Below are 55,878 nucleotides of genomic sequence, written 5' to 3'. Positions count from 1 at the left end.
CTGGTGGCGTCCGCTTCGCGGCGAAATTGCCGCCGCCCGGGTCGGAGGCGTGCGGTGACCATCAGCCAGGATCAGGCGCTGAGCCGGATCAATGTCATGAAACCGTGGCTTGGAATCGAAGAGGCTGAGGCGGTCGCCGAGGTGATTGCGTCCGGCTGGGTGGCCCAGGGTCCCCGTGTTGCCCGGTTCGAGGAAGCCTTCGCCGCCGCCCAACAGGCGATGTTCGCCGTGGCCGTTTCCAACTGCACCACCGCCCTGCACCTGGCGCTCAAAGTGGCCGGCATCGGGCCGGGCGACGACGTGGTGGTGCCGTCCTTCTCCTTCATTGCCACCGCGAACGCCGCCGGCTACGTGGGAGCGAGGACCGTGTTTTGCGACGTTGAAGAAGAGACCGGCAACGTTTCGGCGCGAACCATTGCCGCCGCCCTGACCCCGGCCACGAAAGCCGTGATCGTGGTCGACCAGGGCGGAATGCCGGTGGACCTGGATCCGATCCGGGCGCTGTGCGACCCCCTGGGCATCACGGTGGTTGAGGATTCGGCGTGCGGGGCGGGCTCCACCTACCAAGGCCGGCCCGTGGGGGCCGGCGCGGAGCTGGCCGCGTGGTCTTTCCACCCGCGCAAGATTCTGACCACCGGGGAGGGCGGCATGCTGACTACCCGCAATCCCGAGTGGGCGGGCCGGGCGCGACGGCTGCGTGAACACGCCATGAGCGTTTCGGCCAATGACCGCCATGCCGCACTCCTGGCGCCGGCGGAGGAGTACCTGGAAGCCGGTTTCAACTTCCGGATGACGGACATGCAGGCCGCCGTGGGGCTGGTCCAGCTGGGGCGGCTGGCGGAGGCCGTGGCCCGCCGCCGCGAAATCGTGGCCGGCTACCAGTCTGGGCTGGACCGCGTGGGAGGTCTGCGGCTGGTCCGCGATCCGGCCTACGGCACCAGCAATTTCCAGTCCTTCTGGGTGGAGGTCCTGCCGTCATTCCCCCTCGGCCGGGAGGAACTCCTGGAACGCCTGGCACGTGACGGCATCTCGGCCCGCCGCGGGATCATGGCCGCGCACCGGCAGCCGGCCTACGCCGGACGGGATACCGGCGGTGCCGACCTCTCCGTCACCGAACGGCTGACGGACAACACCCTGATCCTGCCGGTTTACCACCAGCTGACGCCGGGCGAGCAAGCCCGGGTACTTCGGTCCATCCGGCTGGCGGGCGGTGAGGGAACCCGTGGCTGACCTTATTCTCATCGCTGCCAGCGGGCTCGCCCGCGAAGTGCTCGCCACAGTGCGCGACAGCGGCCAGTTCGACGTCGTGGGAATCCTCGACGACGACGCCGGCAGGGCGTGCACCACGATGGACGGATCGCACATCCTGGGACCGATCAGCCACGCGCTCAACTACCCGGACGCGAAGGTGGTGGTCTGTGTGGGCGCAGGCAACGCGCGTGCCGGGATAGTGGCGAGGCTTGCCGGCCTCGGGTTCCCGGAGCGGCGCTACGCCACCGTGGTTGACGCCTCGGTGCGGCTCCCGGAAGGGTGCCGGATCGGCCACGGCAACATCCTGCTGGGCCATGTCACCCTGACAGCCGACGTCACCATCGGCAACCACGTGGTGGTGATGCCGGGGGTGACCCTCACCCACGACGACACAGTGGAGGATTTCGCCACGTTCGCGGCCGGAGTTTCGCTGGGCGGCGGTGTCCGGGTGGGGCGGGCCGCCTACCTGGGCATGAACTCCTGCGTCCGGGAACGGACGGCCATCGGCGCCGGCGCCACCGTGGGGATGGGGGCCGTAGTCCTGGCCGACGTTCCGGCCGGAGAAACCTGGGCCGGCGTTCCGGCGCGGGCCATCAAACGCGTCATGCACACAGCTGCTGTTTCAGGAGGCGAACGATGACTCTTTCACCAACTTTCCCCTTGTCCGTACCGCTCGTTGACCTCGGCGCGCAACAGCAGGAAATCGCCGAGGAAGTCGAGAGCGGCATCAGGTCGGTCTTCGCGCGGACCTCTTTCATCGGCGGTCCGGAGGTTGCAGAGTTCGAGCAGGCCTACGCCGGTTTCCTCGGGGCCCGGCATTGCGTCGGCGTCGCCAACGGCACCGATGCGTTGGAACTGGGCCTACGTGCCGCCGGGGTCGGGCCCGGCGGCGAGGTCATCCTGCCGGCCAACACCTTCATTGCCACAGCCGAGGCCGTAAGCCGGATCGGGGCCGTCCCGGTGCCTGTGGACGTGGACCCCGATTATCTGCTCATCGATCCAGCCCGGGTCAGCGAGGCAGTGACCGCGGCGACCCAGGCGATCGTGGCCGTACACCTGTTCGGGCAGACAGCCTTCGTTGAAAAGCTAAAGGCTGCCGCTTTCGGCTGCGGCGCCGTTATTGTCGAAGACGCGGCCCAGGCCCAGGGCGCATCCCGGCACGGACGGTTCGCCGGCACCTTGGGAACTGTCGCTGGCACGAGTTTCTATCCGGGCAAGAACCTCGGGGCGGCCGGGGATGCCGGGGCGGTCCTGACTAATGATGACGCGATAGCTGCCCGGGTCCGCCTCCTGGGCGCCCATGGCAGCTCCGTCAAGTACGAACACGACGCGATCGGCATGAACTCCCGCCTGGACACGATCCAGGCAGTGGTGCTGAACTCCAAGCTGCGGCGCCTTGCGGCCTGGAACGAACGACGGCGGGAGGCCGCCGCCCGCTATTCGGAGATGCTCAGGGACGTACCCGGCATTGTGCTGCCCCGCACGGCCGATGGCAACGTCGACGTCTGGCACCTCTACGTCATCCGGATCCTGGACCGGGACCGCGTGCTCGCCGCGCTGAACGGGGCAGGAATCGGCGCCGGCATCCACTACCCGGTTCCGATGCACCTGAGCCGCGCCTACCGGCATCTGGGGTTGTGCCGGGGGTCATTTCCCGTCGCCGAAGAAGCCGCGGCGACGATGCTCTCCCTGCCGATCTACCCGCATATCACCGAACGGCAGCAGGAGTATGTCATAGGCCAGTTGCTCGCGGCCATGGACCGGTCATGACCCAGGGAAGCAGCGGACGCGGGGCCTCGAACGCCTTCGCGTGGAGCCTGCTGAACACCTTGGTCTCCAGGGTGGGCACGCTCGGGATTGGAATAGTCCTGGCGAGGGTGCTGGGCCCGGATTCCTTCGGCACCTTTGCCGTGGCCCTGGTGGCCCTGATGGCAGTGCTCAGCTTCAATGAACTTGGCGTTTCGCTGGCGATCGTCCGCTGGCCGGGCGACCCCGCAAAGATAGTGCCCACCGTCAACACCATTTCCGTGGCGGGCAGCGCCGTTTTCTGCGCCGGTGCCGTCCTTGCGGCGCCCGCATTTACGGCCGCCATGGGGGACCCGGATGCCACTGATGTGGTCCGGGTCCTCATCTTCAGCGTTTTCATCAACGGTGTGGTGGCGTCCCCGGCGGCCCTTCTCCAGCGTGACTTCAAGGAGAAGACCCGGCTGGGGATCGACCAGGTCAACGTCTGGACGGGGGCTGTCCTGTCGGTCGTCCTGGCGCTCGCGGGAATGGGCGCCATGGCGCTGGCGGTGGGCAGGGTGGCCGGGAGCCTCGTCTCCGGTGCAATGTTCCTCGCGGCCTCGCCCGTGCCCTATCGTTTCGGGCTGGACCGCAGCCAGCTGGGCCCCCTGCTCCGGTTCGGTCTGCCGCTGGCCGGCACCAGCATTATCTTTTTCGCGGTCGGCTACACCGACCAGCTGACGGCCGGAAGCATGCTGGGCACCGCGGCACTCGCTTTCTATGTCCTCGCGTTCAACCTTTCCAACTGGCCTGTCAGTATCCTGGCCCAGCCGCTTCGCAGGGTGGCGCCGGCCGCCTTTTCCACGCTCCAGCAGGACAAGCCGGCCTTGAACGCGGCGCTTGTCTCCGTGGTGGCGGTCCTTGCCGCGGCGACTCTGCCGCCGGTGATGTTCCTGGCCGGAAGCGCGGGGCCGCTGGTGGATCTTGTGTATGGCAGGGAATGGCTGCCGGCCGCCGCCGCGCTCTCCTGGCTGGTGGTTGCCGCTGTCAGCCGAATTTTTTCGGACCTTGCCTATGACTTCATGGTGGTGCAGGGCCGGTCCGGCACAGTCTTCGTCGTCCAGGCGGGCAGCCTGGTGGTGCTGGTGCCTGCGCTGGCAGCCGGTGCGGCACTGAACGGGCTGCCCGGCCTGGCATGTGCGCAGGCCCTGGTCTCCGGCTGCGTCCTGCTGCCCCTGTGCCTGTGGCAGCTCTCGCGGACGGGTGTCTCCGTGCGGGATGTCACCGCGGTGGTGTGGGTACCCGGCGTGGTTTCCCTCGCCGTCGGTGCGTTGTCGCTGGGACTGCCCGGCTGGCTGCCGGCACCCTGGTTGGAACTGCCTGTGGGCGCAGCCCTGGCTGCTTCCGCAGCCGCGGCGCTGCTGTACTGGCGCAGGGATGACGTCAGGCTGCTGAGGAAAGTTGGCCGTGAGGCGCGGCCGGACGTTGGCGAGCTGGTCCGATGAGAGTCCTTGTCTACCCACACGACCTCGGCATCGGGGGAAGCCAGATCAACGCTATCGAGCTGGCCGGTGCCGTTCACCGGCTGGGCCACGAAACCATCGTGTTCGGGCGGCCCGGTCCGCTCGTTGAAAAAGTCCGCGGGCTGGGGCTGGAATTCGTAGCAGCACCGGAGATGGGCAGGCGGCCTTCCGTGGCCGTGGCCCGGGCGCTGGCGCGGCTTGTTGAGCGCCGGCGCATCGACATCCTGCACGGCTACGAGTGGCCGCCTTCGTTGGAATGCTATCTGGCGGCGCGGAGACTGACAGGGGTGGCGGCGGTTTCCACGGTGATGTCCATGGCCGTCGCGCCGTTCATCCCCAAGCATGTTCCGCTGACGGTCGGAACCCATCAAATCGCGGAAGCCGAGGCCGGCATTGGCCGCTCGGCCGTTACCGTGCTGGAGCCCCCCGTTGACGTGGATGCCAACCGTCCCGGCCTTGACCTTTCGCAGGGAGAGCTCCGGAGGAGGTGGGGTATAACGGACGGCGGGTATGTGGTGGCGGTCGTGTCCCGCCTCGCCCGGGAGCTCAAGCTGGAGGGCATCCTCAGCGCCATGGAGGCGGTGGCATCCCTCCCGGCCGGGCTGCGGGTTTGCCTGCTCGTCGCCGGTGACGGCCCGGCACGTGCGGAAGTTACCAAGCGGGCGGCACAGGTCAATTTCCGCACCGGCCGGCAGACGGTTGTCCTGGCCGGTGAACTTGCGGACCCCCGGGCGGCCTACGATGTGGCCGACGTGTGCCTTGGCATGGGCGGATCGGCGCTGCGCGCGCTGGCCTTCGGCAAACCGCTGGTGGTCCAGGGCGAAGAAGGGTACTGGGAGCTCCTGACGCCTGACTCACTCGGGACCTTCCTGTGGCAGGGATGGTACGGCGTGGGCGGCGGGCGGGCCGGCGGCGCGTCCACCCTCCGCGACATACTGTCCGGGATCCTGCCGGCCGAAGGGCTCCGCGCTGAGCTAGGCGACTTCGGCAGGCGCGTTGTGGTGCACCGCTATTCGTTGAAACATGCTGCAGAGGCCCAACTGGATGTCTACGCGGCCGCCCTCGATGCGGCCCCATCCAACCGACGGGCGACCTTCCGCGAACTCGAGGCTGCCAGCCACTTCCTTCGCTACAAAAGCCGTCGCTTGCAGTCTCGCCTGACCGGCCGGGGCTCTGCTGATGATTTCAACGCCCGTCCGGTCGCAGCCGCCCCGCCGGTGCAGGCATTCTCAGCAGGAGGTACCGGCCAGGTTGCCGGGATGGCCGGCACCAGCCCTTGGCGGAGCCTGCCATGACCGCCCGGCGCAGAACCGTTCTCCTGCTGCTGCTCTATCTGGCTGCCCTGGCGTGCATCGGCTTTTGGCCCACACCTGTGGAACGCCCCCTCTCCGGCCTCCTCCGCAGCTTCCTGCGGTTCCTGCAGGACCAGCCCCTGACAGCGGGAATCAGGGCCGGGCATGTGGAGGTGGCCGCCAATGTCCTGCTCTTCGTGCCGTTGGGACTGCTGATAGCCGGTCTGCTGCCGGCCCGTCGCTGGTGGCTTGCTGCTGCGGCGGGACTGCTGGGTTCCGTGGCTATTGAGGCAGTCCAGTTCCTCGCCCTCGACCAGCGGCAGGCAAGCCTGCGCGACGTCGCCGGCAACACGCTGGGTGCCCTGCTCGGCGCGCTCGCGGCCGTGTGGGCGCGACGCCGGCACAGGCCACCACTAACAACGCCGGTCTCCGGCACCACAATCCCCGGGAGGAACACATGATCACGATCGCCGCCACAGCTGACGTGGAAGAGTCCGCCAGCATTGGAGACGGCTCCCGGATCTGGCATTTGGCACAGATCAGGGAGGACGCCGTCCTGGGCAGCAATTGCAACATCGGCAGGGGAGCCTATGTGGGGCCGGCCGTCCAGCTGGGCAACAACTGCAAAATCCAGAACTACGCGCTGGTCTACGAACCGGCGCGCCTGTCCGACGGTGTCTTCATCGGCCCCGCGGCCGTGCTTACCAACGACCTGCACCCGCGGGCCATCACACCAGAAGGAAACCTCAAGGGGTCGGAGGACTGGGTCGCCGTGGGGGTGACTGTCGGCAAGGGTGCCTCCGTCGGTGCACGGGCCGTCTGCATCGCCCCCCTGACCATCGGCGAGTGGGCCACCGTGGCGGCCGGCGCGGTGGTGACCCGGGATGTCCCGGCCTATGCGGTGGTGGCCGGCGTGCCGGCCCGGCAAATGGGCTGGGTGGGTGAGGCGGGCCACCCGCTCAAGCAGGACGACGGCGGCAGCTGGCTCTGTCCCGTTACCGGACGCCGCTACTTCGAAACCAAAGGGCAGCTTGTGCCCGCTGACAAGTATTAAGGAGGCGACATGGAAAACCTGGACACCGACAAAGTCATCCTGGGTGGCACTCCGGTCGATCTGATGGATCCCGAGCCGGCCTTGGAACTCATTCTGGCCCGCGCCGGACAGCGTGGCTTGCCGCCCCTCGGCGTTGCCTCCGTCAACCTGGACCATCTGCACCATTTCGGTGCCGGCGGACGCTGGGAAGGCACGCTGCACGCCGATCCGTCCAGCACTGTCGACTGGCTCTATCTCCTCGACGGTGCACCGCTGGTGTCACAATCCCAACGGCTGACGGGGCATCGCTGGCCGCGGCTGGCAGGCAGCGACCTCGCCTCGCCGCTGCTGGACCGGGCCGAGCAATTGGGACTCAGGGTGGGTTTTCTTGGCGGTTCCAGCGAGAACCAGCAGCTTCTGGCCCAAAAGATCGCCGAGGAGCATCCAGGCCTCCAGGTCGCGGGAATGTGGTCCCCGGACCGGGAAGAACTGGCCTCCGCCTGCGACTCGGAACGGATCGCGGCGGCCATTGCAGCCGCGGGCACCCAGATCCTCTACGTGGGCCTGGGCAAGCCACGGCAGGAACTCTGGATCGACCACTATGCCGCCCTTACCGGCGCCGCTGTACTGCTCGCCTTCGGCGCAGCCGTGGACTTCCTGGCCGGCAGGGTGCACCGCGCCCCCCAATGGGCCAGCGACCACGGACTGGAGTGGGGCTATCGGCTGGCCCTGGAACCCAAACGGCTCGCCAGCCGGTACCTGATCGACGGTCCGCCGGCCTACATCAAGCTGCGCACCGCATCGTGCACAGTACCCCATGCCCGGCCGGAGTCGGTGCCGTCGGCAGCTCCCGCTCCGCGGACTCCCGGCCGCTTCACCGGACCCGACGGTGCAGCGGATGCCGCCGTCGTCGTCGTGACCTTCAACAGCGCCAAAGGCGTTGGCCCCCTGCTGGCGAGCCTTCGGGAGGAGACGGCGGACCTCACGCTGCGCGTGCTGGTGGCGGACAACTCGTCCAGCGACGGCACCCTGGCACTGGTGCGCGGCGCCCACCCTGACGTGATCGCGTTCGCCACCGGAGGCAACCTCGGATACTCCGGCGGGATCAATGCCGCCATGCGGCGGGCCGGGGACAGCGCCACCGTGGTTGTTCTCAACCCCGACGTCACCGTGGAACGCGGAAGCCTGAAAACCATGATGCACCGGTTGCGTTCCTCCCGGGCCGGGGCGGTCGTTCCGCGTCTCCTGGACGACAACGGCGCAACGAGCCCGTCCCTCTACCGCGAACCGAGCCTGGCCAACGCGACGGGAGACGCATTGTTCGGACGGCGGTTCCCGGACCGGCCGGGCTGGCTTGCCGGCACCGACTACAACCCGGAGAGCTACGCCCACCCGCACACCGTGCACTGGGCCACCGGGGCTGCGCTGATGGTCCGCCGCAGCCTGGCCGATTCATTGGCCTGGGACGAGTCCTACTTCCTTTATTCGGAGGAAGTCGATTTCTTCCGCGGGCTGCGGACGATGGGCGAAACCATCTGGTACGAACCGGCGGCCGCCATGACCCATGCGGGTGCCGGATCGGGCACGTCACCGAGGCTCAACGCGCTGCTGGCAGTCAACCGTGTGCGGTACATCCGCAAGTACCATTCCTCGGCCTACGCCAAGGTCTTCCACGGTGCTGTGGTCCTGTCCGAGCTGCTCAGGTGCTGGAAGCCGGACCGCCGGGGAGTGCTGCGGAGTGTTCTGGACGAGGGCAGCTGGACCGACCTGCCGGGCGCCACGAGGGAGCCCGACCCGGCGCAGTTTCCGGGCGGTTCGGTGATTATTCCGGCGCACAATGAGGCCAGCGTGATCGCCCGGACGCTCGCCCCGCTTGCCCCGCTGGCGGCGGCCGGCAAGATCGAAGTGGTGGTGGTGTGCAACGGCTGCTCGGACAACACCGCCGCGATCGCCCGCGGCTTCGAGGGCGTGACAGTGCTTGAGATCGGACGGCCCTCCAAATCCGCTGCCCTCAACGCCGGCGATGCAGCCGCCACGAAGTGGCCCAGGCTCTATCTGGATGCTGATGTGCAAATCAGCCAGCACGCTGTGCGCGACGTGTTGACGGCGCTGGAGGCCGGCGGACCCTTGGCGGCGCGCCCGGCCGTGCACTTCGACCTCCAGGACGCCCATCCGCTGATCCACTCCTATTACCGCACGCGGCTGCGCCTTCCCTCCACGCGGAACCGGCTGTGGGCCGGAGGCGTCTATGGCTTGTCGGAGCAGGGGCGCAAGCGCTTCCAGGAATTCCCGGACCTGACAGCGGACGATCTCTTCGTCGACCGGCTTTTCGAGCCGTCGGAGAAGGCTGTGCTCGACGTTGACCCCGTTGTAATCCGTCCGCCAAGGACACCCAGGGACCAGGTGGCAGTCCTGCACCGCGTCTACCGGGGCAACGCAGAACAGAACGGCGACGCCGGCCAACACAGCACTGCCCGGCAGACCCTCGCGGAGGTGCTGCGCTCTGTTCGGGGCCCGCTCTCCGCAGCCCATGCCGCGGTCTATTTGGGATTCGCTGTCGCAGGCCGGCAGGGTGCATCCGGCCCGGGTTCCGGCACCTGGGAACGCGACGACAGCAGCCGTGGACCCGCAGGGGTGCACCCAGGGACCCCCGGCAGGTAACACGGGGGTGTCCGGCGCCAAGCGAACCAAGTACTGCCCTGCTCCACGGGCAGTACCGCGGTTCCCAAGCGGGTATTCCGCGCAGCAAAGGCGGTGTTCCGCGGAAAAATGCGCGTACGCCACTCTCGTGACCGCACCGCCGGGCGGCGCGTTGAATGGAAGGGCATACCTATTTCTTTTTGACGAGCGGGAGGCCCCGGTGACCATCAGCGAAGACCGTGCGGTTAGCCACATCGGCGTGATGAGGCCATGGCTCGGGCAGGAGGAAGCGGACGCCGTCGTGCAAGTGCTTTCGTCGGGCCGCATGGTTCAGGGGCCTCGCGTGGGGCAGTTCGAAGAGGCGTTCGGCTCTGCCCAGCAGGCGCCGCACGCCGTCGCCGTGTCCAGCGGCACCGCCGCGCTCCACTTGGCGCTCAGCGTGGCCGGGGTCGAACCGCAGGACGACGTCGTGTTGCCCTCGTTCTGCTCAGCAGCGAACGCAGATGCCGTCAGTCGCCTGGGCGCCCGGACGGTCTTTGCCGATGTCGAGGCGGGAACCGGCAATGTGTCCCGGGGGACCATCGAGGAGGCAATCACGCCGGCCACCCGGGCGGTGATCGTGGCGGACCAGGGAGGGATGCCAGTTGACCTGAAACCCATCCGCGAGCTGTGTGACCCGCTCGGCGTCACGGTCATCGAGGACGCCTCCTGCGGTGTGGGTTCCACGTACCAGGGACAGCCGGTGGGAGCGGGCGCCGAACTGACCGTGTGGTCCTTTGATTCGTTTGAGGTCCTGACCACCGGCGAGGGCGGAATGCTGACCACGCGGAATGAGGGGTGGGCAAGCGCAGCCAGGCATCTTCGTGATAACGCCGGGAGCGGCGCGGGACCCGATCACCGCATGACTGACCTGCAGGCTGCCATCGGCCTGGTCCAGCTCGGGCGGCTGCAGGAAGCCGTGGCACATCGCCGGGAAATCGTGGCCAGCTACCAGTTGGCGCTCGCGCGGATCGGCGGGCTGCGGTTCATCAAGGATCCCGACTACGGCACCAGCAATTTCCAATCCTTCTGGCTTGAGGTGCTGCCGTCGTTCGCCGTTGCCCGCAACGAGCTTCTGGAGCGCTTGTCGCGCGACGGCATTACAGCCGGCACCGGGATCGCGGCGGTCCACCGGGAGCCGGCCTACAGGAACCGGGACACCGGCGACGCAGACCTCTCAGTCACGGAACGGCTGGCGGACAGGCTGGTGGTCCTGCCGGTCTACCACGAGCTGACTCCCGGCGAGCAGTCGCGTGTGCTCCGTTCCGTCCGGCTCGCCGCGGCCGGAATTCCCACCACCGTGCGGCGGGGCAAATGGAACGGCGGGTTCCGGCGGGCGGACGCCGCCAGCGCCTGACTGCCCCGGCGTCAGCGTGAACCTTCGGGTTCTTTCGACGACGTTCCGGCGCTGGTGAGCTCCCGGTCGTTGCCCGCGAGCTGGGTCAGCAGGTCCCGGATCTCGGCCAGGAGCGCTGTGTCTGCCGGGATGGGCTCCTCCTCGGGCTCCGCCGTGGCCAGCCGGCTCTTCACCAGCGAGTTGATCTTGTTCATGGGCGCCACGAAGATGAAATAGACCACGGCCGCGGTGATGAGGAAGGTCACGAAAGCGGTGATGGCACCGCCGATGTTGACGAACGTCTTGTCATTGCCGGGCCAGATGGGGAAGCCCAGGCCCTCGGTGTTGACCCCGCCAGCCGCGGCGATGATCGGGTTCACGATGTTGGTGGTGAAAGCTGTGACCAGTGCCGTGAAGGCCGTGCCGACGACGACGGCGATGGACAGTTCGATCACGTTGCCACGAAGGATGAAATCCTTGAATCCTTTGAGCATGGGTCCTCCGGTATTCGGTTCAGTCGGTGATTTAACCGAATGACAATACCAGTCCGCGCGTTCGCGCCCGCCGTCGTCACCTATGCCCCGGGCGTAGGATTTGGGGTGGACGCCAACGCTGCCGCCATCAGACTGGCACCGTATGGAAAGGCGTGACCCCCGTGAAGCTGTTTGCCGAGATGTTCACCATTGCTCCCGGCAATAAAGACCATCAGGTCGCGATCCGCTGCGCAGTGGGTGTCTTTGTTCCGCTGATCATCCTGGTCCTGGTAGGCCGTAGCGACCTGGCAATCTTCGCTTCCTTTGGCGCCTTCACCGGAATCTACGGCCGCGGGGAGATGCACCGGAAGCGGCTCTTCATCCAGATGCGCGCCGGTTCGCTCATGCTGCTCGTCATACTGCTGGCAACGCTGTCCGCCCGCGCCGGCCAGGCCCTGGGGCTTTCGGACGCCGCGAGCACCTGGACCCAGGTGGCTGCCACCACGGTGGTAGCCGGGGCGTGTTCGCTGGTGATTGCCTTGTGGCGGCATCGGCCGGCAGGCTCGTTGTTCCATATTTTTGCCTTCGCGGCCATCGCGTCGATTCCCAACCAGCCGCCGCTCTGGCAATGCATGTTTGTCGCCATCCTCACCACCGTGTTCTGCCTGTTAATCGGCATCTCCTCCCGCCTCGTGCGGAGCCGTCGGACGCCGTGGTCCATGCCCGAACCCGCCCGGCTGACGCCCGATGAAAAGCGCGCCGCCTGGCTCGAAGCCGTGGGCTACATCGTGGCTGCGGGTCTGGCCGGCACACTGGCCACCATTGTGGGCCAGCGGCTGGGCTTCGGCCACAACTACTGGGCCATGGTGGCTGCCGTTGTTCCGCTGGTGGGCCGGACCACCCGCCACCGGGTGGCGAGGGGCATCCAGAGAATCATTGGCACCGTGCTGGGCCTGGTGGTGCTGGCCGGTGTGCTGCTGCTGAATCCTGCGCCCTGGCAGATGGTGCTGGTGATCGCCGCGTGCCAGTTCGGCGCCGAGATGTTCATTGCACGCCAGTACGTCCTGGCGCAGATCTTCGTGACACCGCTGGCCCTCAGCGCCACGTTGCTGGCTGCGCCCACTGCCCCGCAGGTGCTGCTGCGGGACAGGATCGTGGAGACGGTCATCGGCGCCGCCGTCGGCATTGCCGTGGTGGTTGCCCCCGCCGTGTGGCGGCGGATGCGGGCACGGAGCGGCGCGCAGCGCCTGGCAGCGTAGCGGCTTATTCGGCGACCAGCAGGGCCTGCGGTGCGGCCTGTTTCATGCGCGTCCTGAGCCAGCGGAGCTGGAGTCCGGTGTCCCCTTCGCACCGCGATACGACGTCCAGGAGCTGTTTGTCGCGGTCGCCCTTCGCCGCCTGCCCCACCATCATCCAGGTGGCATCGATGTGGTTGACCAGCACGTACAGGTCCTGCAGGTCCAGGAGCAGGGCCAGGGGCCCGGAGCGGACTTCCCGGATTCCGTTGGCCGTCAGCCGGTGTTCCTCCTCGCCTTCGGTTTCCTCGCCGTAGCGTTCAATCACGGGCCTCAGCGCCTCGCGGTGGGCGTCGCACTGCTTGGCGAGTGTTTCGAGCAGGAAGTGCACGTCGGGCTCCTCGCCGTGACCGTGCGCCACTAGGCGAAAGGAGTTTGCCAGGGTGGCTTCATGGCTTCAGCTTCCCGCCGCGGTGCCGGGTGCTAGGAAGGCCCGACGGCGGTCCGCTTACCCGCCGCTGCGGTGACCGTCTGCGGGACCAGGACGAGGGCTGCAACGGCGAGAACGGCCGCGCCGGCAAAGACGTAGAAGCCCCAGGGGTAAGCGATTCCGGCCGCAACGAGGGTGCCGGTCACGGCCGGACCGAGGATGGCCCCCAGGCGTCCGACGCCGGCGGCGAAGCCCAGCGCGGTGCCGCGCAGCCGCGGCGGGAACAGCTGGCTCACCCAGGCGTACACCAGCACCTGTGAGCTGAAGACGAAGACCCCGGTGACGAAGACGGCCGCGTTCAGGAGCAGCTCGTTCTGGATTTTCACGCTGAGTACTGCCAGGAACACGGCGGAGAGTCCGAACCAGAGAAGCACGATCTTCTTGGTTCCGTGCTTGTCCGCCAGGATACCGGCCACGACCAGGCCGGCCACGGCGCCCACGTTCAGGACCAGCAGGAGGGAGAGCCCGGCGCTGAGCGTGTAGCCGGCGGACGACATGAGCTGCGGCAGCCAGGTATTCAGTCCGTACACCAGCAGCAGGCCCATGAACGAGGCCACGGCAACACCGGCGGCCACCAGCGGGTACGGTTTCCGCCCGAGGTCCTTGAAGCTGGCGCGGTCTTCCACGGCAGGAGCGGGTTCTTTTGCGGCAGCCTTGCCGGGTGCCGGAAGGGAGATGACGGCGGGCAGCGTTTCCGGCAGCTTAAACCACAGGAACGGGACCAGCACGAAGCCCGCAAGGCCGCCGACCACGAACATGATGCGCCAGTCCGGGATGACCATGAGCGCCAGGAAGGCGGTGGCCACTGCGCCTGCGTGGTAGCCGGTCATGGTCCGGGTGGTGGACTTGCCGGCGGATCCTGCGGGGGCGTAATCGTTCATGTAGGCCAAAGCGGCGGGAAGGCAGGCGCCCAGCCCCAGGCCGGCCAGCAGCCTGAAGGCGCTGAAGACTGCCACGTTGGGGGCAAAGACCACGGCAATGGTGAAGATGGAGAACCACGTAACGCAGGCAACCAGCAGGTTCCGCCGGCCGAACCGGTCGGAAAGCGGCGCAATGAACAGTGCTCCGAGGCCCACGCCCACTAGGGAGATGGTCGCAGCAAAGGTGGCGCCCACGGCGTCGAAGCCAAGGTCGTGGGTCTTGATGAGCGTGGGGATGACGGTGCCAAGCACCACCAGGTCAAAGCCGTCCAGGACCATGGCCAGCCAGCAGAGCCAGACGGGCCAGCGTGATTTGTTTTCCAACGACGTCGTTGACATTGCTACCTCAAAAGTTGATTAGTGCGCTCTGTTTCCGTGTGAAACAAGCCGGGACCAAGGTTCCCCGCCCTGAGATTTGTACCACTGGGCAGTGTTATGTGGGACACTTCGAACCATTCAATGGAAGGGGAAGTGTGGCCAACTCGGTTTCCGGGGACTCTGTGGTGGACCGCGTGGTCCGCGTCATTGCCGCTTTTCCGGAGGGTGTGAACGTGCTTCCGCTTTCGGAACTCGCCGCGCGGGCGGGGCTTCCGCTCACTACGGCCCACCGGCTGGTGCGCCAGCTGGCCGGACACGGGCTGCTCGACGTCGGCGCCGGCGGTTCGGTGCAACTGGGGCTGCGGCTCTGGGAGCTCGTTAACCGCAATTCGCCCACACTGGAACTGCGCCAGGCCGCCATGCCGTTCATGGAGGACATACAGCAGGTGCTCAATCAGAACGTGAACCTTGCGGTGCTGGACGGCTGGGAGGCACTTTTCGTCGAGCGGCTTTCCCGGCGCGGCTCGGTGGCGAACCGGGCGCAGGTCGCCGGCCGCATGCCCGTGCACGTGTCCTCGGCCGGGCTGGTCCTGATGGCCAACCAGCCGCACGCGGTCCAGGCGGACTACCTTGCGGGTTTCTCGGATCCTGCCGGCAGGTTGACGGTGGAAGAACTGCGCATCCAGCTAGGCGAAGCTGCACACCAGGGGTACGCCCAGCTGGCCGGCGTGGTGGACCCGGACACCTGGGGCATTGCCGTTCCGGTGATGGACCGGAGAAAGCGGACGGTGGCTGCGATCGGCGTCGTGGTTCCCTTGCGCGAGGTGCGCCTGCAGGCGCTGGTCCCGGCCCTGCAGACAGCCGCCCGCGGCATCGGCCGCCGTCTCGCTGAATCGGAGGGCCCTGCAGAGCTGCGGGACTAGACCCGGATTCCATTCAACGGAATCACCGTAACGCGGATCACGCATCGGGGCGCACACTGTTTCCAGACGATCCAACAGGCCCCGGGCACTCCCGCCGGGCCCCGCAACGAAGCGAGGAAACACCATGGCAGCCCGCAAAGTCATCACCACCCAGGTAGCCATCCTGGGCGCAGGCCCGGCAGGCCTGATGCTCTCGCATCTGCTCGCTAAGTCCGGCATAGAATCCACCGTCATCGAAATCCGGAGCCGCCAGGAAATCCAGGAGACAGTCCGCGCCGGCATCCTGGAGCACGGCACCGTGAAGATGCTGGTGGACAGCGGCGTCTCGGACCGCGTGCTGCGTGACGGCGACCGGCACGACGGCATTGAGCTGCGCTTCAACGGCGAGAGCCACCGGATCGACTTCCAGGACCTGGTGGGGGAGTCGGTGTGGCTCTACCCGCAGACTGACGTGTTCATGGACCTTGCCGCTCGCCGCGAGGCCGACGGCGGAGACGTCCGCTACAGCGTTTCAGACACCACCATCCACGACATCGAAGGATCCCCAAAGGTCTGGTTCACGGACGCCGACGGTGTGGAGTATGAGCTGCGGGCCGATTTCATCACCGGCGCGGACGGTTCCCGCAGCCACTGCCGCTTCCAGATCCCGGAGGCCGACCGCAAGTGGTACTTCCACGAGTACCCCTTCGCCTGGTTCGGGATCCTGGCCGAGGCACCCCGCAGCTCCGATGAGCTGATCTACGCCAACTCGGACAACGGCTTCGCCCTGATCAGCCAGCGGACCGAAACCGTTCAGCGCATGTATTTCCAGTGCGATCCCAACGAGGATGTGAACAACTGGAGTGAGGACCGCATCTGGGACGCCTTCCGCAGCCGGGTCAACGGCAACGGCTTCGAGCTCAAGGAAGGGCCGGTCATCGACAAGATGGTGCTGAAGTTCCGCAGCTTCGTCCACGCCCCCATGCGCCACGGCAAGCTCTTCCTGGCCGGCGACGCCGCCCACACCGTCCCGCCCACCGGCGCCAAGGGCCTGAACCTGGCCATCCACGACGTCAAGGTCCTCTTCGAAGGGCTGGAAAGCTACTACAAGGACGGTTCCACGGTGTTGTTGGACGCTTACAGCGACCGCGCCCTGGAACGGGTCTGGAAGGCACAGCAGTTCTCCTACTGGATGACCTCGATGCTGCACACGCCGGCGGATGCGGACGATTTCTCCCGGGCCCGGCAGCTGGGTGAGCTCAACTCAGTGGTCTCCTCCCGCCACGGCAGGGCCTATCTGGCGGAGGCCTACACCGGCTGGCCCGGGGCCCGCTAAGCGGGCCCGGGACGCAGCCCCGGTCGTAGACTCGGGGAATGCACGGCATAACAATCGTGGGCGGGGGCATCGCCGGCCTGGCCCTCGCCGCGACGCTCGACCCGGGTCGCTTCCACGTCACGGTTCACGAGCAGCGGAACACGCTGCCGACAGTGGAAACGTCCCTGGCCATGTGGCCGGAGGCCCGGCAGGCGCTCGAAACCGTGGGGATCCTGCCGGAGATTCGGGCGGCAGGCTCCCCCTTTGACGCCATGGCATTGCGGGACGTGTCCGGGAAGGTGTGGTTCCGGGCCGAGGTTTCAGGCGTGATCGGTGTTTCACGTGCTGACCTGCTTCGGCTCCTGGACTCTGCTGTGCCGGACTCCGTCAACCGGGTGTTTACGGCTGTGACCTCGCTCCCCGACTCCGGGCTCCTGGTGGGCGCCGACGGCGTCCATAGTGAGGTCCGCCGGCAACGGTGGGGTTCGCGGTCCCGGGAGCGGCTCAGTCCCTACCTCGCCTTGCGCGGGATCATCGATGAACCCGTTGCGGGGGATGCGGGCGGCGAGTACTGGGGCCGTGGCGAATTGTTCGGGATCGCTCCGGCCTCCCGGCAACGGACCTACTGGTATGCCTCCTACCGCTCGGACCTGGGGCCCGGCGGCATCGATATTGCCGCGGCACTGGATCTCACCCGCCGGCGCTTTACGGGAAAGGCTCCGGGAATCGTCCGCGTTCTCGCCGCGGCCACCCCCGAACGGACGCTCGCCCAGCGGATCTGGACCGTGCCCGCCCTGCGCAGGTACGCGCGCGGGGGCTCCGCGCTGGTGGGAGACGCGGCGCACGGCATGACACCCAACCTTGGGCGCGGGGCCTGCGAGGCCCTGGTTGATTCGGTTACCCTCGCCGGGCTGCTCAACTCGCGGCCGCTTCCGGAGGCGCTCGCGGCGTACAACAAACGGCGCGTGCTGCGCAGCCAGGCCTTACGGGTGGCGTCCTCCGCCATGACCCGGCTGGTGCTGGCCGAATCGGCCCAGCCGTTCCGGGACAGGATCCTTAGTGTGGCCGGGCGGCTGAACCGCTCCACGTAGCGGGCGCCGGCCGCCTGGTTGCGCACCGCCGTCGGGCGCGGTCTTTTGGGTTGGGCTTAAGGCACCGGACTCGGCGCGGACGCCTTGGCGTCCGCCATCTGCACAACGGGCGATGCCGCTGGAGTAGCAGTTCCGGCAGTAGCGCCGGGTCCGCCGCGTTTACCGCCCTTCGAGCCTCGGCGCTTGCCGGACCGACCGCCCGACCTTCCATAGACGAGGTACATCGTCAGGCCGGTGATGACCATCAGCAGCACCGTGTACACAAAGGTGTTGGAAACACCGTCCACGCCTTCTGCGCCGTCCGTGTTGGCCTTGATGACAAGGCCCAGCGGCTGGACCAGCGGATGGGCCAGGAAGATGGCGGTGTCGTAGTCGTCCAGCATGCTGTTGAAGTTGAGGGCGGCGATGGCGGCCGCGGCGGGAAGGACCAGCGGCAGCAGGATGCGCCGGAAAACGTAAAGAGTTCTTGCCCCCATGATGGTTGCCGCCTCCTCCAGCGACGAATTCACCGACGCAAACGACGCCTTGAGCATCCTCAGCGTGAAGGGGATCTTCACCGTGACAAACGCGATCAGGAGGATGACGGTGGTCCCGGTAAGGACGGCGCCGCCCACCAGCGGACTCGGGTGGTCGTAGCTGATGATCAACCCCAGGGCCAGCAAGGCCGACGGCAGGATCCACGGGATGTGCAACAGGTACTCGAACATGGCCGTTACCCAGTTCTTGTGTTTCTGCAGGATCCGCGCCACGAAGAGCAGGCCGCCCACGGCGATGACCGCAGCAAGCGCGCTGTAAACAACGCTGATGACAAATGGCCTCAGGCCGGAGGGCTGGGTCAGCACGCGCACATAATTGTCGAAAGTGAGGCTGCCCGGTGAGAGCTGTCCGGTCTGGATGGCGGCACCGTCTGCGAAGGAGAACAGCACAATCAGGACCACGGGCAGGGTGTATACCGCAAACAGCAGGTACGCGGCCGCGTGGACGGCAATGTTGGCTGCCGGGTTGGAGATTTTTTGCTTCTGGAGCGCCGAGGAAACCTTGGATACGGAAAAGTAGGTGCCGCCCTTTTCCAAGCGCGACATGACCGCGAGCATCAGGATGGTGGCCGCGCCGAGGATGACGGCGAGCAGTGCCGCGAGGTCACGGGACGTGGGGCTGTTCATGAACGTGAGGATCATCGGGGTGATGGTCTGGAAGTCGCGTCCGCCCAGGACCTGGGGCGCGCTGAGTGCTCCCAGGCCGGTCAGGAAGGACAGGATGGTGACGGCGAAGAGCGTGGGCTTCAGCATCGGCAGCACGATGCGGCGAAGGATGGTCCACGTTGAGGCGCCAAGGTTTCTGGCCGCTTCGATGGTCTGGTAGTCAACGCCTTTGAGGGCGTTCGCGACGAACAGCATGTGGTTGGTGGTGGTGGCGAAGGTCATCACCGCCAACACGGCGAAGAATCCCGAAAACCAGCCCGGATCCATCCCGGGAAAGATGTTCAGCAGGAATGCCGTGACGATTCCCTTGTCGCCGTAAATGAATTTGTAGCCCGCCGCCAGTACGATGCCGCCGTAGATGAACGTGGTGGCGTAGCCCAGGAAGAGGATCCTGGCACCGCGGATCCTGAAGTAATGGGTGACCAGGACGATGAAGATGCCCACAACGTTCACCGTGATGGAGAGTGCCACTGCCAGCAGGAAGCTGTTGCCCAGGGATTTCATGGCGCGCTGCGAGGAAAAAAGCTTCTCGGCCGCCCGGCCTGAAAAGTTTCCTTCGGGGAAGAAGGTTTCGATCAGGACGTTCGCGTTGGGCCAGACGAGGAACGCCGCGATGAACCATGTCAGCACCGTTCCCACGATGATGATGAACGGGGAGCGGAGCATGCTTCCGGCCGAGGTGGCGCTGCTCATCGGAGGGACGCTGCCTGATCCTGCGCTGCCTGGTCCTGCGCTGCCTGATCGTGACCGGCCAGCGCGGCGCCGGTATCGGGGTGGTACTGCAGCACGTGGCCCGGTTGAACATACACAGTGGTTTGCGCCCCCGTCTCGGGATGCACCCCGCCGTCCTCCTTGACCAGCAGCCGGATGTCGGCGCCGTGGCTCCGCACCACGTAGCGGCTGTGGAGCCCGTGATACGTACGGGACACCACCTTTCCGGAAAGCCCGACGGCGGTGCTGCCGGCTGCTGAACCTCCGGCTCCGGGCGGCGTCAACGACGCTTTTTCCACCCGCAGGTAGGAATTCGCTGCCGTGCCGAGCCCGGCGCCCGAGAGCCGGTTCAGTTCAGCGATGAACTCCGCCGTCAGGGCGGAGCTGTCGCCGATAAAATTGCACACGAATTCGGTGGCCGACCGGTCGTAGATGTCCTGCGGGGTGCCCACCTGCTCCACCACCCCCTTGTTGAAGACGGCCACGCGGTCGCTCATGGCCAGGGCCTCGTCCTGGTCATGCGTCACATACACAGTGGTGATGCCGAACTCGCTCTGCAGGTCCTTAAGCTGTTGCCGCAGCTGGTGGCGCAGTTTGGCGTCGAGATTGGACAGCGGTTCGTCGAGGAGCAGGATCTTGGGGCGAAGCACCAGGGCGCGGGCAACGGCCACCCGCTGCTGCTGGCCCCCCGAAAGCTCCGCCACGTTCTTGTCCAGCTGTTCATCGCTGAGCTCCACCCGGCGCGCGATGTCGCGCACCAGGCGGTCGCTCTCGGCGGACTTTTCCTTCCGCACACGCAGGCCGAACGCGATGTTTTCCCACACGCTCATGCTCGGGAACAGGGCGTAATTCTGGAAGACCATCCCCACCTGGCGCTTGTCGCTCGCCAGGCGCGTGACGTTCTTGCCGTCCACATGGACCGTCCCCGCGGACGGCTCAATGAAGCCTGCCAACGTCCGAAGTGCCGTCGTTTTGCCGCACCCCGACGGGCCCAGCAGCGTGAAGAATTCACCGGGCCGGACGTGGAGGTCCAGGTGCGGGATGGCAATGAAGTCGCCGAAGGCAACTTCGATGTTGTCCAAGCGGATCATGGGAAACCTGTCTTGTGGGACTGCAGAAAGTGGGTAGGGCAGGGTTACGTCATGTACTCGAGCTCGATCTTTTCCACCCACGAGCCCATGTTTTCCTGGACGAAGTTCCAGTCAATGTCCTGCTGCTTGAGTCCGTTGAAGAACTCCACCACCTCCGGCTTGGCCTTGGCGGCGGCGCTCTTGTTCACCGGCATGGAGTTGAACTGCTGTGCGAACTCACCCTGGACGTCGGCACTGCCGAACCAGTCGATGAACTTTTGGGCCTGCTCTTTCTTGTCGGTGCCCTTCACCAGGGCGACCTGCTCCACCGCGAGGGGGATGCCTACGGACGGCACCACCGTTTCGACGTTCACCTTGAAGGACTTCTCGCGTTCCGCCACGATGGACGACGGCATCTGCCCCATGTCCACGTCGCCTGATGCGATACGGGCGAAGAGATCGGTTTTCGCTACGGCGGGGCTGCCGTTCTTGAAGTATTGCTCCACCTGCTTCCAGCCTTCATCGGAGATGCCCAGGTCGCCGGAATCGTCCTTGTAGCGGGAGAGAATACCGGCGAATACCAGCTGTGCCGTGGCGGTTCCCAGTCCGGTGACCCGCTCGTAGCGTGTTTTGAACTCGTCTTTGGACCATAGGTCCGTCCAATCCTTGGGTGCCTGCTCCGGGGTGAACTTGTCCGAGTTGTAGCCGAGCAGGATGGCCTGCTTGACCAGCGGCCAGTAGGCCTTGTCGTCGTCGCTGTCTGCGAGCGAGGAATCCACTTCGCCCGCCCACGCAGGCTCATAGGCCTCGATCGCACCGGCTGCTTTGACCTGGGCGAAGTACATGTTGTTGAGGCCGAAGGCAACGTCCGCAATGGGGTTGTTCTTCTCGGCGATCAGTTTGTTGGTCGCGTCTGCGCCGCCGGCGCCCACAATCTCAATCTTGAAGCCGGCGTCCGCTGCCTTTTTGGTCAGCCACTCCCCGCGGCCCTCTCCGTTGGAGTTGGTGTACACCACCAGGGTGTCGCCCGAGGCCCCGGCGGCGGAGGAATTTCCGGAGGTTTCGGGGGCTGCGGTGCCGGCACCGCAGCCGGCTAGAAGGGTGACGGCGACAGCGGCGGCAACCATTGTTTTGAGTTTGTGCACGATTGGGACCCATTTCTGAACTGGAACCGGAGCATTGTCCGGCAAGCCTATAGCGGCTAACGCCGATTCGGGCCGTTTATAGCTATCGATTCGATAAACTACCCGGCCCCGGCGTTCGAGTCTTGTCCAGGCACCTCAACAGCGTTCGCCCGTGGCTTTAACGCATCGTGAACTTCCGGGGTACCCCGGAATGGTCAGTCCTGTTCGAGGGTCTCGGTCAGGTGGTGGGTGGGAATGCGGTCGCGGTCGTAGGTGATCTCGGTATAGCCGTGGGGTTCGGGCTTGCCGAGCGGGCTGAGGTTCACGAACACGATTTCCTCGATGGTGAGGATGCTCTGCCGTGTGATCATGTTCCGCACTTCGGCGCGCATGGTCAGCGATGTCCGGCCGAAGCGCGTGGCGGTCAGCCCCATCTCGATGAGGTCTCCCTGTACCGCGGAGCTGACGAAGTTGATTTCGGAAATGTACTTGGTGACTGCCCGGCCGTTGCCGAGCTGCAGGATGGCGTAGATGGCCGCTTCCTCGTCGATCCATTTCAGCAGGCTCCCGCCGAACAGCGTGCCGTTCGCATTGAGGTCTTCAGGTCGCACCCATTTGCGCGTGCGGAAGGTAATGTCTGCCGATTCCATAAGGCGAGATTAGCCGACGGCGGTCCGCCTGCCGCAGTGTGACGGTCTGCCAGGTGGCGACGGCGGCAGGCGCTGCCGTCGTCAGGCCATGGCAGTGTGGGCGGCGCTGTGGGAATCAATCTTCTTGGCGTAGCAGTAGGAGTGCTCAACGCCGATGTAGGGGCCGAAGTTCGGTACTTCATCAAAGCCACAGCTCTGGTAGAAGTTCCTGCCATCCGGCTGGGCGGAGCCGGCTTCGGCGGTGATGGAGGTGACGCCCATGCCGTAGGCGTGCGCCTCCAGTGCTGCGAGGATGGAGCTCGCCACCCCCGAACCGCGGGTGTAGGGCAGTACGTACAGCCGCTTGATTTCCGCCGTCGTGGAGTCCAGCATCCTCAGCCCGCCGCATCCTACGGGCTGGCCGGAGCTCTTCTCATAGGCCACCAGGAACACGGCGGTATCCGCTTCCGACGGCGGCGGGCCGGGTTCGTGGTCCTTCGTGCCGAAGCGGGCGTCCAGTTCCGCCTGCTGTGCCGCACGCAGGTCGGCGCCCACGGGGTTGGCCCAAGTGACCTGCCTGATGTTGAGACGGGGGTTGGTCTGCATCACTGCCTCGATTCGCCGAAGGGTTATGCAAAATAAGCCTAAGAGGGGGCCGTTTCCGCGGTGTTTCCTGCGGGTAAGCGTCCGGAGAACAGGGTGTCGGGCCTTCCGGATTTATCAAGCCCGTCTAGATATCAGATCGGCTAGTATTACTCAATGGCTTTGAACAGCAGTGCCGGATCCGGCTATTGGTACGGCGCCGACGGGCAGTTCGACCATGGCGCGGCCGTATTGCAGTCCCTGCGTGACTATCGCAATGCCGAAGTGGCAACGCGCCGGGCGACCAGGGATTCGATGGGCATGGGGGAGACGGACATCCTCGCCCTGCGCTACCTCCTGCGGGCGCGCGCCTCGAACAGGGCCGTTGTTCCCAAGGACCTCAGTACTTTCCTTGGCATTACCAGCGCCTCCACCACTTCACTGATAGACCGTCTGGTGGGCAGTGGGCACGTGCGACGCGAACCGCACCCCACGGACAGGCGATCGTTGATCGTAGTGCCGACTGTCGAATCCGATACGGAGGTGCGGGCCACTCTCGGAGCCATGCACCGCCGGATGATGGCGGTGGCGGAAGAACTGACAGCGGAGGAGGCCGGCGTCGTCATCGCTTTTCTCCAGCGCATGCGCGAGGCGATTGAACCGGAAGACGGCAGCAATCCCTGATAGGTAGTTAGACAAGCTAGTTATATTGACTACTTATATGTATGCTTACTATTAATGGGGGTTGACCGTTGATAGTTTGGCGCTTGGCATAGGGAGTTGGGTTCGCTTGGTTACGTTCACACGATTTGACGGACCGGGCCAGCGGACGGAAATGACTACGGGGCCAGCAGCCACCATGACCGAGCCGGCCCGTATCTCGGACGGGTCCGGCCCGGCGGGATACCCGCCCAAGCACTGCGGCGTGGCCATGGAATGGTCCACGCCGGCCGCGCAGACCATGTCGGCCTACTCCTACTCCTACGATGCCGGCGAAGCCCTGGCCGACCTGCCCGAAGTGTGGCGGTGCCGATGCGGCTTCCAGCTCGACTCCTGGGTAAACGCGGCAGCCGCCGCCAGCCTTCTGGCCGATATCCGCATGTCATGACCGGCGACTGCGGCTGCCAGCCTCCCGAAATATGGGATGCCGGTTCGGACACACGCTATCTGCTGCATGAACGGGTAGGCATCGGTGCCACCGCCCAGGTGTTCCGCGGTACCGACCACCGTGACGGCCGTCCCGTCGCCATTAAGGTGGCTGCACTGGCGGACAAACGGAATGGCGAACGTTTCGCCGCTGAGGCTGTCCTGATGGAGGGATTGCGCCATCCGGCGCTCGTGAAATTTGTTGACAAGGGCACCGGGGCAGCGGATTCCCGCTGGGCAGGCCGCCCCTTCCTGGTTCAGGAACTGGTGTACGGCAGCAGCCTTGCGGAAACAATCCGCTGGGGGCCGGTGCCCGGGAGCGAGGTAGCTCCTTGGGCGGTGGGCCTCCTGTCCGGACTTCGGCACCTGCATGCGCGCGGGATCGTGCACCGTGACATCAAGCCGGCGAACCTGCTGCTGAGCCGCCTGCGCAAGTGCCCTGTCCGGATCATCGACTTCGGCATCGCTGCACCTGCCGGAACCGAGCCGGAGCCCGGGACGTCTTCCGGCACCGTTCAGTACATGAGTCCGGAGCAGGCCAACGGCGAGACAGTCCGGCCGGCTGACGACATTTATGCCTTGGGGCTGGTGCTGCTCGAATGCCTGACGGGAGTCAAGGCCTTTCCCGGGACGGCCGTCGAGTCCCTGGTCGCAAGGACGCTGAGGAGCCCCGGCATACCGCAGCACCTCGGTCCACAATGGGCGTCGCTGCTGGGATCGATGACAGCCAGGCATGCGGCGGAGCGCCCCACAGCACTGGAGGCCACGGCAGAGGCCGCGATGCTCCTGCAGCGCCCGAATCCCCTGCGCCGACGGGTGGAGGCGCGCTCGGGGAGCTACTGCTAGGCCGGTCCCCCGGTGGGGTCTTCCGCGGTCGGATCGGCCAGGGCCAGGCCGCCCACGGGGCTGTCATCCCAGTGGATGAGCTTCCAGCCGTCGTCGGGATCGCCCTCCAGCGCCACAATGCCGGTGTTGTTCAGCACATGCTTCGCGGCAAAGTCCGGCTCAATGTTGCCTGCCCGCAGTCCTGCCCATACCCGGATGGCCGCCCCGTGGCTGACCACGGCAACGGATCCGGAATCCCCGATTCCGTTTGCCCGCTCCGCCAATGCGGCGATCGCGGCGTCATAGCGGTCGAAGAAGTCCCGGCCGCTGGGACCTGCAGGCATCCGGCGGTCCAGGTCGCCGTCGGCCCAGGAGAATATGGTGCCCAGGTACCGCTTGTGCGATTCGTGGTCCGTCAGCTTTTCGAGCGCACCGGCTTCGATCTCGTGGATGCCCTCAATCACCTCAGTGTCCAGCCCGTGGAGCCGCGCCAGCGGCGCTGCCGTGATCTGGGTCCGGACCAGGGTGGAGGCGTAGAGGGCGTGGATCCGCTCATTCGCCAGAGCGCGGGAAAGAGCCTCGGCCTGGCGTTCGCCGAGTTCCGTCAGCCCCGGTCCCGGGTGCGCGGTGTCCAGCTGCCCCAGGACGTTGCCGGGGGTCTGGCCGTGGCGAATGAGCAGGAGCCTCATTTGAGGTGGTCCACCAGCTGGTCCGCGATGCCCGTGTACTTGCCCGGTGTCAGGGCCAGCAGCCGGGCTTCGGCGTCTGCGGAGAGGCCCAGGCCCTGGACGAATTCCTGCATCCGGGCGGCATCCACGCGCTGTCCGCGGGTCAGGTCCTTGAGCCGCTCGTACGGGTTTTCCATGCCTTCGACGCCGGCGATCGCCTCGGCGCGCATGACCATCTGGATGGCCTCGCCCAGGACTTCCCAGTTGGTGTCGAGGTCTCCGGCCAGCACGTCTTCCGCGACGTCCAGGCGCTCGAGGCCCTTGACCACATTCGAGATGGCCAGCAGGGAGTGCCCGAAGGCGACGCCGATGTTGCGCTGGCTGGAGGAGTCGGTGAGGTCGCGCTGCCAGCGCGAGGTGACCAGCGTGGAGCCCAGCACGTCCAGCAGGCCGGAGGAGATCTCCAGGTTGGCTTCGGCGTTCTCAAAGCGGATCGGGTTGACCTTGTGCGGCATGGTGGAGGAACCCGTGGCGCCCGCCACCGGGATCTGCGCGAAATAGCCGATGGAGATGTAGCTCCAGATGTCGGTGCACACGTTGTGCAGGATCCGGTTGAACCGCGCGACGTCGGCGTACAGCTCCGCCTGCCAGTCGTGGCTTTCGATCTGGGTGGTCAGCGGGTTCCAGGTCAGGCCCAGGCCCTCAACGAAGGACTTCGCCACGTGCTGCCAGTCCGCGCCGGGAACGGAAGCGACGTGGGCGGCGTAGGTGCCGGTGGCGCCGTTGATTTTGCCCAGGTATTCCGTCCTGGCGATCCGGTCCAGCTGGCGGGTCAGGCGGTGCGCGATCACGGCCAGTTCCTTGCCCAGGGTGGTGGGCGTGGCCGGCTGGCCGTGCGTGCGGGAAAGCATGGGCACGCTGCGGTTGTCATCAGCCATCCTGCTGATCTGGGCCACCAGCGCCTTGGCGGCGGGCAGCCACACGTCCTCCACGGCGCCCTTGACGCCCAGCGCGTAGGAGAGGTTGTTGATGTCTTCCGAGGTGCAGCCGAAGTGCACCATGGCGGTAAGCCGCTCAATGCCGATGGCCGGCAGTCTGCGGCCGATGTAGTACTCAACTGCCTTGACGTCGTGAACCGTGACGGCCTCGATGTCGGCCAGCTCGGTGACCGACGCGGAGTCGAATTCCGTGACGATGGCACGGAGCTGGTCCTGCTGTTCGGACGTCAGCGGACCGGCGCCCGGGAGGACGTTGTTGCTGGTCAGGTGGATGAGCCACTCGACTTCCACGGCCACGCGATCCCGGTTGAGGGCCGCCTCGGACAGGTAATCCACCAACGGTGCGACGGCGGACTGGTACCGGCCATCCAGCGGGCCTAGGGCGATCTTGTCCGGCGAGGCGGCAAGGGCCAGGCGTCCGGAAGGCGTACGGGTCTCAGCTGTGGCGGCAGTTTCAGGCATGTGCTGATTCTTTCACGAAGTCGCGCTGCCCCTTAAGCGCGCTGTCCGTGTGACTTCTCCCCGCGGGGCCTCAGGTTCCCGGGTGCCCTCCGTTTTCCACATAGCCGACGCCGGCAGTTCCATGCCGCTGCACCGCTCCGTAGCGTCGTTATTACCGACCATGGGGAACGACAAAAGTCAGGGGGACAAGGGAATGAGCGGCAGCATCACTGCAGCGGATGCCAACACCTGCGGTTCGCGAAGCTTTGAGGTGCAGCAGCTGGCCTGGCGCGTCGCGGGCTTTGCGCACGGCCTCGATACGTCGATGCTCGCCTTCCGCCGGGTTCAACTCTCGGAGTGGCAGTCGCCGGCCGGCGAGGCGTACCGCACCGCCATCTCGCTGCAGGCGGCCGCGCTGAGTCGCGCACGGGAGCGGCTGATGGCGGCCTATGACGCTGTCCTCCGCCACTCACAGCAGGTTTCTGTCTCATCCCAGCGGACGCCCGGCGGAGGGTACTGATGGCAGAGGCCACGCCCTCAGGAAGCGGCGGACAGCTACCACCGCTGGAGCCGGCAACGGACGGCAGCATGCGGATCCGCGGCGGAGTCGGAGGAATCAGCTTTCAACTGGAAGAGCTCATGGCGGGTGTGGCTGAACTTGACGGCATGGCTGACGAACTCGCCGCGGTTGAGATCGGGGTCCGGCGGATCTGGGAAGAACTGTGTCCCTACGAGAACGATCCCCGCACAAGCGGCACCGCCGCGCTGATTGCGGTCGGTGAAGGGGGCCAGGCAGTCCGCGCCGTCAGGGAAGAACTCCAACACCTCAGCAGCCAGGTCCGGGCGAGCCGCCGGGACTACGAAACGGCAGAGTCATTGGCCGCCGCGGGGATCCGCATGCCGGACGACGGCTGGGGCTTCCTGCCTGCGCTCTATCTGGACCTGAAGACAACGTTTGTGCCGAGCCGTGACGCTGCCGAGGCGCTCGCGGCGCCTTTGTCACTCGCACTGATGATAGGAATTTCCCCGGCGGAGCTGGCTCGCGCGTTGGCGGCCGAGGTTGCAGCTGGCCGGGGTTTCCTGGCCATTGGCCCGTTGATGCGCAGGCTGGCGGAGGGCACCGTTCCCTTCCTCAAGCCGCGTCCCGTTACGGCCGTCGAGGAACTCACCCGGGATGTGGTGGTGGACACCTCGCCCGCCGGCCTCCTCGCCAGGCTTCGCGAACTTGACGCTGAGGGCCACGGAAAGATCGAGGTGGTGCAAGTGGAGACCGACGGCCGAAAAGCGTATATCGTCATCATCCCCGGCACCCAGCCCGGGGATCCGGCAGGGGGTTCGAACCCGCTGGATGAGGCCGGGATTGCTGAGGCCCTGGGCTATGGCTCGGAATACCTGAATGCTGCCGTGCTGTCGGCGTTGCACCAGGCCGGTGCAGTCAAAGGGGATCAGGTAGTGGCCGTGGGCTACAGCCAGGGCGGGGCACATGCCATGAACCTCAGCAGTGACAAGGCGTTCCTCGCCGAATTCGACCTGAAGTATGTGCTGACGGCCGGTTCACCGGTGGGCGGGATTTCGCCGGCACCGGGAATCACGTCCCTCCACCTCGAACACCGCCAGGATTGGGTTCCCGGCAGTGACGGAACTCCTAACCCGGACACCAAGGAAAGGGTCACCGTTACGCTGACTGACCGGGTGTTCAGGCCGCCGGGTTTTGATCTCAACCTGGGGCCGGGTCACAACATTGGCAACTATGAGGAAGGCGCCAGGGCAGTGTCGGCCAGCGAAAACCCGTCCCTGGTCGCGAACACGGCGGTCCTCGCCGGCGTTGTTGGCGCGGGAGGGGCAGGGACAGCCACCCGCTTTGCGGTCAACCGGGAACCGAAGGCCCCCACGGCGCGCCAGCAGGACAGGCCGCTCCAGGGGGCAGCCAGATGGGTCGGCCGCTAGGCGGGCAGGTGCTGGTGCGCGCCGCGCGCACCTTAGCGCCGGACGCCGGTGATCCTGCCCGCTACGAGGGATACCACCGTGATGATGATGGCCGCCAGCACAGCAGTCCAGAAGAAGGAGTCAATGGTGAAGTGCACGGGGGTGTAGCTGCTCAGCCAGGACGTGAGGAACAGCATGGCGGCGTTGATGACGATCGTGAACAGGCCCAGTGTCAGGATGGTGATCGGCAGGGACAACAGGCTGACGATCGGCCGTACCAGCGCATTGACCAGGCCGAAGATCAGGCCAATGAAAAGGTAGGCAAGAACTACGCCAAGCGGATCCGTTCCCTGCGTGACACCACCTTGGGCAACGGCTTCCGTCGTTGCGGTGGTGGAGATGTCCAGGCCGGGCAGGATCCAGCTCGCAATCCCGAGAGCCAGGCCGTTGATGAGAACCCGCAAGATGAATGAAAACATGGCCCCATGCTTTCATACGGCGCGGGAAAGCGGCAGGACTGGAGAAGTAGGCTAGTTGGCATGACTTCACCAGAGAACCCTGCGGGGGGAATCAGGCCACGTCCGGTCGTGGACAGGCTTCCCCGATATGCCGCGGGCAAGCCCCCGGCCGCCGTCGAGGGCCTTGCCAGCTACAAGCTGTCCTCGAACGAGAACCCGCTTCCGCCCATCCCTGCAGTGCTGCAGGCCATCGCGGACCAGACGGACTTCAATCGCTACCCGGATCCGCTCAGCACCAAGCTCCGGGGGGCGCTCGCGGACTTCCTGCAGGTCCCTTCCGAGGACATTGTCACCGGCGCCGGCAGCCTCGGCGCCCTGAACCAGCTTCTGGTGACCTTCGCCGGGCAGAACGACGACGGCAAAGCCGATGAAGTCATCTACGCCTGGCGGTCCTTTGAGGCCTACCCCATCTGCGTCGGGCTTGCCGGGGCTGAGAGCGTGCGGATCCCGCTGACGCCTGACAGCCGCCACGATCTCGACGCGATGGCAGCAGCCGTCACCGCGCGCACCAAAGTCATCCTGCTGTGCACCCCCAACAATCCCACCGGTCCCATCCTTGAAACGGAAGAAACCGAACGCTTCATCCGCTCGGTCCCGTCGGACGTGGTCATCGTCATCGACGAGGCCTACCAGGAGTTTGTTCGCGCGGAGCACGCCGTGGACGGGATCGAGATGTACCGCAAGTACCCGAATGTGGTGGTCCTGCGGACCTTCTCCAAGGCGCACGGGCTGGCCGGCCTTCGCGTGGGCTATAGCGTCTCCAACCCGGACCTCACCCAGCATCTGCGTGTCGCCGCCACACCTTTCGCCGTATCCCAGATCGCCGAGCGGGCAGCCGTCACTTCCCTGCAAAACTTCAGCCAGGTTGTAGAAAGGGTACAAAGACTGGTGGATGAGCGCGACCGCGTCACGGCCGGGCTGCGCGAGCTCGGCTGGTTTGTGCCGGATGCCCAAGGCAACTTCGTGTGGCTCGATCTGGGAGAAAACAGTGCGGACTTCGCAGCACTGGCGGGAGAACGCGCCTTGTCCGTGCGGGCGTTCGGCAACGAAGGCGTCCGGGTGAGCATCGGCGAGGAGGAAGCGAACACCCGTTTCCTCAAACTCTGTGCAGAGTATACAAAGCCGCCACGGCGTTCCTAGCGCTTAACATAACGACCTCCGTCCGCCTACTGCGGATAAAGTAAGGGACAGTAAGCCAATATATATGCCAGATCAGGAATGTATTCGATGCCCGGCATATATCCCAGCGAGATTGCGACGCATTCAGGTGCGGCAAGCAAGGAGACGGTATGGGCGCCACACATCTGCCCGCTACCGAGTTCGACGGAACCGGGGTAGACGACCAGCTCGAGGCGGAAGCCGAGGCCGCACTGGGTGAACCTCCCACCCGGATGGTCCAGCTCCTGGGCCCGGACGGCACCTTGGGCGAGGACCCGGTCTTCTCCGCCTACGCCAACCGACTCGACGCTGAAAAGCTGCGCGGGTTCTACGCGGACATGGCAGCCATCCGGCGGTTCGACCAGGAGGCAACCGCGCTCCAGCGCCAGGGCCAGCTGGCGCTGTGGGTGCCGCTGACCGGCCAGGAGGCCGCCCAGATCGGGTCGGGACGGGCCAGCCAGCCGCAGGATTACATCTTCCCCACGTACCGTGAACACGGGGTCGCCCTGACCCGCAACGTTGACCTGGCCGAGCTGCTGCGCCAGTTCCGCGGGGTGTCGAATGGCGGCTGGAACCCCAAGGACACCAACTTCCACCTTTACACCCTGGTCCTCGCGGCACAGACTCCGCATGCCGTTGGCTACGCCATGGGCATCCAGCGGGACCAGAAGCTTGCGGCCGCCAACGCCACCCCGGGCCAGCCGCAGGAGCCGAAGGCCGCCGTCATGGTCTACTTCGGCGACGGCGCCAGCTCCGAAGGTGACGTGCACGAGTCCATGGTCTTCGCCTCTTCGTACAACGCGCCGGTGGTCTTTTTCTGCCAGAACAACCATTGGGCCATCTCGGTACCCAGCACCGTGCAAACCCGGGTCCCCCTGGCCGACCGCGCCAAAGGCTACGGTTTCCCCGGCATCCGGGTGGACGGCAATGACGTCATCGCAGTGCATGCCGTCACGGAGTGGGCTTTGGAGCGAGCCCGTGAAGGAAAGAGCCCGGTGCTGATCGAGGCCTTCACGTACCGGGTCGGCGCCCACACCACGGCGGACGATCCCACCAAATACCGCGGCTCCGATGAAGAGGCGCAATGGCGGGCGAAGGACCCCCTCGAACGGCTGGAGAAGTACCTCCGCGCCGAGGGCATGGCTGATGACGCCTTCTTCGCCAAGGTCAAGGCCGACGGCGACGAGCTCGCCGCCTACGTCCGCAAGACGACCCATGACCTCGAAACCCCGGATATCCGGACGGCGTTCGCGAACACCTACGCCGAGGCCCACCCGCTGGTGGCCGAAGAGCTGGCCTGGTTTGAGGAGTACAGCGCGGGCTTCGCTGACGAAGCAAGTACAGACGAGGCAGATACAGACGGGGCAGCCAACCGATGACCACCATGACCATCGCCAAGGCCATCAACGAGGGCCTCCGCGCGACGCTGAACAACAACCCGCGCACGCTGCTCATGGGCGAGGACATCGGCCCGCTCGGCGGCGTCTACCGCGTCACTGACGGGCTGATCGGTGAATTCGGCGCCGACCGCGTCGTGGACACCCCGCTGGCCGAGTCCGGAATCATCGGAACCGCGATCGGACTTGCCCTCAGCGGCTACCTGCCGGTCTGCGAGATCCAGTTCGACGGCTTCGTTTTTCCGGGCTTCAACCAGATCACCACCCAGCTGGCCAAGATGCACGCCCGCAGCAACGGAAACCTCACCGTGCCGGTGGTCATCCGCATCCCGTACGGCGGCGGCATCGGCTCGATTGAACACCACTCGGAGTCCCCGGAAGCGCTGTTCGCCCACACGGCCGGCCTGCGCATCATCACCCCTTCCAACCCGCATGACGCCTACTGGATGATCCAGCAGGCCGTCGACTGCCAGGATCCGGTGATTGTCTTTGAGCCGAAGCGGCGCTACTGGCTCAAGGGTGACGTAGACATTGAGTCGCCCGGCGCTTCGGCGGATCCGTTCACGGCCCACGTGCTGCGTGAAGGCACCGACGCCACCGTGGTCGCTTACGGTCCGCTGGTTCCGGTGGCACTCGCTGCGGCCGGTGCCGCTGCCGAGGACGGCCACAGCGTGGAGGTGATCGACCTGCGGTCCATCTCGCCCATCGACTTCGACACCGTCACCGAGTCCGTCAAGAAGACGGGCCGTCTGGTTGTGGCCCATGAGGCACCAACGTTCGGGGGCATCGGCGGCGAAATCGCGGCCCGCGTGAGCGAGCGTGCGTTCCTGTCCCTCGAAGCACCGGTGATCCGTGTGGGCGGCTTCCACATGCCCTACCCCGTGGCCAAGGTGGAAGAGGACTACCTGCCGGACATCGACCGCATCCTCGAGGCGCTGGACCGCGCCCTTGCCTACTGACAACCGCGTACTGACGACTGCCTGCTGACGACGCCTTCCAAACCGAGGACCCCATGACCGTAAACAAGTTCAACCTCCCCGATGTGGGCGAAGGGCTGACCGAGGCCGAGATCGTTTCGTGGAACGTCAAGCCCGGTGACAGCGTCGCGATCAATGACATCCTGTGCGAAATCGAAACGGCCAAGTCCCTCGTGGAACTGCCTTCCCCGTTTGCGGGGACGGTCACCGAACTGCTCGTTCCCGTGGGGGTTACGGTCGACGTCGGCACTCCGATCATCAGCGTGAGCGACGCCGTGTCCGGCGACCCCACGCCTGCGGACGCGCCGGTTCCGGTGGCCCCCGCCGCTGCGGCTGCACAGCCGCCCGCAGCTCCCGCCGCGGACGCTCCGATGTACGGGAAACTCTCCGGGGACCAGGACGAGCAAGAGAATGGAACGTCAGGCGAGCAGGCTGCACCCGCCTCCGGCAAGGCCGTAGGCCCCCTGGTGGGCTCGGGTCCCAAGGCCGACGCCGTCAAACGCCGCCCGCGCAAGGCGTCGCCGTCCGCGGCGGTGCGGCCGGCGCCGGCCGCAGCTACCCCGGCGCTGGTTGAGCCCGCCCCCCTGGCCGAGCCTGTCGAGACCCAGGGCATCTGGATCAACGCCGGCGCATCTTCCGCCTCCGGCACCCCCGACGCCGCGGCGGTTCCCGAAGAAGGCTCCGGGCGCCCCACCCTCGGCGGCACCATCAGCGGCCTGGTCAACCGGGTCCTGGCCAAGCCTCCGGTGCGCAAGATCGCCCGCGACCTCGGGATCGACCTCGCAGACGTCGTCGCCACCGGTGCTCGTGGCGAAGTCACCCGGGAAGACCTGGTGAGCTACCAGGCCCAGCGCGACGCCGAGGTGGACAAGGCGGACACCTTCTGGGGAAAGTCGGGCCGGCCCCAGGACCAGCGAATCGAGCGGATTCCCGTCAAGGGCGTCCGCAAGGCCACGGCCAAGGCCATGGTGGAGTCCGCGTTCGCCGCCCCGCATGTGAGCATCTTCGTGGACGTCGACGCGAGCCGCACCATGGAGTTCGTCAAGCGGCTCAAGGTGTCGCGTGACTTCGAAGGCATTAAGGTCTCCCCGCTGCTGATCCTGGCCAAGGCCGTGATCTGGGCCGCCGCCCGCAACCCCAGCGTCAACGCCACGTGGGTGGACAGCCCTGACGGCAGCGACACGGCCGAGATCCACGTCAAGCACTTCATGAACCTGGGCATCGCAGCGGCAACCCCGCGAGGCCTGATGGTGCCGAATATCAAGAACGCCCAGGACCTCTCGCTCAAGGAACTGGCCCTGGCACTCAACGACCTGGCCACAACCGCCCGCGCCGGCAAGACGCAGCCCGCGCAGATGCAGGGCGGCACCCTGACGGTCACCAACATCGGCGCCCTGGGCATCGACACCGGCACCCCGATCATCAATCCCGGCGAGGTGGCCATCGTGGCGTTCGGTACCATCAAGCAGAAGCCGTGGGTCCTGGACGGGGAAGTCATTCCGCGGTGGATCACCACCCTGGGCGGTTCATTCGACCACCGTGTGGTGGACGGGGACCTCTCGGCGCGCTTCATGGCCGACGTCGCGGCAATCCTTGAGGAGCCCGCCCTCCTGCTGGATTAGGGGGAACCTGACTGGATGAGGCCGTCCCGGACCGCGACCGCCAAAAAACAAAGGAACCCCGCCGCTGGAATTTCAGCGGCGGGGTTCCTTTGTGCCAGGCGGCCTAGTAGGCGGGGTAGTTCGCGAGCATCTGGGCCAGGGCCGGATCGGACGTCATTCCGCTCAAGGCGACCGCCGCTGCGATCATCGCGCCGGAAAAGCCGGTGACGCAGGCAGTAACCACCGCAAAGAACTTCCAGTCATCGCGCATGACGCTTCGGATGGTCTCCGGAAGATTCAGGCCGGGCGCGATCAGGTTGGGGGCGGTGTCCGTGGAACCGTCGTCGAGGAACGCGATCACCCGGTCATTGGCGCGGTCCACACGCATGGTGCTGATGTGGTTCCCGTGGCGGGCAAGAAGGATGTCGTGGCCTACCAGCTGGCGGCGCTGAAGCGTAAGAATGATGTTCCCCTGAAGTCGTCGGTACTCGGATGTCCGCACCATCGAGCACCTTCCAATTTTATCGTCGCTAACCGCGTGATTCCGCCGAAAAACGGGTGAGGCTGCCCACCAGGGACAGTGACGCCGGTCAAGCCGGTGACGCTGCGTCCTTGACACGCCGAACTAGAGTTGCACCAGCTGCCGCCGTCAATGGCCGCCAGTTGCTGAAGCGGATCAAAGGAGATGTTGCGTGTTCTCGAGCCCCTTTTCGGATGTTGTTATCCCGGACCAAAGCGTCTATGAGTACCTCTTCGGGGGACTCACGGAAGCGGACCTGGACCGGACCGCCGTCGTGGACGGCAGCAGCGGTGCGGAAACCACGTACCGCCAGTTGCTGGAACAGATTGACGCCGTGGCGGGCGCAGTCTCCGCGCAGGGGCTGGGCCCGCACGGGGTTGCCGCGATCCTCTGCCCCAACGTCCCGGCGTTCGCTGCCGTCTTCCACGGACTGCTCCGTGCCGGTGCCACCATCACCACCATCAACTCGCTCTATACCGCCGATGAAATCACGCATCAGCTGCAGGATGCCGCTGCAACGTGGCTGTTCACGGTGTCCGCCCTGCTTCCGGGTGCCGAGCAGGCGGCCGAGCGCGCCGGGATCCCGGCGGACCGGCTGGTGGTGCTCGACGGCGCCCCGGGTCACCCTTCGTTGAAGGACCTGCTCACCGCCGGAGCGCCGGCACCTGCCGTTTCCTTCGACCCGGCCACCCATGTGGCCGTGCTGCCGTACTCCTCCGGTACCACCGGGCGGCCCAAAGGCGTGAAGCTCAGCCACCGAAACCTCGTGGCCAACGTGGAACAGTCCCGCGGGCTTCTGAAGGTGAAGCCTCAGGACCGGCTTCTTGCCCTGCTGCCGTTCTTTCACATCTACGGCCTCACCGTCCTGTTGAACCTCGCGCTGCGGGAGCGGGCCTGCCTGGTCACCATGCCCCGGTTCGACCTCGCCGAGTTCCTGCGCACCATCCAGGATCACAAATGCACCTATCTGTTCATCGCCCCGCCGGTGGCCGTGGCATTGTCCAAACACCCGCTCGTTGCCGAGTACGATCTCAGCTCCGTCCACACCACGCTCTCAGGTGCCGCGCCGCTCGACGGGGAACTCGGCGCCACGCTCGCCGAACGCCTCCGTTGCCGAGTGCTGCAAGGGTACGGGATGACGGAGATGAGTCCGGTGTCGCACCTGATCCCGGTGGATGCCCCGGACGTTCCGGTGAGCTCGGTGGGGTTCACGGTGCCCAACATGGAATGCCGGCTGGTGGACCCCGCCACCGGCGAGGACATCGACATTCCGGCGGAGGGAACCAGCGCCCCGGGCCACCTGCTGTGCCGGGGACCGAATGTCATGCTGGGATACCTCAACCGTCCGGAGGAAACGGCCGACACCCTGGACGCAGACGGTTTCCTGCACACCGGTGACATTGCGACGGTCCGGGCCGACGGTGTGGTGACCATCGTGGACCGGCTGAAGGAACTCATCAAATACAAGGGTTACCAGATCGCCCCGGCCGAACTTGAGGCGCTCCTGCTGTCGCACCCTGGCATCGCGGATGCCGCCGTGATCGGAACACCCGACGCCGACGGCCAGGAAGTGCCGATGGCCTTCGTCGTGCGTCAGTCGGGCGCGGAAGGGGAAACGCTCGACGAAGACGGCGTCATCGACTTCGTCGCCTCCCGGGTGGCACCCTTCAAGAAGATCCGCCGGGTGGAGTTCATCGAGGCCGTGCCCAAGTCCGCTTCCGGGAAGATCCTTCGCAGGATGCTCAAGACGGTCCGGTCAGCCTGAGAAGCGCTAGTCGGCCACGTCGGTCTTGGCGATGTAGACGTCGCACGGTGCGTTGTGCGCCACGCTGTTGGCGACGCTGCCCAGGACCCGGCCGAGCCCCCGCATCCGGCGGTTGCCCACCACGATCATGCGGGCGTCGAAACGTTCGGCTTCCTTGATCAGGGCTTCCGCCGGTTTGCCCCGGGCTGCTGAGTAGGTGACCTTGAGCTCGCCCGTGCTCAGCCGTGCGGCGACGTCTTTGGCCACCTTCTCCGCGTCCCCTGCGTCGGAGACAATCCAGCGGTCGCTGCCGCTGCCGTAGACCTCGGTGCGGTCACTGTCAAAGGCCGTGACCACATGGAGGGTCGCCCCCAGTGACGCGGCCAGGCCCTGCGCTGCTTCCGCGGCCCGCATTGCGGTCTCGCTGCCGTCAACACCGACAACAATAATTCCGGTCATGCTCCTGCTCCTAAGGGATCGGTCAGCCTAATGAAAAATGCCCAGCTGCATGCAGTGATGCTTCAGGCTACAGCGCCGCGACGGCGTCCCGCAGTACCGGCGCGAGCCGCCGCACGCCCTCGGCGATGGTCTCGGGAGGAACGGCACTAAAGGCGAGGCGCAGTTTGTTGGACGGTTCGTCCGAATGCGTGAATGCCGCTCCCGGGATGAACACTACGCCGGCGTCGATCGCCTTGCGCAGCAGCGGGTACGTGTCCACGCCCTCGGGCAGCGTTACCCAGACGAAGAAGCCGCCCTCGGGCCGGGTCCAGCTGAGCCCCTCCGGCATGTACTCTTCCAAGGCGGCGAGCATGGCCTGGCAGCGCTCGGCGTAGAGCCCGCGATAGGTTTCGATCTGCCCCTTCCAGTCGTAGTCACGCAGGTAGGCCGAGACCAGCATCTGGTTCAGCGTCGACGGGCAGAGGGTCACGGCCTCGGACGCCAGGTAATAGCGGCGCTGGAGGTGGGCCGGCACCAGCGCCCAGCCAATCCGCAGCCCCGGGGCGAAGATCTTGGAGAACGAGCCCATGTAAATGACGTCGTCGGGATTGGCCGCCCGCAATGGAGCAAGGGGCTTGCCATCGAAGCGGAGCAGTCCGTAGGGGTTGTCCTCCAGGACCAGGATATTCGCCTTGCGGCATATATCGACGATCTCCTGCCTTCGCTCCACGGCCAGGGTGATGCCCGAGGGGTTGTTGAAGTTGGGGATGGTGTAGAGGAACTTGATGTTCTTCCCGGCAGTCTGCAGGGCGGCGATCCGGGCCTCCAGGAGGTCCGGCACCAGCCCGTGTTCGTCCATCGGAACGGTGGCCACCTCCACCTGGTACGCCTCGAAGGTGTTCAGGGCGCCCACGTAGGTGGGGTCCTCCACCAACACCACGTCCCCTGGGTTGCAGAACACTTTGGTGGCCACGTCCTGGGCCGACTGGGAACCGGCAGTGATCACCACGTTCCGAGGATCCGCGTCGAGGATTCCCTCTGCCGCCATCACCTCGCAGATCTGCGTGCGGAGCTCTTCAGTTCCTTGGCCGTTGCCGTACTGGAGGGCAGTCAGGCCCTGTTCGGCGATGATCTTCGCTGCCGTCTGGCCGAGCCGTTCCAGCGGCAGGGACTGCAGGTAGGGGCTGCCGCCGGCGAGTGACACCAGGCCCGGGCGGAGGGAGATGTCAAAGACATCGCGGACCGCGGACTGCTTGATATTGGCTGCGCGCTCCGAGAAAAGTTCATCGTGGCGGTGGGCGGACGTTGCCGCGCGTTCGATTGCGTCAATGGCTTCGGCCGGCAGGACTTCGGCGGCGGCGGTATCAAGTGTTTCGTGGGTCACATTCACAGGATACAGCCATATGTTGTCAACTAGGCAACGTTTGTTGATAAGAGTTCCGGATCAGTTTCCGGCGCGGTCACGGAATGCTTTACCTTAAGCGGCACAAGGCATGGAATGGACCCATGACATCGCACAGTCGCCCGGGATCCCCTGCCGCCGTCTTCCACGCACTCCACGACGGCGCGACGCCGCTGGTGCTGGTGAATGTCTGGGACGTGGCGTCTGCCCGGCTGGTGGAGGAGGCTGGAGCGGCGGCGCTGGCCACCTCCAGCTCCGCCCTGTCATGGAGCCTCGGCTTTCCGGACGGGAACCATCTTCCGCGCGAACTGGCCATTGCGGCCCTTCGCCGCATCGCTGCCTCCACGGCGCTGCCGGTTACCGCGGACATCGAATCCGGGTATGCACACACAGGGGGCACGTTCGACGACGGAGAGCTGCGGGAAACCATCCGCAGTGTCCTGGCGGCCGGGGCGGTCGGTATCAACTTCGAGGACTCCGGCGATGAGCCGCTGACTGACGTGGGAGAACAAGCGCGCCGCATCGCCGTCGTCCGCCGTGCGGCGGAGGAAGCGGGCGTAGACCTGTTCATCAACGCCCGTACCGACACCTACCTGTCCGGCCGGTTTGCGGACACTGCCTTTACGGAGACCCTTCGCCGTGCGGACGCGTACCTGGCCGCCGGCGCCAACGGAATATTCGTGCCCGGAGTGCAGGACCTGCATGTGCTCCATGACCTGTCCCGGCGGATTGCCGGGCCCCTGAATGCGCTCGCCGGCCTGGGTGCGCCCTCCGTGGGGGAACTGCACGACGCCGGCGTCCGCCGGATCAGCATCGGCGGCAACACCGCGAAGGCTGCGTATGCCACCGTCTCCAGGGTGGCCGAAGACGTGCTCGGAGACGGCAACTGGTCCGAACTGGCCGGTGCCCGCAGCCACGAGGCCATGGACGAACTATTTCGGCGGAACTAACTGCCCGGTCCCGTCCGGCGCGGCCCGGGATGCCGCGGCCTCCGGCTCACCGGAGGTTCAGGACGTCCGCCAGCCGTTGCCCGTCCACGTAGATCTCCGCCCGCGCCGCGCCGACGGCAGACACGGCCGTGTGCGTGAGCTGGGCTTCCAGGCGGGGGAGGTCGCAGGTGCCGCCTGGCCGGATGGTTCCGGTCAGGTTAACCACCACCGTGGTGCCGTCGAAGTAGGCGGAAACGTAATCCAGGGTGGAATTGTGCAGCGAGTTATACAACCCCGCCGGGGAGTCGCCGCTCCCCAGCAGGACACCGAGGGCCGCCCGGAGCGGTTCCTCCGCTGCGGCGGTGCTGTGGAAGACGGCCACCAGGCTGTCGTTGCAGCCGAACCGCACGCCGGTGCTGCCGCCGTCGTCCAGTGCCACGAAGTACACCGGCGTCCCGCCGGCGAGCCCTCTTCGCGGCACCGCCTGGCCTGCCGCGCCGGATTCCTTCGGAGCTGCCAGGCTGCCGGAACCGGAGGTGCCCGGGCCGCCTTGCGCGGGAGCGGCGGGCCCCGTGCCGCCGGTGGTGGATACGGCGGCGGCACCGTCAATGGCCGCGGCGCCGTTGGTGCCTGCCTGGGGCTTGATGCTGCCGCCCGTCATGGGTGTAGCCGCCGGGATTGACGCTGCGATGTCCGGTCCGGAGGCGGCGGCTGCCGGGAGTGTGGCATCCGGGCCGGCGGCTGCCGGAGATGGCGCCGGAAGCGGTTGTGGTTCCGGCCTGCTGCCTGGCCGGACCGCCGTATTATCCGGCGCCGCCACAGGCAGCGAGCACGAGCCGAGCCACAGGGGAAGCAGAAACGCGGCTGCTGCCGCAGAAGCCCGGATCCCAGGCGTGAACATCATGAACGCACCGCACTTCCAGCTCTCGCACGTCCCCGTCTCCACGTTACGGCGGTGCAACTGTGTACGGAATATGTGCGAAGTGACGGTTTTGCGTCAGCTCCATCACGGAATGGTGACGCAAAACGCCCCCGGCGGCAGCCGAGGGCGTCTGGTGCGCTGAATGCTGTGGGTCAGGCAGCTTTGGCGGCTGTTCCGGCGTTGGCCAGGGCGTCGAAGACACCCTTGATCTGCTCTACAACTTCGGCGTCGTCCTTGGGGTGGACTTCGGCGAAGCGGACCATCGAGCCGGGGACTGCCAGCTTGGCATCTTCAAGGACGCGGGCGCCGGCGATGCCGACGGCCTTGCGGGCCTCGTCCTGTGCCCAGACGCCGCCGTACTGGCCGAAGGCGGTGCCCACGACAGCGGTGGGCTTGCCGTTGAGGGCGCCGGCGCCGAACGGGCGGGACAGCCAGTCGATGGCATTCTTGAGCGAAGCGGGCACGGTTCCGTTGTGCTCCGGTGTGACCAGCAGCAGGACGTCTGCGTCGTTGGCTGCGGCCCGCAGGGCGGCGGCTGCAGCCGGAACCTGGCCCTCGACGTCGATGTCCTCGTTGTAGAACGGGATGTTGCCCAGGCTTTCGTGGATGACAACCTCAACCTGCTCGGGCGCGTTCAGCTGGATGGCCTCGGCGAGCTTCTGGTTGGTGGATTCGGCGCGCAGGCTGCCGACCAGCGTAAGTACGGTGCTCTTGGACATGTGAACTCCTAGTTTCCGGCCGCGGGCGGGGTCCGCAGGCTTATTGATCGTGGAGGCTGGTGAGTGCCTTCACTCAAGCTAAACGGACTACAGTCCGGATAATATTCCCCGGGCTAGAATAAATTCTGTGAGCCTCATCCCAATCCGCTCCGGATCGCCCCGGGGCGGGGAAGCGGAACGCAGTGACGCCGCCCGCAACCGGGAACTGCTGCTCAGGGCTGCCCGGGAACTCATTGAAGAGTGCGGGGCGGACGGACTCACCATGGACCGGCTGGCCGAGCGCGCCGGCGTGGGCAAAGGTACTGTCTTCCGGCGGTTTGGCTCCCGGGCGGGCCTCATGATGACGCTGCTCAGCGACTCGGAGGCCGAGTTCCAGGGCCGGTTCATGTTCGGGCCCCCGCCCCTCGGCCCGGGCGCCCCGCCCCTCGACCGGCTTGCGGCGTTCGGTGCTGCGCGGATTGCCTATGTCATGGAGTACGGGGAGCTGGCCCGCGCCGCAGACTCGTCCGCGTACAACCGCTTCGACGTGCCGGCCGCTGTGCTCTGGCACCGGCACATCGAAATGCTCCTGCGGGCGGCCGGAGTGACCGCGGATCCCTGGCTCATGGCAATGTCACTCAGCTCCACCCTGGATCCGGAGCGGCTGCTGTATGCCGTGCGGGTGCATCAGGTGACCCCGGAGCGCCTCGCCGAGTCCTGGCGCGAACTCGTCACCCGCGTGGTGAGCTGTCCCGGCGGCCCCGTCCCGCGGACAGGCAAGACGTCGGACGAAAGTTGACCAGACGCCCGGGATTGCACGGGGCAAATCAATCATCCGGATTTATTCATAACGATCTGATACAGGACGCCCGTGTTTCCGCTTCAGCGCACCATGGAGGCCTCCGCATATGTGGTAGTTTCCTCTGGAATGTGACCCGCAACATAGTCCACAAGGACAAAGCCCCAGGGCTCGCGGACGGCCAGACACCCGCTGGCCATGATCCCGGATCGGCGGCGGAACCCCTGCCGGTTGGGGGATGACGGAAGGATCGACTGCTGTGAATGCTGATATGACACCCGCCCGGAACGACGCCTCCGAAGCGCCGCCGTCACTGCGCGGCGCGGAACTGGCTCCGGCGATCCTGAGCTAGGCAGACGTGTTCCGCTACCTCGCCAAAAGGGCAGCCACCTACCTGCTCATGATCTTCCTGACCACCACGGCGGGGTACTTCCTCGCTGTCAGCACGCTTCAGCCCGCACTGCTGGAACAGGAACGCATTCCGCGGCCGACCCCCGAGCAGGTGACAAACTCCTTCCGCCTTAAGGGCCTTGACCCGACGCTGAGCCCGTGGGAGCGCTATGTTGACTGGCTGACGGCAGTGGTCACGCGCTGGGACTGGGGCCGAAGCCCCAACGGCGCTTTCATCAATGCCGAGTTCGGTGACCGCGTGTGGATTTCCACCCGGCTGTTCCTGGCCTCCATCGTCCTCACCCTGATCATCGGCGTGGCACTGGGCGTGTACACCGCCGCCCGGCAGTACAAGTTTTCCGACCGCGCAATCACCTCCTACAGCTACCTTGTGTACATCGTTCCCGCGCCGATCGCCTACTTCCTGGTCCAGCTCGGTGCCATCAACATCAACGAAACGGTCGGCGAACGGATTCTGTTCGTCACCGGCATCTCCACCCCGGGGCTGGAAGGCAACGGCTGGGTCCAGTTTGTGGACATGCTGGCCCACTACGCCGTGCCCACGTTTGCCATCACCATCGTGGGCTGGGGGACCTACCAGATCGCCCAGCGCCAGTACCTGCTGGACAACGTCAACGCCGACTTTGTCCGGACGGCCCGGGCCAAGGGCCTCACCCGCAACCAGGCCATCACCCGCCATGCCCTTCGGGTCTCGTTCATCCCGGTGGCGCAAAGCATTGCGTTCACCATTCCGGCCATCTTCGCCGGCGGATTTTTTGCCGAGAAGATCTTCGCCTGGCACGGCGTCGGCTCCTGGAGCATCGACGCGATCGCCCTGCAGGACGTGAACGCGGCCACGGCCACCTTGGCCTACGGCTCGGTGATTTTCGCGATCGGAGCCATCCTCGCGGACTTCGCCACCACCCTTGTCGACCCGAGAGTGCGGGTGCAGTAGCCATGACCAACCTGAACGCGATAGATCCCGCCGCCGTCGCCGAGGAAGCAAGGATCGAGAACGACGACGTCGTAATCGCCAAATCCGCGATCATCCTGCGGCGTTTCCTCCGCAACAAGACCGCCGTGGCCGGCTTGCTGATCTTCCTCGCCCTGACGCTGTTTTCCTTCGTGGGCGGCTATTTCACCCCGTGGGACAAGGAAACCATCGACCCCTTCAACATTGGCATGCCGCCGTCTGCCGATCACCTGCTGGGCACATCCCAGGCCGGCATCGACCTTTACGCCCTCACGGTGGAAGGCACCCGGATCTCCATTTTCATCGGCCTGGTGGTCGGACTGGTGTCGGTACTGATCGCTGCTGTGTACGGCTGCACCATGGCCTACTTCGGCGGCAAGGTGGACAAGGTCATGCTGTTCATCCTCGAAGCGCTGATCATGATGCCGGCCCTGCTGGTGGTCGCCGTGGCCACCAGCGGCGGCGGCAACGGCCTGCAGGAAAACCTTCCCAGCTGGCTGTTGCTGATCATCGTCCTGCTCGTCTTCAGCTGGATGGGTACCGCGCGCCTCATCCGTTCCCTCTCGATGTCGCTGATGCAGCGGGACTTCGTCAAGGCCGCCCAGTACATGGGCATCCCCGCCCGTCGGATCGTCTGGCGGCACCTGGTGCCCAACATCGGATCCCTGCTGGTCCTGGACATCACCCGCGGCGTGACCGGAGCCATCCTGGCTGAGGTCGCCTTCTCCTTCATCGGCATCGGCATCAAGGTCCCCGATGTCAGCCTGGGCGTGCTGATAGGCCAAGCCACGTCGCAGGTGTCCACCTTTCCCTGGATGTTCTGGGTTCCGCTGGTGGTGATGTTCCTGCTGACGGGTTCGCTGGCCATGATGAATGACGGGCTGCGCGATGCGTTCGATCCCAGCTCAAGCTCCGTGGGCAGCGCCAAAAAGGGCAGCGCCAAAAAGGGAAGGGCCCGGACGGGCAATACACCCAAGACCACAGCAAAGAAGAGCAAATGAGCAGCGAAACCACCGCCAGCACGGAAACGACTGCGGAACGACTGCACGTCGCAGGGCTGCACGCGCCGGGTGATGGCCCCGCGGATGCCGTCCTGTCCGTCCGGGACCTCAACGTCCGGTTCAACTCGGAGAACGGCGTTGTCCACGCGGTCCGCGGCGTGGACTTCGACCTCCTGCCGGGCAAGACCCTGGGCATCGTGGGGGAGTCCGGTTCAGGTAAATCCGTGACCTCCCTGGCCATCATGGGCCTGCTCCCCGCGACGGCCGAGGTCACCGGCTCGGTGCGGTTGAACGGCAAGGAACTGCTGGGCCTCAGTGACAAGGCCATGTGCGGGTACCGCGGTAACGACATCGCCATGGTCTTCCAGGACCCGCTCTCTTCCCTGACGCCCGTGTACACGGTAGGCCACCAGATCATCGAGGCGCTGACGGTCCACCACCCCAAGATGAGCAAACAGGCCAAGGAGGCCCGCGCTGTCGAACTCCTTCGCATGGTGGGCATTCCCAGCCCGAAGGACCGCCTGAAGGCGTTTCCGCACGAATTTTCCGGCGGCATGCGCCAGCGCGTGATGATCGCCATCGCGATTGCCAACAACCCGCGGGTGCTCATCGCGGATGAGCCGACGACGGCGCTGGACGTCACCATCCAGGCGCAGGTCCTGGAGGTGCTCCACACCGCGCAGGAAGAGACCGGAGCCGCCGTCGTGATGATCACGCACGACCTCGGCGTGGTGGCCGGCATGGCGGACGACATTATGGTGATGTACGCGGGAAAGCCGGTGGAGACCGGCAGCGTGGACGACATCTACTACAGCCCGCGGATGCCCTACACCATGGGCCTGCTGGGCGCAGTGCCCCGCGTGGACGTCGCGGAAAAGTCCTCGCTGGTGCCCATCGAGGGCATTCCGCCCAACCTGATCCACACCCCCACCGGGTGTTCCTTCGCGCCCCGGTGCCCCCTGGCGAGTGACGCCTGCCTGCAGGGCGAACCGGAACTGTGGCCGGTCAGCGGACCGCGGGCAGCCGGGAACGGCCCCGCCGGCAGCGGTGCCCACAAGGCGGCCTGCATTAAGACGGACTCCCTTGGCGCGGAAGTGGATGTCCACGAGATTTTCCAGGCCCCGGCCGTTCCGGTCTCCCGCTTCGATGCCGTTCCGCGGCAGGAGCGCAGGACAGTCCTGGAACTGCGGGACGTCCGGAAGCACTTCCCGCTGTTGAAGGGCTCGCTCATCAAACGTCGGATCGGCACGGTGAAGGCCGTGGACGGGCTAAGCTTCGATATCCGCGAAGGCGAGTGCTTCTCAATCGTGGGCGAGTCCGGCTGCGGGAAGACCACCACCCTGCTGGAAATCATGGAGTTCCACAAGGATCAGGACGGCGAGGTGACCATCGGCGGGCTGAGCAACAAGGCGGCGTCCGATGCCCGTACCAAGGCTGCCATGCGCAAGGAACTCCAGATGGTGTTCCAGGACCCCACCGGTGCACTCGACCCGCGCTTCACGGTCTTTGAAGTCCTGTCCGAGCCGCTCGAGAATGCCGGCCTGGCCAAGCCCGCGATCCGGAAACGCATCATGGAACTGATGGAGCTGGTTGGCCTCCAGCCGGATCACGTCAACCGCTTCCCCAACCAGTTCTCCGGCGGCCAGCGGCAGCGCATCGGCATTGCCCGCGCGCTCGCGGTCAACCCCAAGCTGGTGGTCCTCGACGAGCCCGTGTCAGCGCTGGACGTGTCCGTGCAGGCGGGCGTCATCAACCTGCTGGACAAGCTACGCGCAGAACTCGGCCTGAGCTACCTCATGGTGGCGCACGACCTCTCCGTGGTGCGCCACATCTCCAACCGCGTGGCCGTGATGTACCTGGGCAAGATCGTGGAAATCGGGAACGTGGACAGTGTCTTCGACAACCCGCGCCACCCCTACACCCGGGCACTCCTGTCCGCGATCCCGGTGCCGGACCCGCAGCTGGAACGGACCCGCGAACGCATCATCCTGCAGGGGGACCTCCCCTCGCCGCTGGATGCGCCGAAGGGCTGCAACTTCGCCACCCGCTGCCCGGTGTTTGCGGCGCTTACTGCCGTGAAGCAGGAAAAATGCCTCACGCTCGAGCCGCCCCTGGAAGCTGTCGCCCCGCCGCGATCGGCCCCGGCGCCGGCCCATGACGCCGGCCGGCCGGCGACGGACCAGCAGTTCGCCTGCTTCTTCCCGGACGGCGAACTCGACGCGGACATGCTTGTTGTCCACGAAGGCCCATGACTTGCCCGAATCCCCCAAAGCACCAACTCTCGCACCAAAAAAATGAAGGGAAAAACATGAAGAATCTGACCAAGATTGGCGGGGTGGCCGCCGTAACGGCTGCACTTGCGCTCACAGGCTGCGGCGGAGGCGGGACCTCCTCCGGCCCCGAGGCAGGCAAAGGCCAGGAAGCCGGCAGCGACCTCGCCAAGCTGATCAGCATCAACGCCAAGGATGCCAAGGACCTTGAACCGGGCGGCACCGTGACGCTTCCGCTGGGCAACATCGGTCCGGACTTCAACGGCTTTTCCAACAACGGCAACAGTGCGGACAACACCGCGCTGCACCGCCCCATCGATGGTGCGGGAACCTGGGGCTGCTGGAACTTCGACTTCGACGGCACGGCCACGCCGAACAAGGACTTCTGCGAAGACGTCAAGAGCGAGGTCAAAGACGGCAAGCAGACCATCACCATCAAGGTGAACGAGAAAGCCACCTACAACGACGGCACGCCGATCGACGTCAAGGCCTTCCAGAACACCTGGAACATGCTCAAGGGTGAAAACAAGGACATCGACATCGTCAGCTCCGGCGCGTACGAGTTCGTTGACTCCGTGAAGGCCGGTTCCAGCGACAAGGAAGTTGTGGTCACCACCACCCAGCCGGTATTCCCCCTGGATGCCCTTTTCACGGGCCTGATCCACCCGGCCGTGAATACGCCGGAAATCTTCAACACCGGCTTTACCGGCGACATGCACCCGGAATGGATGGCCGGCCCCTTCAAGCTGGACCAGTACGACAGCGCCGCCAAGACCGTGACCCTGGCGCAGAACGACAAGTGGTGGGGCACCAAGCCGGTGCTGGACAAGGTGGTGTTCCGCCAGCTGGAGACCAGCGCCCAGATTGCAGCGTTCAAGAACGGTGAAATCGATGGCGTCTCCGCCAACACCATCGCGCTGTACAAGCAGCTCGACGGCACCAAGGATTCAGAGGTCCGCCGCGGCCAGCGGCTGTTCGCGGGCGGCCTGAACCTCAACGCCCAGAAGGCTCCGATGACCGACGTCGCCATCCGCAAGGCGATCTTCACCGCCGTGGACCGCGAAGCGCTGCGCAAGGTCCGCTTCAACGGCCTGAACTGGGAAGAGACCAGCTCCGGCTCCATGATGCTGCTGCCGTTCTCCAAGTACTACCAGGACAACTACCCGGCCACGGAATCCGGTGCCGAAGCAGCCAAGAAGGTACTGACCGATGCCGGCTACAAGCCCAATGCAGCTGGCATCATGGAGAAGGACGGCGTCCCGGCCGCCTTCAAGATCAGCAACTTCGGCGACGACCCCACCACCCTGGCGTTCGTGCAGACCCTGCAGAAGCAGCTCCAGGCCGGCGGCATGGACGTAGGGATCGACCAGCGCGCCTCCGCCGACTTCGGCAAGGTTCTGGGAAGCCGCGACTTCTTCCTGAGCGTCTCCGGCTACACCGTCGGCGCTGACGCGACGGACGCGGTCAAGCAGTTCTACGACTCCAAGACCAACGAGAACGGCTTGGGCGACGCGGAGCTGGACGCCGAGATCAAGGCCCTCAGCAGCATCGAGGACAACGCCGAGCGCAACAAGGCGGCCATGGAGGTTGAAAGGAAGCACATGGCCAAGTACTTCTCCATGGGTGTTGTGATGAACGGACCGCAGATCTCGTTCGTCCGCACGGGCCTGGCAAACTACGGCCCGTCCCTGTTCAAGAGCCTGTCCCAGGTTCCGGACTGGACCAGCCTCGGCTGGGAAAAGAAGTAACAACAGCAACGCTGCGCTAACGCCAGGGCCGGCATCTTCGTGATCTCTTCACACGGGGGTGCCGGCCTTCGCCGTCCCCGTAACTCCTCTCCGGGGGTAGCGTTGGTTCCATGACCACAGCAGCAACTCCGGGCACCGGCCAGGGCAAGCCCGCGATCCGGACGGCGGTGGCCGGCTTCGGGTTGTCCGGCCGGGTGTTCCACGCCCCCCTGATCGCCGCCAATCAGGCCTACTCCCTGGACGTCATTGCAACGTCCGACGCCGGGAGGCAGTCCGACGCGTCCGGCAGCTATCCTGCCGCGCGCCTGGTAAACACTCCTGACGACATCCTGGCGCTGGCTGGCGACCTGGACCTGCTGGTCCTGGGGACGCCGCCGGCCACGCACTACCCGCTGGCGAAAGCCGCGCTGGAGGCGGGGCTCGACGTCGTGGTTGACAAGCCTTTTGCGGTGCGAAGCGCCGAAGGGCAGGAACTTCTGGAGCTTGCCGCGCGGCTGGGCCGGGTGCTGACTGTCTTCCAGAACCGCCGCTGGGACGGCGACTACCTCACGGTGAAGGGTTTGCTGGAAAGCAGCGTGCTGGGCGACGTGACCAGGTTCGAGTCCCGCTTTGAGCGCTGGTCCCCGGAAGTCTCCAAGGCATGGAAAGCGGACGCCACGGCGGACGACGGCGGCGGTGTGCTTTTCGACCTCGGGACGCACCTTATCGACCAGGCCATCCAGCTGTTCGGGCCCGCCACCGTCGCTCATGCGGAACTTAGGGCCCGGAGGCCAGGAGAAAAGACCGACGACGATGTCTTCCTGGCCCTGCAGCATGGGTCCGGAGTGGTCAGCCACCTCTGGCTGAACATGCTTTGCGCCCAGCAGGGACCCCGCTACCGGCTGCTGGGCTCGACGGGCGGCTTCACCAAGCACGGCATCGATCCGCAGGAACCGTATATCGTGGCCGGCGGCAGCCCGCTGGACCCCGAGTACGGCGTCGAGGACAAGGACTGGGCCGGCCTGCTGGGGCGCGACGGCCACCTGGACCGCCTGCCCACCGAGCGGGGAGCGTACCCGGAGTTCTACCGGATCCTCGCGGACAAGATCAACGACGGCGGCACCGCCTCGCCGCTGCCCCTGCCGGTAGACCCGGCAGGCCCGGTAGAAGTCCTCAAATTAATCGAAAAAGCACGGGAACTGGCGCTGCACAGAGCTTAACCAAAACTGCGCTGAACGACAGACATCCGGCAGCGTGCGTCAAAGCGACGAAGGAGCAGCACGCCGAGGATGTGTGTCGTCCAGCGCAGCGGGACGAACTAATGCGTTATGCGGAGACCAGTTCGTGCCAGTCGCCTACGAGCGGCAGGTTGTGCGCTTCGGAGACCGAGTGGTGCGCCACGTGGCCGGCTGCAATGTTGAGGCCGGCTGCGAGGGCGGGGTCCTTCTCGAACGCGGCCTTGACGCCGAGGTTGGCCAGGGCCACGCCGTACCGCAGGGTCACGTTGGTCAGGGCGTAGGTGGACGTGTTCGGGACCGCGCCGGGCATGTTGGCCACGCAGTAGAAGATCGTGTTGTGGACCTTGTACGTGGGTTCCTGGTGCGTCGTGGGGTGGGTGTCCTCGAAGCAGCCGCCCTGGTCCACGGCGATGTCCACGAGCACGGAGCCGGGCTTCATCCGGGAGACGAGTTCGTTGGTGACCAGCTTGGGGGCCTTGGCGCCGGGGATCAGCACGGAGCCGATGACCAGGTCCGCGTCCACCACAGACTTCTCGATTTCGTACTTGTTGGACGCGACCGTCTTCAGCCGGCCCTGGTACTGCGCGTCGAGTTCGCGCAGGCGGTTGATGTTGATGTCCAGGATGGTGACGTCCGCGCCAAGGCCCAGGGCCATGGCTGCGGCGTTGGTGCCTGCGACGCCGGCGCCGAGGACAACAACCTTGGCCGGGCGGACGCCCGGGACGCCGCCGAGGAGGACGCCCTTGCCGCCGGCCGGAGCCATCAGGGAGGTGGCGCCGACCTGAACGGACAGGCGGCCTGCAACCTCTGACATGGGGGCCAACAGCGGCAGGGTGCGGCCTTCCTGGACCGTTTCGTAGGCGATCGCGGTGACGCCGGAGTTGATGAGCTCCCGGGTCAGCTCGGGCTCGGCGGCGAGGTGCAGGTAGGTGAAGAGGATCAGGCCCTTGCGGAAGCGGTGGTATTCCGCGGCGATGGGTTCCTTGACCTTCATGACCATGTCGGCGCGGGCCCAGACGTCATCGGCTTCGGTGACGATCTCGGCGCCGGCGATGGCGTATTCCTCGTCCGTGATGCCGGAGCCCAGGCCTGCGCCGCGTTCCACCAGGACGGTGTGGCCGTGGGTGCGGAATTCGTGTACCCCGGCGGCGGTGATGGCCACGCGGAATTCGTTGTTCTTGATCTCTTTGGGGACGCCGATAATCATGTCTTGGGCTCCATTGTTGGTGGCCTTTGTGGGCCGGACGTGCGGGGAATCTGGTACTTCCAGAATAAATCCGCGTGTGAGGTAGCTGACAGGATGCCGCCAGGCTGGCGGGCTGGCTTCCGCTTGTTTCCGGGCTTTTCGAAATTGCAAGCTAGACATCTGTCGAGCTGTGAAGCGTCAGGTGTCGCCTGCTGTCCGTTCACGTTCCGGCGGCGGCGGGCAGTAAGGTGGCAACCATGCACCAGCAGGATGTGGAACAGCTCGTGGAGCAGGTAGCCGTCAAGCTCGGCCGTGGACTGTCGCTCGAGGATCTCGACGGCGTCCTGCTCGCCTACAGCTCCAACCAGTCCCATGCGGACCGGGTCCGGGTGAACTTCCTGCTCAGCAAACGCGTGCCGGCGGATGTGAAGGCGTGGCAGCTATCGCACGGAATCGCGACGGCGGTGCGTCCCGTCGTCGTACCCGCCAACGAGGACCTTGGCATGCTGGGACGAGTCTGCGTCCCGCTGCTGGTCCGCGGTTTCCGGGTCGGCTACCTGTGGGTGCAGCAGGACATTGACGACCAAAGCGCGACAGCGATCCTCACCCAGCTGCCCGGCGTCCGGGACGAACTCGAGCTTCTGTCCGGGCTGCTCCTGGAGTCGAACACGGCCGAATCGGAGTTCCGGCGCCGCAGGGAGCAGGAGTTCCTGAGTGCCTGCCGGGGTGAAGCCAATGCCGTTGCCGCCGTGGCCGGCTGGAAGGAAGTGCAGGGCCGCGGTCCGTGGCAGCTGGTCACAGTGCTCGACGCCGACGGCTGGGCGGAGGGATCCGACCCCATCGCCTCCACCCTGATCCACCGGTCCTCGGCCCTGCAGGCGACCATCGGGGTGGACGCGGCGCTCTTCAGTGCCGGCACGGAAACCCATGCGGTGGTCCTGTTCCGGGAATCCACCGGGCGCGCGGCGCATGCGCAGGTCCTGGTCCACTACCAGCTGGAACTTGCCAAGCGGTCCGGGCGGCCGGTGCACCGGATCATCCTCGGAACAAGCGAAGGCTTCGCCAAGCCGCGCCAACTGGCAGACGCCTACCGGCAGTCCAGGCAGGCTGCGCAGGCCGCCGCCGTGGATCCCCAGCTGGGCGAACTGGTGGATTGCCGGGCCACCGGTGTTTACCAGCTGCTGGCCTCGGCCGGTGGCGGCGCCGGCGCCTGGGCCGATGCCGGATCCGTCTACTGGCGCATCCTGGAGGACCACGACCGGAACGGTGAGCTCCTGCCCGTGCTGGAGCTCCTGTACGACAATGACGGTTCAGTGCAGGACGTCGCCACCAGGCTGCATCTGCACCGGAGCAGTATCTACAACCGGCTGGGCCGCATCCGGCAGGTCCTCGGCGTGGATCCGCTGAAGGGCATGGTCCGGCTGGAACTCCACGCGGCGCTCAAGGCACGCCGCTGGGCAGGACGCCCACGGATTTAGGCGGCCGCGGACCTAGTTCCCGAAGACCTTCCGGGCCAGGAACTCATTGCGGAATTTGTGCTCCGGATCCATCCGTCCGGCAAGGTCTTTGAAGTCGGAAAAGCGCGGGTACAGGCCGGCCACGGCATCGGCGCCGGCATGGAACAGCTTGCCCCAGTGCGGCCGGGCGTTGAAGGGCGCCAGAGCCTCCTCCATGACGGGGAGCACCTTCTCCACCTCGTCCTGCCGCTGCTTCCACGTGAAATGGAACCCCACCGAATCCTGGCCGTAAGCGGTGCTCAGCCAGAGCTTGTCCGCCGCCACGGTGCGGATTTCCGAGACAAGCAGCAGCGGGGTGATGCGGTCCGAGAGGGTGCGGAGCTCCCCGATGGCGTCCACGGCGTGTTCGCGGCGGACGAAGAACTCGCTCTGCAGTTCCTCGCCGCTGCTGGGTGTGAAGGCCATGCGGAAGTGGGCCAGCCGCTCGGACCAGGGCCCCGGAAACCCGAGTTGCTCGGTGCAGTTTTCGGCCGATACCCCGGGCAGGGGGTGCCGGGCGACGCCGGCCCGCGTCCCGCCGAAGAATGTGCCGGCGGCGAAGGCCTCGCCGGCCAGGGCCGCCGGGCCGGGTGCGGCCGCGCCGGAGACGCGGCTCTTGAGCCAGGCCTGCGCCACGGCGTCCCCGCTCCAGTCCGTAAACAGGCTGACGCTGTAAGCGCTGGAGGTGGCGGCGTCGAAATTTCCCAGAACCGTTTCCCAGGGAAGGGCTTCGAAGACGTCCTGCCGCACCGTGAAAGTGGGTTCGATGTCCAGCGTCACTTTGGTGACGACGCCCAGGGCGCCAAGCCCGACGACGGCGCCGTCAAAGTCGGGCGAGCTGCCGCGGTTGAGGCGGTGGACGGTTCCGTCCGCTGCCACGATTTCCAGTGCGGCGACTGACGTTGCGAGGTTGCCGTTGGCATCGCCGGAGCCGTGTGTTGCGGTTGCGATGGCTCCGGCCACGGAGATATGCGGGAGGGAGGCAAGGTTGGGCAATGCGAAACCGGCGGATTCCAGCCGCTCCGCCAGGGTGCCGTAGCGGGTGCCGCCGGAGACCGTGACGGTGCGCGCCGCGGCATCGATGCGGATGCCGGGGTCCAGGTCTTCAAGGGAGACCAGCGATCCGGGGGAGTCGGCGATGGCATTGAACGAGTGCCGGGAGCCCAGGGCGCGGATTTTCGAGGCGCCGGCCACCACCTCCTGGACTTCTTCGAGGGTGCGCGGACGGTGGATCGAAGCGGCCGTATAGCGGTAATTTCCGGCCCAGTTCAATTCCGGAGCGGAGCCTCCGGCTCCGGTGCCCCCGCTTAGCCCGGGCAGTTCGCTGACAGTGCGCATTGCATCCCTTTCGCGCCGGACCACCGGGGCCATCGGCAAAATTGTTACCGCTAACAAGTCTGGTGAGCGATCCCGCCCCGTGTCAATGGCCATCCACGTGCCAGATGCGTCAGCGGTCCTCGACCGACGTCCGGGACTGGCTTTGTTCCAGGAGGCGGACGGCAGCTTCGCGCCGGCGGCGGGCGAGGTGGCTTTCCAGGCCTTTGGAGACGGCAACAAAGGCCACGCAGCTGGCCATAAAAGCGGCGGTGTTGTTCAGGCCCATGGCCGTTCCGAGGGCGGCAGTCAGCAGCATGGCGGCGAACCCCGCCACAATGTGCCACCCTCTGAATTTACCCACAAATAAAGGGTAACCCCGGCCTTTGCGGCGTTCCGGCGGTAAGCGGGGATCGTTGCTTGATCCTTATCACTGCTTCACAAATTGCATCCGGCGCTACATCAAAGCGGCTCGTCGCCGCTGCCGGCCGACTTGGTCTTCTTCTGCCTCTCCAGCCATTCCATGATGGCCGCCAGCCGGATCCGCCGGTGCGTGCCGCGGTACTCCACCGGAATTTCGCCGCGGTCCGTCATATTGCGAAGGTACGTGTGCGAGATGCCGGCGAGGTCCGCAGCCTGGGAAGTCGTCAGCATTTCCTCAACGCTGCTGACCGTCACCGCTTCGCCACGGCTGAAGCGGCTCAGGAGATCCACCACGGCGTCGCGCGCCTGCGGCGGCAACCGGTGGACCGTGCCGTCCACAAACACCGTGATGTCATGGCTGCCGTCGAGGGCATGCTTCAGATTCAGGGCTTCATCGCCGGGAAGCCCGGCCGTCACGCGGGGAGCAATCAATGCCATGCGGAAATCCTAGCGCCCCCTGCGCGACCCGGCCGGTATCGATGATCCAGTACCGATGCCGCTATACGGCGTCGAGGTCCGTCTCCAGGAGGGCGACCAGCGCATCCAGTGCCTGGTCGGCGCCGTCGCCGTCGGCCCGCAGCACCACGACGTCTCCCTTGGCTGCACCCAGCGTCATCAGCGAAAGGATGCTGGCGGCATCGAGGGCTTCCTCCGCAGGCTCGCCCTGCATGGAAATGGTGACGTCAACGCCGGCATTGCCGGCCGCTTCGGCGAACAGCGCGGCAGGGCGGGCGTGGAGGCCGGAGCGGCTGGCGATGGTTGCGGTACGTTCGGGCATTGCTTCTCCTGATGGATTGTCGGTGGGCGGCTGTTAGAGGCCGAGTTCAGTGAGCACGGGCAGCTTTTCGCGCACCCAGGACCGGGCTTCAGTGGCGCTCGGTGCGGACAGCGCCAGTTTGGCCAGTTCCTGCGCTTCGGCCAGCGTGACGGTCTTGAGCACCGCGGCCACGGCCGCCAGCGACCGTGCGGTCATGGACAACGTGGAGACGCCGAGTCCGGTCAGTACGACGGCGAGGGCCGGGTCCGCAGCAGCCTCGCCGCAGACGCCCACGGGTTTGTTGTGGCCCTCCGCGCGCGAGCCCTCAACAGTGAGGCCGACGAGGCGCAGAACGGCGGGCTGCCACGGAGTGTTCAGCGCGGCCAGCGGGCCGAGCTGCCGGTCGGCCGCCATGGCGTACTGGGTGAGGTCGTTGGTGCCCAGGCTGGCGAACCCCACTTCGCGCAGGATTGCCTCGGCCGTCAGCGCGGCAGAAGGGACCTCCACCATGACACCCGGGGTCTTGATGCCGGCGTCTGCACACATGGAGGCAAAGCGGGCGGCCTCTTCCGCCGTGGAGATCATCGGGGCCATGACCCACACGTCCGCTTCGGACTGCTTCTCGGCCAGGGCTATTGCCTCCAGCTGGCGGTCCAGGACGCCGGGCGTGGTGAAGTCCGTGCGGTAGCCTCGGACGCCGAGGGCGGGGTTGGGCTCCGTGGAGTCGGTCAGGAACGGGAGCGGCTTGTCGGCGCCGGCGTCGAGTGTCCGCAGCACCACCTTCTTGCCCGGGAAGGCATCAAAGACGCTTTTGTAGGCTGCGGCCTGTTCTTCCACGGTGGGTTCGGTGTCCCGTTCCAGGAAGCAGAACTCGGTGCGGAACAGCCCCACGCCCTGGGCGCCCAGTTTCGCGGCCGCCTCGGCATCCTTGCCGCCGCCGACGTTGGCGAGGAGGGGCACAAGGTGGCCGTCCGCCGTCGCGCCCGTTCCGCTGAACTCGGCCAGCAGGGAAGCCGTGGCTGCCCATGCTTCCGCCGCGGTACGCAGCGATTCGTCGGGCTCGGCCGTGATGGTGCCGGCCGCGCCGTCCACATA

54 protein-coding genes (2 of these 54 only partly in view) are annotated in these 55,878 nt (G+C 66.2%); 32 read left to right on the top strand and 22 right to left on the bottom strand.

Features of this window, described 5'->3' with window-relative positions; genetic code table 11:
• The 10 genes from ACSQ12_RS21215 to ACSQ12_RS21170 all read left to right on the top strand — a co-directional run.
• Positions 1–58 carry the end of an NAD-dependent epimerase/dehydratase family protein gene (locus tag ACSQ12_RS21215; protein ID WP_436066813.1) on the top strand. Its footprint begins 938 nt before the window's first position, so only the last 58 of its 996 coding nucleotides appear in the window; its start codon lies beyond the left edge, outside the window; it ends in the stop codon at positions 56–58.
• The gene (locus ACSQ12_RS21210; RefSeq protein ID WP_436066812.1) at positions 55–1,230 is read left to right on the top strand and encodes a DegT/DnrJ/EryC1/StrS family aminotransferase; all 1,176 of its coding nucleotides are present in this window, start codon (positions 55–57) and stop codon (positions 1,228–1,230) included. Before ACSQ12_RS21215 ends, ACSQ12_RS21210 begins: the two co-directional genes overlap by 4 nt.
• Positions 1,223–1,891 (top strand): NeuD/PglB/VioB family sugar acetyltransferase, encoded by a 669-nt coding sequence (locus ACSQ12_RS21205; RefSeq protein ID WP_436066811.1) that lies wholly within the window; start codon positions 1,223–1,225, stop codon positions 1,889–1,891. Before ACSQ12_RS21210 ends, ACSQ12_RS21205 begins: the two co-directional genes overlap by 8 nt.
• Positions 1,888–3,021, top strand: coding sequence for a DegT/DnrJ/EryC1/StrS family aminotransferase (locus ACSQ12_RS21200; RefSeq protein ID WP_436066810.1), 1,134 nt, complete (start codon positions 1,888–1,890; stop codon positions 3,019–3,021). Before ACSQ12_RS21205 ends, ACSQ12_RS21200 begins: the two co-directional genes overlap by 4 nt.
• The gene (locus ACSQ12_RS21195; RefSeq protein WP_436066809.1) at positions 3,018–4,481 is read left to right on the top strand and encodes an oligosaccharide flippase family protein; all 1,464 of its coding nucleotides are present in this window, start codon (positions 3,018–3,020) and stop codon (positions 4,479–4,481) included. The genes ACSQ12_RS21200 and ACSQ12_RS21195 overlap by 4 nt, the downstream gene beginning before the upstream one ends.
• Positions 4,478–5,794 carry a glycosyltransferase gene (locus ACSQ12_RS21190; protein ID WP_436066808.1) on the top strand — a complete coding sequence of 439 codons (1,317 nt, stop codon included), beginning with the start codon at positions 4,478–4,480 and terminating at the stop codon, positions 5,792–5,794. Before ACSQ12_RS21195 ends, ACSQ12_RS21190 begins: the two co-directional genes overlap by 4 nt.
• Positions 5,791–6,252, top strand: a complete 462-nt coding sequence (locus tag ACSQ12_RS21185; RefSeq protein WP_436066807.1) for a VanZ family protein — start codon at positions 5,791–5,793, stop codon at positions 6,250–6,252. Before ACSQ12_RS21190 ends, ACSQ12_RS21185 begins: the two co-directional genes overlap by 4 nt.
• The gene (locus ACSQ12_RS21180) at positions 6,249–6,845 is read left to right on the top strand and encodes an acyltransferase (protein WP_436066806.1); all 597 of its coding nucleotides are present in this window, start codon (positions 6,249–6,251) and stop codon (positions 6,843–6,845) included. Before ACSQ12_RS21185 ends, ACSQ12_RS21180 begins: the two co-directional genes overlap by 4 nt.
• A gap of 9 nt (positions 6,846–6,854) precedes the next feature.
• Positions 6,855–9,485 carry a WecB/TagA/CpsF family glycosyltransferase gene (locus ACSQ12_RS21175; protein WP_436066805.1) on the top strand — a complete coding sequence of 877 codons (2,631 nt, stop codon included), beginning with the start codon at positions 6,855–6,857 and terminating at the stop codon, positions 9,483–9,485.
• 199 nt (positions 9,486–9,684) lie between these two features.
• Positions 9,685–10,860, top strand: a complete 1,176-nt coding sequence (locus ACSQ12_RS21170; protein ID WP_436066804.1) for a DegT/DnrJ/EryC1/StrS family aminotransferase — start codon at positions 9,685–9,687, stop codon at positions 10,858–10,860.
• 11 nt (positions 10,861–10,871) lie between these two features.
• Here ACSQ12_RS21170 and mscL read toward each other — a convergent pair whose 3' ends face one another.
• Positions 10,872–11,333: a large conductance mechanosensitive channel protein MscL gene (gene mscL, locus ACSQ12_RS21165; RefSeq protein ID WP_436066803.1), complete on the bottom strand. Its 462-nt coding sequence runs from the start codon at positions 11,331–11,333 to the stop codon at positions 10,872–10,874.
• A 161-nt stretch (positions 11,334–11,494) separates the two neighbouring features.
• Here mscL and ACSQ12_RS21160 point away from each other — a divergent pair, with 161 nt between their 5' ends.
• Positions 11,495–12,571: an FUSC family protein gene (locus tag ACSQ12_RS21160; protein ID WP_436067041.1), complete on the top strand. Its 1,077-nt coding sequence runs from the start codon at positions 11,495–11,497 to the stop codon at positions 12,569–12,571.
• A 4-nt stretch (positions 12,572–12,575) separates the two neighbouring features.
• Here ACSQ12_RS21160 and ACSQ12_RS21155 read toward each other — a convergent pair whose 3' ends face one another.
• The gene (locus tag ACSQ12_RS21155; RefSeq protein WP_436066802.1) at positions 12,576–12,938 is read right to left on the bottom strand and encodes a hypothetical protein; all 363 of its coding nucleotides are present in this window, start codon (positions 12,936–12,938) and stop codon (positions 12,576–12,578) included.
• Between the two features lie 92 nt (positions 12,939–13,030).
• Positions 13,031–14,296 carry an MFS transporter gene (locus ACSQ12_RS21150; protein ID WP_436066801.1) on the bottom strand — a complete coding sequence of 422 codons (1,266 nt, stop codon included), beginning with the start codon at positions 14,294–14,296 and terminating at the stop codon, positions 13,031–13,033.
• A gap of 134 nt (positions 14,297–14,430) precedes the next feature.
• Between ACSQ12_RS21150 and ACSQ12_RS21145 the strand changes: the two genes are divergently transcribed.
• The 3 genes from ACSQ12_RS21145 to ACSQ12_RS21135 all read left to right on the top strand — a co-directional run bounded on the left by ACSQ12_RS21145 (position 14,431) and on the right by ACSQ12_RS21135 (position 17,583).
• On the top strand, positions 14,431–15,198 hold the full coding sequence (locus ACSQ12_RS21145; RefSeq protein WP_436066800.1) for an IclR family transcriptional regulator: 768 nt from the start codon (positions 14,431–14,433) through the stop codon (positions 15,196–15,198).
• Positions 15,199–15,322: 124 nt separating this feature from the next.
• Positions 15,323–16,513 carry a 4-hydroxybenzoate 3-monooxygenase gene (locus ACSQ12_RS21140; protein ID WP_436066799.1) on the top strand — a complete coding sequence of 397 codons (1,191 nt, stop codon included), beginning with the start codon at positions 15,323–15,325 and terminating at the stop codon, positions 16,511–16,513.
• Between the two features lie 38 nt (positions 16,514–16,551).
• On the top strand, positions 16,552–17,583 hold the full coding sequence (locus ACSQ12_RS21135; protein WP_436066798.1) for an FAD-dependent monooxygenase: 1,032 nt from the start codon (positions 16,552–16,554) through the stop codon (positions 17,581–17,583).
• A 56-nt stretch (positions 17,584–17,639) separates the two neighbouring features.
• Here ACSQ12_RS21135 and ACSQ12_RS21130 read toward each other — a convergent pair whose 3' ends face one another.
• The 5 genes from ACSQ12_RS21130 to ACSQ12_RS21110 all read right to left on the bottom strand — a co-directional run bounded on the left by ACSQ12_RS21130 (position 17,640) and on the right by ACSQ12_RS21110 (position 22,925).
• Positions 17,640–19,478, bottom strand: a complete 1,839-nt coding sequence (locus ACSQ12_RS21130) for an ABC transporter permease (protein WP_436066797.1) — start codon at positions 19,476–19,478, stop codon at positions 17,640–17,642.
• Positions 19,475–20,587: an ABC transporter ATP-binding protein gene (locus tag ACSQ12_RS21125; protein ID WP_436066796.1), complete on the bottom strand. Its 1,113-nt coding sequence runs from the start codon at positions 20,585–20,587 to the stop codon at positions 19,475–19,477. Before ACSQ12_RS21125 ends, ACSQ12_RS21130 begins: the two co-directional genes overlap by 4 nt.
• Positions 20,588–20,631: 44 nt before the next feature.
• The gene (locus tag ACSQ12_RS21120) at positions 20,632–21,693 is read right to left on the bottom strand and encodes an extracellular solute-binding protein (protein ID WP_436067040.1); all 1,062 of its coding nucleotides are present in this window, start codon (positions 21,691–21,693) and stop codon (positions 20,632–20,634) included.
• A 212-nt stretch (positions 21,694–21,905) separates the two neighbouring features.
• A complete protein-coding gene (locus tag ACSQ12_RS21115; protein ID WP_436066795.1) occupies positions 21,906–22,340 on the bottom strand; it encodes an acyl-CoA thioesterase in 435 nt (144 codons plus the stop codon).
• 81 nt (positions 22,341–22,421) lie between these two features.
• Positions 22,422–22,925, bottom strand: a complete 504-nt coding sequence (locus ACSQ12_RS21110; protein ID WP_209741905.1) for a GNAT family N-acetyltransferase — start codon at positions 22,923–22,925, stop codon at positions 22,422–22,424.
• 153 nt (positions 22,926–23,078) lie between these two features.
• On the opposite strand from ACSQ12_RS21110, the gene ACSQ12_RS21105 reads away from it, so the two are divergent.
• The 3 genes from ACSQ12_RS21105 (at position 23,079) to ACSQ12_RS21095 (ending at position 24,893) form a co-directional block, all read left to right on the top strand.
• Positions 23,079–23,585 (top strand): MarR family winged helix-turn-helix transcriptional regulator, encoded by a 507-nt coding sequence (locus ACSQ12_RS21105; protein WP_209741906.1) that lies wholly within the window; start codon positions 23,079–23,081, stop codon positions 23,583–23,585.
• A gap of 151 nt (positions 23,586–23,736) precedes the next feature.
• Positions 23,737–24,009: a hypothetical protein gene (locus ACSQ12_RS21100; RefSeq protein ID WP_436066794.1), complete on the top strand. Its 273-nt coding sequence runs from the start codon at positions 23,737–23,739 to the stop codon at positions 24,007–24,009.
• Positions 24,006–24,893: a serine/threonine-protein kinase gene (locus ACSQ12_RS21095; protein WP_436066793.1), complete on the top strand. Its 888-nt coding sequence runs from the start codon at positions 24,006–24,008 to the stop codon at positions 24,891–24,893. The genes ACSQ12_RS21100 and ACSQ12_RS21095 overlap by 4 nt, the downstream gene beginning before the upstream one ends.
• On the opposite strand, the gene ACSQ12_RS21090 is transcribed toward ACSQ12_RS21095, so the two are convergent.
• Both ACSQ12_RS21090 and purB read right to left on the bottom strand, forming a co-directional pair.
• Positions 24,890–25,561 carry a histidine phosphatase family protein gene (locus ACSQ12_RS21090; protein ID WP_436066792.1) on the bottom strand — a complete coding sequence of 224 codons (672 nt, stop codon included), beginning with the start codon at positions 25,559–25,561 and terminating at the stop codon, positions 24,890–24,892. The two genes, ACSQ12_RS21095 and ACSQ12_RS21090, sit on opposite strands and share 4 nt — an antisense overlap.
• Positions 25,558–27,000, bottom strand: coding sequence for an adenylosuccinate lyase (purB, locus tag ACSQ12_RS21085; RefSeq protein ID WP_436066791.1), 1,443 nt, complete (start codon positions 26,998–27,000; stop codon positions 25,558–25,560). Before purB ends, ACSQ12_RS21090 begins: the two co-directional genes overlap by 4 nt.
• A 193-nt stretch (positions 27,001–27,193) precedes the next feature.
• On the opposite strand from purB, the gene ACSQ12_RS21080 reads away from it, so the two are divergent.
• Both ACSQ12_RS21080 and ACSQ12_RS21075 read left to right on the top strand, forming a co-directional pair.
• Positions 27,194–27,499 (top strand): hypothetical protein, encoded by a 306-nt coding sequence (locus tag ACSQ12_RS21080; RefSeq protein WP_436066790.1) that lies wholly within the window; start codon positions 27,194–27,196, stop codon positions 27,497–27,499.
• Positions 27,499–28,926, top strand: a complete 1,428-nt coding sequence (locus ACSQ12_RS21075) for a hypothetical protein (RefSeq protein ID WP_436066789.1) — start codon at positions 27,499–27,501, stop codon at positions 28,924–28,926. Before ACSQ12_RS21080 ends, ACSQ12_RS21075 begins: the two co-directional genes overlap by 1 nt.
• 32 nt (positions 28,927–28,958) lie before the next feature.
• On the opposite strand, the gene ACSQ12_RS21070 is transcribed toward ACSQ12_RS21075, so the two are convergent.
• Positions 28,959–29,384 (bottom strand): phage holin family protein, encoded by a 426-nt coding sequence (locus ACSQ12_RS21070; protein WP_209741911.1) that lies wholly within the window; start codon positions 29,382–29,384, stop codon positions 28,959–28,961.
• A 60-nt stretch (positions 29,385–29,444) separates the two neighbouring features.
• On the opposite strand from ACSQ12_RS21070, the gene ACSQ12_RS21065 reads away from it, so the two are divergent.
• The 4 genes from ACSQ12_RS21065 (at position 29,445) to ACSQ12_RS21050 (ending at position 34,577) form a co-directional block, all read left to right on the top strand.
• Positions 29,445–30,563 carry a histidinol-phosphate transaminase gene (locus tag ACSQ12_RS21065; RefSeq protein ID WP_436066788.1) on the top strand — a complete coding sequence of 373 codons (1,119 nt, stop codon included), beginning with the start codon at positions 29,445–29,447 and terminating at the stop codon, positions 30,561–30,563.
• Between the two features lie 149 nt (positions 30,564–30,712).
• Entirely contained in the window at positions 30,713–31,960 is a 1,248-nt protein-coding gene (gene pdhA, locus ACSQ12_RS21060) for a pyruvate dehydrogenase (acetyl-transferring) E1 component subunit alpha (protein ID WP_436066787.1), read from the top strand.
• A complete protein-coding gene (locus ACSQ12_RS21055; RefSeq protein ID WP_436066786.1) occupies positions 31,957–32,937 on the top strand; it encodes an alpha-ketoacid dehydrogenase subunit beta in 981 nt (326 codons plus the stop codon). The genes pdhA and ACSQ12_RS21055 overlap by 4 nt, the downstream gene beginning before the upstream one ends.
• A 53-nt stretch (positions 32,938–32,990) precedes the next feature.
• Entirely contained in the window at positions 32,991–34,577 is a 1,587-nt protein-coding gene (locus ACSQ12_RS21050) for a dihydrolipoamide acetyltransferase family protein (protein ID WP_436066785.1), read from the top strand.
• 103 nt (positions 34,578–34,680) lie between these two features.
• On the opposite strand, the gene ACSQ12_RS21045 is transcribed toward ACSQ12_RS21050, so the two are convergent.
• Entirely contained in the window at positions 34,681–35,061 is a 381-nt protein-coding gene (locus tag ACSQ12_RS21045) for a hypothetical protein (RefSeq protein WP_245198915.1), read from the bottom strand.
• Positions 35,062–35,248: 187 nt separating this feature from the next.
• On the opposite strand from ACSQ12_RS21045, the gene ACSQ12_RS21040 reads away from it, so the two are divergent.
• On the top strand, positions 35,249–36,841 hold the full coding sequence (locus tag ACSQ12_RS21040; protein ID WP_436066784.1) for an AMP-binding protein: 1,593 nt from the start codon (positions 35,249–35,251) through the stop codon (positions 36,839–36,841).
• 6 nt (positions 36,842–36,847) lie between these two features.
• Here ACSQ12_RS21040 and ACSQ12_RS21035 read toward each other — a convergent pair whose 3' ends face one another.
• Both ACSQ12_RS21035 and ACSQ12_RS21030 read right to left on the bottom strand, forming a co-directional pair.
• Positions 36,848–37,279: a universal stress protein gene (locus ACSQ12_RS21035; protein ID WP_436066783.1), complete on the bottom strand. Its 432-nt coding sequence runs from the start codon at positions 37,277–37,279 to the stop codon at positions 36,848–36,850.
• Between the two features lie 67 nt (positions 37,280–37,346).
• Positions 37,347–38,642: a PLP-dependent aminotransferase family protein gene (locus tag ACSQ12_RS21030; protein WP_436066782.1), complete on the bottom strand. Its 1,296-nt coding sequence runs from the start codon at positions 38,640–38,642 to the stop codon at positions 37,347–37,349.
• Positions 38,643–38,764: 122 nt separating this feature from the next.
• Between ACSQ12_RS21030 and ACSQ12_RS21025 the strand changes: the two genes are divergently transcribed.
• Entirely contained in the window at positions 38,765–39,610 is an 846-nt protein-coding gene (locus ACSQ12_RS21025; protein ID WP_436066781.1) for an isocitrate lyase/PEP mutase family protein, read from the top strand.
• Between the two features lie 46 nt (positions 39,611–39,656).
• On the opposite strand, the gene ACSQ12_RS21020 is transcribed toward ACSQ12_RS21025, so the two are convergent.
• Positions 39,657–40,250 carry a GerMN domain-containing protein gene (locus ACSQ12_RS21020; protein ID WP_436066780.1) on the bottom strand — a complete coding sequence of 198 codons (594 nt, stop codon included), beginning with the start codon at positions 40,248–40,250 and terminating at the stop codon, positions 39,657–39,659.
• A gap of 413 nt (positions 40,251–40,663) precedes the next feature.
• Entirely contained in the window at positions 40,664–41,230 is a 567-nt protein-coding gene (locus ACSQ12_RS21015) for an NAD(P)H-dependent oxidoreductase (protein ID WP_209741921.1), read from the bottom strand.
• 127 nt (positions 41,231–41,357) lie between these two features.
• On the opposite strand from ACSQ12_RS21015, the gene ACSQ12_RS21010 reads away from it, so the two are divergent.
• The 6 genes from ACSQ12_RS21010 (at position 41,358) to ACSQ12_RS20985 (ending at position 49,589) form a co-directional block, all read left to right on the top strand.
• On the top strand, positions 41,358–42,008 hold the full coding sequence (locus ACSQ12_RS21010; RefSeq protein WP_436066779.1) for a TetR/AcrR family transcriptional regulator: 651 nt from the start codon (positions 41,358–41,360) through the stop codon (positions 42,006–42,008).
• 358 nt (positions 42,009–42,366) lie between these two features.
• Positions 42,367–43,353: an ABC transporter permease gene (locus tag ACSQ12_RS21005; protein WP_209741923.1), complete on the top strand. Its 987-nt coding sequence runs from the start codon at positions 42,367–42,369 to the stop codon at positions 43,351–43,353.
• Between the two features lie 2 nt (positions 43,354–43,355).
• On the top strand, positions 43,356–44,372 hold the full coding sequence (locus ACSQ12_RS21000; protein ID WP_436066778.1) for an ABC transporter permease: 1,017 nt from the start codon (positions 43,356–43,358) through the stop codon (positions 44,370–44,372).
• Positions 44,369–46,624, top strand: coding sequence for a dipeptide ABC transporter ATP-binding protein (locus ACSQ12_RS20995; protein ID WP_436066777.1), 2,256 nt, complete (start codon positions 44,369–44,371; stop codon positions 46,622–46,624). The genes ACSQ12_RS21000 and ACSQ12_RS20995 overlap by 4 nt, the downstream gene beginning before the upstream one ends.
• A gap of 56 nt (positions 46,625–46,680) precedes the next feature.
• Positions 46,681–48,390, top strand: a complete 1,710-nt coding sequence (locus ACSQ12_RS20990) for an ABC transporter family substrate-binding protein (protein WP_436066776.1) — start codon at positions 46,681–46,683, stop codon at positions 48,388–48,390.
• A gap of 110 nt (positions 48,391–48,500) precedes the next feature.
• A complete protein-coding gene (locus ACSQ12_RS20985; protein WP_436066775.1) occupies positions 48,501–49,589 on the top strand; it encodes a Gfo/Idh/MocA family protein in 1,089 nt (362 codons plus the stop codon).
• Between the two features lie 106 nt (positions 49,590–49,695).
• Here the strand turns inward: ACSQ12_RS20985 and ald are convergent, their stop codons facing one another.
• Positions 49,696–50,814, bottom strand: coding sequence for an alanine dehydrogenase (ald, locus tag ACSQ12_RS20980; protein WP_305942786.1), 1,119 nt, complete (start codon positions 50,812–50,814; stop codon positions 49,696–49,698).
• A gap of 236 nt (positions 50,815–51,050) precedes the next feature.
• Between ald and ACSQ12_RS20975 the strand changes: the two genes are divergently transcribed.
• Positions 51,051–52,271: a PucR family transcriptional regulator gene (locus ACSQ12_RS20975; protein WP_209741928.1), complete on the top strand. Its 1,221-nt coding sequence runs from the start codon at positions 51,051–51,053 to the stop codon at positions 52,269–52,271.
• Between the two features lie 12 nt (positions 52,272–52,283).
• On the opposite strand, the gene ACSQ12_RS20970 is transcribed toward ACSQ12_RS20975, so the two are convergent.
• The 5 genes from ACSQ12_RS20970 to ptsP all read right to left on the bottom strand — a co-directional run.
• The gene (locus tag ACSQ12_RS20970) at positions 52,284–53,627 is read right to left on the bottom strand and encodes an FAD-binding protein (protein ID WP_436066774.1); all 1,344 of its coding nucleotides are present in this window, start codon (positions 53,625–53,627) and stop codon (positions 52,284–52,286) included.
• A 109-nt stretch (positions 53,628–53,736) separates the two neighbouring features.
• On the bottom strand, positions 53,737–53,967 hold the full coding sequence (locus ACSQ12_RS20965; RefSeq protein ID WP_011693832.1) for a hypothetical protein: 231 nt from the start codon (positions 53,965–53,967) through the stop codon (positions 53,737–53,739).
• Between the two features lie 98 nt (positions 53,968–54,065).
• On the bottom strand, positions 54,066–54,464 hold the full coding sequence (locus ACSQ12_RS20960; RefSeq protein WP_436066773.1) for a helix-turn-helix domain-containing protein: 399 nt from the start codon (positions 54,462–54,464) through the stop codon (positions 54,066–54,068).
• 61 nt (positions 54,465–54,525) lie between these two features.
• Positions 54,526–54,804, bottom strand: coding sequence for an HPr family phosphocarrier protein (locus ACSQ12_RS20955; RefSeq protein ID WP_436066772.1), 279 nt, complete (start codon positions 54,802–54,804; stop codon positions 54,526–54,528).
• 33 nt (positions 54,805–54,837) lie between these two features.
• Positions 54,838–55,878, bottom strand: partial view of a phosphoenolpyruvate--protein phosphotransferase gene (gene ptsP, locus ACSQ12_RS20950; RefSeq protein ID WP_436066771.1) — the 3' portion only. Its footprint extends 645 nt past the window's final position; 1,041 of the gene's 1,686 nt are visible here — the last part of the coding sequence; its start codon lies off the right edge, out of view; its stop codon occupies positions 54,838–54,840.

It is taken from the genome of Arthrobacter sp. LjRoot14 (assembly GCF_964253905.1).
Lineage (GTDB): Bacteria > Actinomycetota > Actinomycetes > Actinomycetales > Micrococcaceae > Arthrobacter.
This window is presented reverse-complemented; position numbering and strand designations above follow the sequence as displayed.

Bases quoted from the DNA above. Each gene is read 5' to 3' on its own strand.
- ACSQ12_RS21015 (WP_209741921.1), bottom strand. From the start codon at position 41,230: ATGTCCAAGAGCACCGTACTTACGCTGGTCGGCAGCCTGCGCGCCGAA.
- ACSQ12_RS21045 (WP_245198915.1), bottom strand. From the start codon at position 35,061: ATGGTGCGGACATCCGAGTACCGACGACTTCAGGGGAACATCATTCTT.
- ACSQ12_RS21075 (WP_436066789.1), top strand. From the start codon at position 27,499: ATGGCAGAGGCCACGCCCTCAGGAAGCGGCGGACAGCTACCACCGCTG.
- ACSQ12_RS21025 (WP_436066781.1), top strand. From the start codon at position 38,765: ATGACATCGCACAGTCGCCCGGGATCCCCTGCCGCCGTCTTCCACGCA.
- ACSQ12_RS21020 (WP_436066780.1), bottom strand. From the start codon at position 40,250: ATGACGGGCGGCAGCATCAAGCCCCAGGCAGGCACCAACGGCGCCGCG.
- ACSQ12_RS20955 (WP_436066772.1), bottom strand. From the start codon at position 54,804: ATGCCCGAACGTACCGCAACCATCGCCAGCCGCTCCGGCCTCCACGCC.
- ACSQ12_RS21100 (WP_436066794.1), top strand. From the start codon at position 23,737: ATGACTACGGGGCCAGCAGCCACCATGACCGAGCCGGCCCGTATCTCG.
- pdhA (WP_436066787.1), top strand. From the start codon at position 30,713: ATGGGCGCCACACATCTGCCCGCTACCGAGTTCGACGGAACCGGGGTA.
- ACSQ12_RS21065 (WP_436066788.1), top strand. From the start codon at position 29,445: ATGACTTCACCAGAGAACCCTGCGGGGGGAATCAGGCCACGTCCGGTC.
- ACSQ12_RS21035 (WP_436066783.1), bottom strand. From the start codon at position 37,279: ATGACCGGAATTATTGTTGTCGGTGTTGACGGCAGCGAGACCGCAATG.
- ACSQ12_RS21090 (WP_436066792.1), bottom strand. From the start codon at position 25,561: ATGAGGCTCCTGCTCATTCGCCACGGCCAGACCCCCGGCAACGTCCTG.
- ACSQ12_RS21095 (WP_436066793.1), top strand. From the start codon at position 24,006: ATGACCGGCGACTGCGGCTGCCAGCCTCCCGAAATATGGGATGCCGGT.
- ACSQ12_RS21130 (WP_436066797.1), bottom strand. From the start codon at position 19,478: ATGAGCAGCGCCACCTCGGCCGGAAGCATGCTCCGCTCCCCGTTCATC.
- ACSQ12_RS20970 (WP_436066774.1), bottom strand. From the start codon at position 53,627: ATGCGCACTGTCAGCGAACTGCCCGGGCTAAGCGGGGGCACCGGAGCC.
- ACSQ12_RS21115 (WP_436066795.1), bottom strand. From the start codon at position 22,340: ATGGAATCGGCAGACATTACCTTCCGCACGCGCAAATGGGTGCGACCT.
- ACSQ12_RS21050 (WP_436066785.1), top strand. From the start codon at position 32,991: ATGACCGTAAACAAGTTCAACCTCCCCGATGTGGGCGAAGGGCTGACC.
- ACSQ12_RS21125 (WP_436066796.1), bottom strand. From the start codon at position 20,587: ATGATCCGCTTGGACAACATCGAAGTTGCCTTCGGCGACTTCATTGCC.
- ACSQ12_RS21135 (WP_436066798.1), top strand. From the start codon at position 16,552: ATGCACGGCATAACAATCGTGGGCGGGGGCATCGCCGGCCTGGCCCTC.
- mscL (WP_436066803.1), bottom strand. From the start codon at position 11,333: ATGCTCAAAGGATTCAAGGATTTCATCCTTCGTGGCAACGTGATCGAA.
- ACSQ12_RS21190 (WP_436066808.1), top strand. From the start codon at position 4,478: ATGAGAGTCCTTGTCTACCCACACGACCTCGGCATCGGGGGAAGCCAG.
- ACSQ12_RS21140 (WP_436066799.1), top strand. From the start codon at position 15,323: ATGGCAGCCCGCAAAGTCATCACCACCCAGGTAGCCATCCTGGGCGCA.
- ACSQ12_RS21120 (WP_436067040.1), bottom strand. From the start codon at position 21,693: ATGGTTGCCGCCGCTGTCGCCGTCACCCTTCTAGCCGGCTGCGGTGCC.
- ACSQ12_RS21105 (WP_209741906.1), top strand. From the start codon at position 23,079: ATGGCTTTGAACAGCAGTGCCGGATCCGGCTATTGGTACGGCGCCGAC.
- ACSQ12_RS20975 (WP_209741928.1), top strand. From the start codon at position 51,051: ATGCACCAGCAGGATGTGGAACAGCTCGTGGAGCAGGTAGCCGTCAAG.
- ACSQ12_RS21150 (WP_436066801.1), bottom strand. From the start codon at position 14,296: ATGTCAACGACGTCGTTGGAAAACAAATCACGCTGGCCCGTCTGGCTC.
- ACSQ12_RS21070 (WP_209741911.1), bottom strand. From the start codon at position 29,384: ATGTTTTCATTCATCTTGCGGGTTCTCATCAACGGCCTGGCTCTCGGG.
- ACSQ12_RS21000 (WP_436066778.1), top strand. From the start codon at position 43,356: ATGACCAACCTGAACGCGATAGATCCCGCCGCCGTCGCCGAGGAAGCA.
- ACSQ12_RS20985 (WP_436066775.1), top strand. From the start codon at position 48,501: ATGACCACAGCAGCAACTCCGGGCACCGGCCAGGGCAAGCCCGCGATC.
- ACSQ12_RS21200 (WP_436066810.1), top strand. From the start codon at position 1,888: ATGACTCTTTCACCAACTTTCCCCTTGTCCGTACCGCTCGTTGACCTC.
- ACSQ12_RS21080 (WP_436066790.1), top strand. From the start codon at position 27,194: ATGAGCGGCAGCATCACTGCAGCGGATGCCAACACCTGCGGTTCGCGA.
- ACSQ12_RS20990 (WP_436066776.1), top strand. From the start codon at position 46,681: ATGAAGAATCTGACCAAGATTGGCGGGGTGGCCGCCGTAACGGCTGCA.
- ACSQ12_RS21180 (WP_436066806.1), top strand. From the start codon at position 6,249: ATGATCACGATCGCCGCCACAGCTGACGTGGAAGAGTCCGCCAGCATT.
- ACSQ12_RS21195 (WP_436066809.1), top strand. From the start codon at position 3,018: ATGACCCAGGGAAGCAGCGGACGCGGGGCCTCGAACGCCTTCGCGTGG.
- ACSQ12_RS21185 (WP_436066807.1), top strand. From the start codon at position 5,791: ATGACCGCCCGGCGCAGAACCGTTCTCCTGCTGCTGCTCTATCTGGCT.
- ald (WP_305942786.1), bottom strand. From the start codon at position 50,814: ATGATTATCGGCGTCCCCAAAGAGATCAAGAACAACGAATTCCGCGTG.
- ACSQ12_RS21055 (WP_436066786.1), top strand. From the start codon at position 31,957: ATGACCACCATGACCATCGCCAAGGCCATCAACGAGGGCCTCCGCGCG.
- ACSQ12_RS21175 (WP_436066805.1), top strand. From the start codon at position 6,855: ATGGAAAACCTGGACACCGACAAAGTCATCCTGGGTGGCACTCCGGTC.
- purB (WP_436066791.1), bottom strand. From the start codon at position 27,000: ATGCCTGAAACTGCCGCCACAGCTGAGACCCGTACGCCTTCCGGACGC.
- ACSQ12_RS21110 (WP_209741905.1), bottom strand. From the start codon at position 22,925: ATGCAGACCAACCCCCGTCTCAACATCAGGCAGGTCACTTGGGCCAAC.
- ACSQ12_RS20995 (WP_436066777.1), top strand. From the start codon at position 44,369: ATGAGCAGCGAAACCACCGCCAGCACGGAAACGACTGCGGAACGACTG.
- ACSQ12_RS20960 (WP_436066773.1), bottom strand. From the start codon at position 54,464: ATGGCATTGATTGCTCCCCGCGTGACGGCCGGGCTTCCCGGCGATGAA.